Source organism: Indiicoccus explosivorum (assembly GCF_002167005.1).
In the GTDB taxonomy this organism is placed as follows: Bacteria; Bacillota; Bacilli; order Bacillales_A; family Planococcaceae; genus Indiicoccus; species Indiicoccus explosivorum.
On the sequence record NZ_NHTN01000008.1, the window covers coordinates 1 to 57,671 of the forward strand.

General features: G+C 53.9%; 54 protein-coding genes and 3 pseudogenes (1 of these 57 running past the window's edge). 52 read left to right on the forward strand and 5 right to left on the reverse strand.

The features are described 5' to 3' along the window. The 9 genes and pseudogenes from CCE92_RS15915 to pyrE form a co-directional block, all read left to right on the forward strand. A partial coding sequence (locus CCE92_RS15915; protein ID WP_420913218.1) for a glutamate ligase domain-containing protein occupies nucleotides 1-369 on the forward strand: 369 nt, incomplete at its 5' end. Nucleotides 370-384: 15 nt separating this feature from the next. Further along, nucleotides 385-873: pseudogene (locus tag CCE92_RS02075) on the forward strand (aspartate carbamoyltransferase); the annotation flags it as partial. A 56-nt stretch (nucleotides 874-929) separates the two neighbouring features. Beyond that, nucleotides 930-2,153 (forward strand): dihydroorotase, encoded by a 1,224-nt coding sequence (gene pyrC, locus CCE92_RS02080; protein WP_420913219.1) that lies wholly within the window; start codon nucleotides 930-932, stop codon nucleotides 2,151-2,153. Then, entirely contained in the window at nucleotides 2,138-3,232 is a 1,095-nt protein-coding gene (locus tag CCE92_RS02085) for a carbamoyl phosphate synthase small subunit (RefSeq protein WP_088005869.1), read from the forward strand. Before pyrC ends, CCE92_RS02085 begins: the two co-directional genes overlap by 16 nt. Continuing rightward, nucleotides 3,225-6,413 carry a carbamoyl-phosphate synthase large subunit gene (carB, locus tag CCE92_RS02090; RefSeq protein WP_088005870.1) on the forward strand — a complete coding sequence of 1,063 codons (3,189 nt, stop codon included), beginning with the start codon at nucleotides 3,225-3,227 and terminating at the stop codon, nucleotides 6,411-6,413. The genes CCE92_RS02085 and carB overlap by 8 nt, the downstream gene beginning before the upstream one ends. After that, complete coding sequence (locus tag CCE92_RS02095; RefSeq protein WP_088005871.1) at nucleotides 6,410-7,171, forward strand: dihydroorotate dehydrogenase electron transfer subunit; 762 nt, start codon at nucleotides 6,410-6,412, stop codon at nucleotides 7,169-7,171. The genes carB and CCE92_RS02095 overlap by 4 nt, the downstream gene beginning before the upstream one ends. Next, the gene (locus CCE92_RS02100; protein WP_088005872.1) at nucleotides 7,168-8,103 is read left to right on the forward strand and encodes a dihydroorotate dehydrogenase; all 936 of its coding nucleotides are present in this window, start codon (nucleotides 7,168-7,170) and stop codon (nucleotides 8,101-8,103) included. The genes CCE92_RS02095 and CCE92_RS02100 overlap by 4 nt, the downstream gene beginning before the upstream one ends. After that, nucleotides 8,078-8,767: an orotidine-5'-phosphate decarboxylase gene (gene pyrF, locus CCE92_RS02105; RefSeq protein WP_088005873.1), complete on the forward strand. Its 690-nt coding sequence runs from the start codon at nucleotides 8,078-8,080 to the stop codon at nucleotides 8,765-8,767. The genes CCE92_RS02100 and pyrF overlap by 26 nt, the downstream gene beginning before the upstream one ends. Then, on the forward strand, nucleotides 8,764-9,384 hold the full coding sequence (gene pyrE, locus CCE92_RS02110; RefSeq protein ID WP_088005874.1) for an orotate phosphoribosyltransferase: 621 nt from the start codon (nucleotides 8,764-8,766) through the stop codon (nucleotides 9,382-9,384). The genes pyrF and pyrE overlap by 4 nt, the downstream gene beginning before the upstream one ends. Before the next feature lie 50 nt (nucleotides 9,385-9,434). Here the strand turns inward: pyrE and CCE92_RS02115 are convergent, their stop codons facing one another. The 4 genes and pseudogenes from CCE92_RS02115 to CCE92_RS02130 all read right to left on the reverse strand — a co-directional run bounded on the left by CCE92_RS02115 (nucleotide 9,435) and on the right by CCE92_RS02130 (nucleotide 14,567). Further along, a complete protein-coding gene (locus CCE92_RS02115) occupies nucleotides 9,435-10,133 on the reverse strand; it encodes an MgtC/SapB family protein (RefSeq protein ID WP_088005875.1) in 699 nt (232 codons plus the stop codon). A gap of 71 nt (nucleotides 10,134-10,204) precedes the next feature. Then, nucleotides 10,205-10,684: a hypothetical protein gene (locus CCE92_RS02120; RefSeq protein WP_088005876.1), complete on the reverse strand. Its 480-nt coding sequence runs from the start codon at nucleotides 10,682-10,684 to the stop codon at nucleotides 10,205-10,207. A gap of 111 nt (nucleotides 10,685-10,795) precedes the next feature. After that, nucleotides 10,796-12,904 (reverse strand): type IA DNA topoisomerase, encoded by a 2,109-nt coding sequence (locus CCE92_RS02125; protein WP_088006008.1) that lies wholly within the window; start codon nucleotides 12,902-12,904, stop codon nucleotides 10,796-10,798. A 5-nt stretch (nucleotides 12,905-12,909) separates the two neighbouring features. After that, nucleotides 12,910-14,567, reverse strand: a pseudogene (locus CCE92_RS02130) (Rqc2 family fibronectin-binding protein). Between the two features lie 116 nt (nucleotides 14,568-14,683). On the opposite strand from CCE92_RS02130, the gene CCE92_RS02135 reads away from it, so the two are divergent. From CCE92_RS02135 to CCE92_RS02195, 13 genes are all read left to right on the forward strand, one after another. After that, nucleotides 14,684-14,947: an extracellular matrix/biofilm biosynthesis regulator RemA family protein gene (locus CCE92_RS02135; protein ID WP_088005877.1), complete on the forward strand. Its 264-nt coding sequence runs from the start codon at nucleotides 14,684-14,686 to the stop codon at nucleotides 14,945-14,947. 2 nt (nucleotides 14,948-14,949) lie between these two features. Continuing rightward, the gene (gene gmk, locus CCE92_RS02140; protein ID WP_088005878.1) at nucleotides 14,950-15,570 is read left to right on the forward strand and encodes a guanylate kinase; all 621 of its coding nucleotides are present in this window, start codon (nucleotides 14,950-14,952) and stop codon (nucleotides 15,568-15,570) included. Further along, nucleotides 15,570-15,794, forward strand: a complete 225-nt coding sequence (gene rpoZ / locus CCE92_RS02145; RefSeq protein ID WP_088005879.1) for a DNA-directed RNA polymerase subunit omega — start codon at nucleotides 15,570-15,572, stop codon at nucleotides 15,792-15,794. The genes gmk and rpoZ overlap by 1 nt, the downstream gene beginning before the upstream one ends. A 68-nt stretch (nucleotides 15,795-15,862) precedes the next feature. Next, complete coding sequence (gene coaBC / locus CCE92_RS02150; RefSeq protein ID WP_088005880.1) at nucleotides 15,863-17,074, forward strand: bifunctional phosphopantothenoylcysteine decarboxylase/phosphopantothenate--cysteine ligase CoaBC; 1,212 nt, start codon at nucleotides 15,863-15,865, stop codon at nucleotides 17,072-17,074. Then, entirely contained in the window at nucleotides 17,064-19,460 is a 2,397-nt protein-coding gene (priA, locus tag CCE92_RS02155; RefSeq protein WP_088005881.1) for a primosomal protein N', read from the forward strand. Before coaBC ends, priA begins: the two co-directional genes overlap by 11 nt. Before the next feature lie 254 nt (nucleotides 19,461-19,714). After that, nucleotides 19,715-20,212 (forward strand): peptide deformylase, encoded by a 498-nt coding sequence (gene def, locus CCE92_RS02160; RefSeq protein WP_088005882.1) that lies wholly within the window; start codon nucleotides 19,715-19,717, stop codon nucleotides 20,210-20,212. Continuing rightward, nucleotides 20,209-21,141 carry a methionyl-tRNA formyltransferase gene (fmt, locus tag CCE92_RS02165; protein ID WP_088005883.1) on the forward strand — a complete coding sequence of 311 codons (933 nt, stop codon included), beginning with the start codon at nucleotides 20,209-20,211 and terminating at the stop codon, nucleotides 21,139-21,141. The genes def and fmt overlap by 4 nt, the downstream gene beginning before the upstream one ends. Continuing rightward, the gene (gene rsmB, locus CCE92_RS02170; RefSeq protein WP_088005884.1) at nucleotides 21,138-22,472 is read left to right on the forward strand and encodes a 16S rRNA (cytosine(967)-C(5))-methyltransferase RsmB; all 1,335 of its coding nucleotides are present in this window, start codon (nucleotides 21,138-21,140) and stop codon (nucleotides 22,470-22,472) included. The genes fmt and rsmB overlap by 4 nt, the downstream gene beginning before the upstream one ends. Before the next feature lie 41 nt (nucleotides 22,473-22,513). Further along, nucleotides 22,514-23,272 (forward strand): Stp1/IreP family PP2C-type Ser/Thr phosphatase, encoded by a 759-nt coding sequence (locus tag CCE92_RS02175; RefSeq protein ID WP_088005885.1) that lies wholly within the window; start codon nucleotides 22,514-22,516, stop codon nucleotides 23,270-23,272. Next, a complete protein-coding gene (gene pknB / locus CCE92_RS02180; protein ID WP_088005886.1) occupies nucleotides 23,266-25,239 on the forward strand; it encodes a Stk1 family PASTA domain-containing Ser/Thr kinase in 1,974 nt (657 codons plus the stop codon). The genes CCE92_RS02175 and pknB overlap by 7 nt, the downstream gene beginning before the upstream one ends. A 21-nt stretch (nucleotides 25,240-25,260) precedes the next feature. Further along, entirely contained in the window at nucleotides 25,261-26,142 is an 882-nt protein-coding gene (gene rsgA / locus CCE92_RS02185) for a ribosome small subunit-dependent GTPase A (RefSeq protein WP_088005887.1), read from the forward strand. Nucleotides 26,143-26,144: 2 nt separating this feature from the next. Continuing rightward, nucleotides 26,145-26,810, forward strand: coding sequence for a ribulose-phosphate 3-epimerase (gene rpe / locus CCE92_RS02190; RefSeq protein WP_088005888.1), 666 nt, complete (start codon nucleotides 26,145-26,147; stop codon nucleotides 26,808-26,810). Then, nucleotides 26,807-27,466: a thiamine diphosphokinase gene (locus CCE92_RS02195; protein ID WP_088005889.1), complete on the forward strand. Its 660-nt coding sequence runs from the start codon at nucleotides 26,807-26,809 to the stop codon at nucleotides 27,464-27,466. Before rpe ends, CCE92_RS02195 begins: the two co-directional genes overlap by 4 nt. Nucleotides 27,467-27,496: 30 nt before the next feature. On the opposite strand, the gene rpmB is transcribed toward CCE92_RS02195, so the two are convergent. Then, entirely contained in the window at nucleotides 27,497-27,685 is a 189-nt protein-coding gene (gene rpmB / locus CCE92_RS02200) for a 50S ribosomal protein L28 (RefSeq protein ID WP_088005890.1), read from the reverse strand. Between the two features lie 218 nt (nucleotides 27,686-27,903). On the opposite strand from rpmB, the gene CCE92_RS02205 reads away from it, so the two are divergent. The 30 genes and pseudogenes from CCE92_RS02205 to trmFO form a co-directional block, all read left to right on the forward strand. Beyond that, nucleotides 27,904-28,266: an Asp23/Gls24 family envelope stress response protein gene (locus CCE92_RS02205; protein WP_088005891.1), complete on the forward strand. Its 363-nt coding sequence runs from the start codon at nucleotides 27,904-27,906 to the stop codon at nucleotides 28,264-28,266. A 21-nt stretch (nucleotides 28,267-28,287) separates the two neighbouring features. Continuing rightward, complete coding sequence (fakA, locus tag CCE92_RS02210) at nucleotides 28,288-29,940, forward strand: fatty acid kinase ATP-binding subunit FakA (RefSeq protein WP_088005892.1); 1,653 nt, start codon at nucleotides 28,288-28,290, stop codon at nucleotides 29,938-29,940. 419 nt (nucleotides 29,941-30,359) lie between these two features. Further along, entirely contained in the window at nucleotides 30,360-31,022 is a 663-nt protein-coding gene (gene sdaAB, locus CCE92_RS02215) for an L-serine ammonia-lyase, iron-sulfur-dependent subunit beta (RefSeq protein ID WP_088006009.1), read from the forward strand. A 13-nt stretch (nucleotides 31,023-31,035) separates the two neighbouring features. Further along, on the forward strand, nucleotides 31,036-31,935 hold the full coding sequence (sdaAA, locus tag CCE92_RS02220) for an L-serine ammonia-lyase, iron-sulfur-dependent, subunit alpha (protein WP_088005893.1): 900 nt from the start codon (nucleotides 31,036-31,038) through the stop codon (nucleotides 31,933-31,935). Further along, on the forward strand, nucleotides 31,904-33,967 hold the full coding sequence (gene recG, locus CCE92_RS02225) for an ATP-dependent DNA helicase RecG (RefSeq protein WP_241535837.1): 2,064 nt from the start codon (nucleotides 31,904-31,906) through the stop codon (nucleotides 33,965-33,967). Before sdaAA ends, recG begins: the two co-directional genes overlap by 32 nt. An 88-nt stretch (nucleotides 33,968-34,055) precedes the next feature. Then, nucleotides 34,056-34,652: a transcription factor FapR gene (gene fapR / locus CCE92_RS02230; protein WP_088005894.1), complete on the forward strand. Its 597-nt coding sequence runs from the start codon at nucleotides 34,056-34,058 to the stop codon at nucleotides 34,650-34,652. Continuing rightward, complete coding sequence (gene plsX / locus CCE92_RS02235) at nucleotides 34,636-35,628, forward strand: phosphate acyltransferase PlsX (RefSeq protein WP_088005895.1); 993 nt, start codon at nucleotides 34,636-34,638, stop codon at nucleotides 35,626-35,628. The genes fapR and plsX overlap by 17 nt, the downstream gene beginning before the upstream one ends. Further along, on the forward strand, nucleotides 35,625-36,560 hold the full coding sequence (gene fabD, locus CCE92_RS02240; protein ID WP_088005896.1) for an ACP S-malonyltransferase: 936 nt from the start codon (nucleotides 35,625-35,627) through the stop codon (nucleotides 36,558-36,560). Before plsX ends, fabD begins: the two co-directional genes overlap by 4 nt. Continuing rightward, the gene (fabG, locus tag CCE92_RS02245) at nucleotides 36,557-37,300 is read left to right on the forward strand and encodes a 3-oxoacyl-[acyl-carrier-protein] reductase (protein ID WP_088005897.1); all 744 of its coding nucleotides are present in this window, start codon (nucleotides 36,557-36,559) and stop codon (nucleotides 37,298-37,300) included. The genes fabD and fabG overlap by 4 nt, the downstream gene beginning before the upstream one ends. Before the next feature lie 39 nt (nucleotides 37,301-37,339). Further along, entirely contained in the window at nucleotides 37,340-37,573 is a 234-nt protein-coding gene (locus tag CCE92_RS02250) for an acyl carrier protein (RefSeq protein WP_088005898.1), read from the forward strand. A 124-nt stretch (nucleotides 37,574-37,697) separates the two neighbouring features. Next, nucleotides 37,698-38,450, forward strand: a complete 753-nt coding sequence (gene rnc / locus CCE92_RS02255) for a ribonuclease III (protein ID WP_088005899.1) — start codon at nucleotides 37,698-37,700, stop codon at nucleotides 38,448-38,450. Between the two features lie 2 nt (nucleotides 38,451-38,452). Next, complete coding sequence (gene smc, locus CCE92_RS02260) at nucleotides 38,453-42,001, forward strand: chromosome segregation protein SMC (RefSeq protein ID WP_088005900.1); 3,549 nt, start codon at nucleotides 38,453-38,455, stop codon at nucleotides 41,999-42,001. Between the two features lie 19 nt (nucleotides 42,002-42,020). Further along, on the forward strand, nucleotides 42,021-43,031 hold the full coding sequence (gene ftsY, locus CCE92_RS02265) for a signal recognition particle-docking protein FtsY (RefSeq protein WP_088005901.1): 1,011 nt from the start codon (nucleotides 42,021-42,023) through the stop codon (nucleotides 43,029-43,031). A gap of 67 nt (nucleotides 43,032-43,098) precedes the next feature. After that, the gene (locus CCE92_RS02270; RefSeq protein ID WP_088006011.1) at nucleotides 43,099-43,422 is read left to right on the forward strand and encodes a putative DNA-binding protein; all 324 of its coding nucleotides are present in this window, start codon (nucleotides 43,099-43,101) and stop codon (nucleotides 43,420-43,422) included. 16 nt (nucleotides 43,423-43,438) lie between these two features. Next, on the forward strand, nucleotides 43,439-44,794 hold the full coding sequence (ffh, locus tag CCE92_RS02275) for a signal recognition particle protein (protein WP_088005902.1): 1,356 nt from the start codon (nucleotides 43,439-43,441) through the stop codon (nucleotides 44,792-44,794). Between the two features lie 100 nt (nucleotides 44,795-44,894). Beyond that, entirely contained in the window at nucleotides 44,895-45,167 is a 273-nt protein-coding gene (gene rpsP / locus CCE92_RS02280) for a 30S ribosomal protein S16 (RefSeq protein WP_088005903.1), read from the forward strand. A gap of 14 nt (nucleotides 45,168-45,181) precedes the next feature. After that, nucleotides 45,182-45,418, forward strand: coding sequence for a KH domain-containing protein (locus CCE92_RS02285; RefSeq protein ID WP_088005904.1), 237 nt, complete (start codon nucleotides 45,182-45,184; stop codon nucleotides 45,416-45,418). A gap of 85 nt (nucleotides 45,419-45,503) precedes the next feature. Then, nucleotides 45,504-46,022 (forward strand): ribosome maturation factor RimM, encoded by a 519-nt coding sequence (gene rimM / locus CCE92_RS02290; protein ID WP_088006012.1) that lies wholly within the window; start codon nucleotides 45,504-45,506, stop codon nucleotides 46,020-46,022. Then, nucleotides 46,019-46,747 (forward strand): tRNA (guanosine(37)-N1)-methyltransferase TrmD, encoded by a 729-nt coding sequence (gene trmD, locus CCE92_RS02295; RefSeq protein WP_088005905.1) that lies wholly within the window; start codon nucleotides 46,019-46,021, stop codon nucleotides 46,745-46,747. Before rimM ends, trmD begins: the two co-directional genes overlap by 4 nt. Before the next feature lie 128 nt (nucleotides 46,748-46,875). Then, the gene (gene rplS / locus CCE92_RS02300; RefSeq protein WP_088005906.1) at nucleotides 46,876-47,220 is read left to right on the forward strand and encodes a 50S ribosomal protein L19; all 345 of its coding nucleotides are present in this window, start codon (nucleotides 46,876-46,878) and stop codon (nucleotides 47,218-47,220) included. A 90-nt stretch (nucleotides 47,221-47,310) separates the two neighbouring features. Next, nucleotides 47,311-47,874, forward strand: a complete 564-nt coding sequence (lepB, locus tag CCE92_RS02305; protein ID WP_088005907.1) for a signal peptidase I — start codon at nucleotides 47,311-47,313, stop codon at nucleotides 47,872-47,874. Between the two features lie 11 nt (nucleotides 47,875-47,885). Then, a pseudogene (ylqF, locus tag CCE92_RS02310) lies at nucleotides 47,886-48,745 on the forward strand (ribosome biogenesis GTPase YlqF). 92 nt (nucleotides 48,746-48,837) lie between these two features. Then, the gene (gene rnhB / locus CCE92_RS02315; protein WP_088005908.1) at nucleotides 48,838-49,626 is read left to right on the forward strand and encodes a ribonuclease HII; all 789 of its coding nucleotides are present in this window, start codon (nucleotides 48,838-48,840) and stop codon (nucleotides 49,624-49,626) included. Then, nucleotides 49,610-50,884, forward strand: coding sequence for a TP0910 N-terminal domain-containing protein (locus CCE92_RS02320; RefSeq protein WP_088005909.1), 1,275 nt, complete (start codon nucleotides 49,610-49,612; stop codon nucleotides 50,882-50,884). The genes rnhB and CCE92_RS02320 overlap by 17 nt, the downstream gene beginning before the upstream one ends. After that, complete coding sequence (locus CCE92_RS02325) at nucleotides 50,881-51,150, forward strand: EscU/YscU/HrcU family type III secretion system export apparatus switch protein (protein ID WP_088005910.1); 270 nt, start codon at nucleotides 50,881-50,883, stop codon at nucleotides 51,148-51,150. The genes CCE92_RS02320 and CCE92_RS02325 overlap by 4 nt, the downstream gene beginning before the upstream one ends. 121 nt (nucleotides 51,151-51,271) lie before the next feature. Further along, nucleotides 51,272-52,432 carry an ADP-forming succinate--CoA ligase subunit beta gene (gene sucC / locus CCE92_RS02330; protein WP_088005911.1) on the forward strand — a complete coding sequence of 387 codons (1,161 nt, stop codon included), beginning with the start codon at nucleotides 51,272-51,274 and terminating at the stop codon, nucleotides 52,430-52,432. A 19-nt stretch (nucleotides 52,433-52,451) separates the two neighbouring features. Next, nucleotides 52,452-53,354: a succinate--CoA ligase subunit alpha gene (sucD, locus tag CCE92_RS02335; protein ID WP_088005912.1), complete on the forward strand. Its 903-nt coding sequence runs from the start codon at nucleotides 52,452-52,454 to the stop codon at nucleotides 53,352-53,354. Between the two features lie 58 nt (nucleotides 53,355-53,412). Next, complete coding sequence (dprA, locus tag CCE92_RS02340; RefSeq protein ID WP_088005913.1) at nucleotides 53,413-54,306, forward strand: DNA-processing protein DprA; 894 nt, start codon at nucleotides 53,413-53,415, stop codon at nucleotides 54,304-54,306. A 106-nt stretch (nucleotides 54,307-54,412) separates the two neighbouring features. After that, nucleotides 54,413-56,485, forward strand: a complete 2,073-nt coding sequence (gene topA / locus CCE92_RS02345; RefSeq protein WP_088005914.1) for a type I DNA topoisomerase — start codon at nucleotides 54,413-54,415, stop codon at nucleotides 56,483-56,485. A 41-nt stretch (nucleotides 56,486-56,526) separates the two neighbouring features. Beyond that, nucleotides 56,527-57,671: the 5' portion of an FADH(2)-oxidizing methylenetetrahydrofolate--tRNA-(uracil(54)-C(5))-methyltransferase TrmFO gene (trmFO, locus tag CCE92_RS02350; RefSeq protein WP_088005915.1), read on the forward strand. 166 nt of this gene lie beyond the right edge of the window; 1,145 of the gene's 1,311 nt are visible here — the first part of the coding sequence; the start codon lies at nucleotides 56,527-56,529; its stop codon lies off the right edge, out of view.

Consider the following 57,671-nt stretch of genomic DNA (forward strand, 5'->3'; position numbering starts at 1 on the left):
CAAGGTGCCGGCCGGCTGATCCACGTATTCGGTTTCCGAGGCAACCGGGATGAAGGGAAACGAGCGGATATGCTGGAGGTGTCCGCGAAAATCAGTGATCTCTATATCCTGACTTCCGATGACCTGAATTCGGAAACGGCGGAGGATATGCTGAAGTCATTGGAAGTGCTGAATAACGAATTCGGCAATGAAAAAGGGATGATCATTCCTGACCGGAGCCTGGCCATCCAGCGGGCGCTGGAAATCAGCAACGCCGGTGACTGGATCGTCATCACCGGAAAAGGCCACGAAAGCTACAAGCAGCGCTTCCAGCTCGGGACGAACTCCGACCGGGAAACGGTCCGGTCGATATCAGGATTACCCTCATAAAGATAACTGACCGGGTCGCTGCTCGACTTGTTCACGATCCGGGAAGAATTCGGCTCGTTTAATGGCCTGCATATCACGATTGCGGGGGATATTTCCCACAGCCGGGTCGCCCGGTCGAATGCGGAGGCGCTGACGAGGCTCGGGGCACATGTTTCATTCGTCTGCCCGCCGGAATGGCAAGGGGAATTCACAGCCGCCCATTCGCTCGAAGAACAGCTGCCGGACACGGATGTGCTCATGCTGCTGCGCATCCAGCACGAACGGCACGAGGGAGGCGGGTCATTTTCGAAAGACCGCTATCACGGAATGTATGGGCTGACGGCCGAACGCGAACGGCAAATGAAACCGTCGGCGATCATCATGCATCCGGCCCCTGTCAATCGGGGTGTGGAAATTGCGGATGAGCTGGTGGAAGCGCCGCGGTCACGGATTTTCAGGCAGATGGAAAACGGTGTGTATGTCCGCATGGCGGTATTGGAACAACTTCTGAAGGGGGAATTATAATGGGATTGTTGATCAAAAACGTGAGACTGGCCGACGGAACGGGGACGGATGTCCGGATGGACGGAAACCGGGTCGCGGAAATGGGAAAGGGCCTCAAGGAACAGGGCGAACAAATCATTGACGGCGACGGACGGACTGCCGCACCGGGATTCATCGATGTCCACGTCCACCTGCGCGAACCGGGCGGTGAGCATAAAGAGACGATCAGAAGCGGAACGGAAGCCGCAGCAAAGGGCGGGTTCACGACCATCTGTGCCATGCCGAACACCCGGCCGGTCCCGGATACGCACAGCCATCTCAGTCAGATCAAAGCCCTCATTGAAGAGAATGCACAGGTCCGCGTGCTGCCGTACGCGTCGATCACCATCCGCGAAGCCGGGAAAGAGCGGACAAACCTGAAGGAACTGAAAGCAGCCGGCGCTTTCGCCTTCACGGACGACGGAGTCGGAGTCCAGCAGGCGGGCATGATGTACGAGGCAATGAAAGATGCGGCAGCGCTCGATATGCCGGTCGTCGCGCATTGCGAAGACAACTCGCTCATCTATGGCGGCGTGATGCACGACGGAACACGCAGCGCGGAGCTCGGCCTTCCAGGCATCCCGTCCATCGCGGAATCCGTCCATATCGCGCGGGATGTATTGCTCGCCGAAGCGGCCGGCGCCCACTACCATGTGTGCCATGTGTCGACGAAAGAGTCGGTGCGGGTCATCCGCGACGCGAAGCGGGCCGGCATCCGGGTGACGGCGGAAGTCACACCGCATCACCTGCTCCTGACGGAAGATGATATCCCGTCGGATGACGCCGATTATAAAATGAATCCGCCGCTCAGGTCGCAGACGGATCGGCAGGCGCTGCTTGAAGGGCTTGAAGACGGAACGATCGATTTCATCGCCACGGACCATGCGCCGCATACAGCGGAAGAAAAAGCGCATGGCATGAAGCTTGCGCCGTTCGGAATCACCGGCTTCGAAACGGCGTTCCCGCTCCTGTATACGGAATTCGTCCAAACCGGCCGATGGACACTCGGCCAGCTGATCGGCTGGCTGACGGAAAAACCGGCACGGGTGTTTAGCTTGCCGTACGGAAAACTGGACATCGGAGCACCGGCGGATCTCGTGCTGCTGGATCTGGATAAAAAACAAGTCATCGACCCGCAGACGTTCGTCTCAAAAGGCAAGAATACGCCATTTTCAGGTAAGGAAGCAGCCGGCTGGCCGGTATTGACGGTGTTCGGCGGCGAAATCGTATACGAGGAGGAAAAAGAATGGAGCGCTATCTGATTTTAGAAGACGGAACCGTATTCAAAGGGACGGCATTCGGCTCGGAAGCGGCATCGACCGGTGAAGTGGTGTTCAACACCGGAATGACGGGCTATCAGGAAGTGCTTTCAGATCCTTCTTATTGCGACCAGATTATCACGATGACCTACCCGCTCATCGGCAACTACGGCATTAATCGAGATGATTTCGAATCCATCGAGCCGGCGGCATCCGGCATGGTGGTCCGGGAATTGGCTGACATGCCGTCCAATTTCCGGAGCGATTCGACTCTATGCGAGCTGTTTAAAGTGAAGGGTATCCCAGGCATCGCCGGCATCGACACACGGAAACTGACACGGCTCATCCGATCGAACGGGACGGTGAAGGGCATGCTCACTGCAGCGGGTCAGGCAGTCGATACGGAAGCGGTCATCCGGCAGCTGCGGGCATTCGCACCGAAAAGGGACCAAGTATCCCGCGTTTCAACGGAACGGCCTTACCCGAGCCCCGGACGCGGCAAACGGGTGGTGCTCATCGATTACGGAATGAAACATGGCATTCTGCGGGAGCTGAATAAGCGGGACTGCGACGTGCTCGTCGTCCCGTACAATACGACGGCGGAAGAAATCCTGCGCTGGAATCCGGACGGGGTCATGCTGTCGAACGGACCCGGAGATCCGAAGGACGTGCCGGAATGCGTGGAGACGGTGAAAGCGCTTCTCGGCAAAGTGCCGGTATTCGGCATCTGTCTCGGCCATCAGCTGTTCGCGCTCGCCTGCGGGGCAGAGACGTATAAGCTCAAATTCGGCCACCGCGGCGGCAACCAGCCGGTCAAGGACCTGATGACCGGAAGGACCGAAATCACTTCTCAAAATCATGGCTACTCTGTACAGGAAGACACATTGTCCGGAACCCGTCTGAAAGTGACGCATAAAGCGCTGAATGACGGGTCGGTCGAAGGGCTGATGCACCTCGATGTGCCGGCGTTCACCGTCCAGTACCACCCGGAAGCATCGCCGGGACCGGAAGATGCCAATCATTTATTCGACCGGTTCATCGGGCTGATGAATAAAAAAGAAAAGGAGCTTGCACATGCCTAAACGTCAAGACATCAACAGCATACTTGTCATCGGTTCGGGGCCGATCATCATCGGTCAGGCGGCGGAATTCGACTATGCCGGGACGCAGGCGTGCCTGGCACTGAAAGAGGAAGGGTACCGCGTCATCCTTGTCAATTCCAATCCGGCGACGATCATGACGGACACGGAAATCGCCGATAAAGTATACATCGAACCGCTTTCGCTCGACTTCATAAGCCGGATCATCCGGAAAGAACAGCCGGATGCCATCCTGGCGACGCTTGGCGGCCAGACTGGACTGAACATGGCGATTGAACTTGATGAGTCCGGAATTTTGGATGAGCTGGGGATTGAAATACTGGGCACGAAACTTGATGCGATCCATAAAGCGGAGGACCGGGACTTGTTCCGAAGCTTGATGAACGACCTCGGGGAGCCGATGCCGGAAAGCGAAATCATCCGCAGCCTGGAGGAAGCGAAACGATTCACAGACCGGATCGGATTCCCGGTCATCGTCCGGCCGGCGTTCACACTTGGCGGCACGGGCGGCGGCATCTGCTATGACGAGGCGGACTTGAAGGAAATCGTGGCGAGCGGACTGAAATACAGCCCGGTCAGTCAGTGTCTCCTGGAGAAATCGATCGCCGGGTTCAAGGAAATCGAATACGAAGTGATGCGGGATGCGGCGGATAATGCCATCGTCGTCTGTAACATGGAGAATTTCGATCCGGTCGGCGTCCACACGGGCGATTCCATCGTGACAGCTCCTTCCCAGACGCTGTCCGACCGCGAATACCAGATGCTCCGCAACGTTTCACTTAAAATCATCCGTGAACTGCAAATCGAAGGCGGCTGCAATGTGCAGCTCGCGCTCGATCCGGACAGTTTCGACTACTACATCATCGAAGTGAACCCGCGCGTCAGCCGCTCATCGGCGCTCGCTTCGAAAGCGACCGGCTATCCGATTGCGAAGCTGGCAGCGAAGATTGCCGTCGGGCTGACATTGGACGAAATGAAAAATCCGGTGACCGGCAGCACGTACGCCTGTTTCGAGCCGGCGCTCGATTATGTCGTCACCAAAATCCCCCGCTGGCCGTTCGATAAGTTCGAAGCGGCAAAACGGAGTCTCGGCACACAGATGAAAGCGACCGGGGAAGTCATGGCGATCGGCCGGACATTCGAAGAATCGATCCTGAAGGCGGTCCGGTCACTTGAAACCGGTCACTGCCATCTGGCGATGAAGAACCCTGATAGACTGACAGACGAGTGGATTGAAAAACGGATCCGCAAAGCGGGGGACGAGCGCCTGTTTTTCATCGGGGAAGCGCTCCGGCGCGGCGTAACGATTGAAACCATCCACGACTGGAGCAAAATCGATCTGTTCTTCCTGCATAAGCTGAAGAACATTGTCGACCAGGAACAGGAGCTCCGCGACAATCCGTTCGACCGGGAGACGGCCTGGAAAGCGAAGCGCCTTGGTTTTGCCGATAAGATGATCGCGGAACTTTGGCAGACCGATGAGCGGACAGTGTATGACTGGCGGCGGGAACAGGGACTCATGCCCGTCTACAAAATGGTGGATACGTGCGCTGCAGAATTCGAATCGGAAACGCCTTATTTTTACGGGACGTACGAAGATGAAAACGAATCGGTCGTTACAGAACGGGAAAGCGTCATCGTGCTCGGGTCCGGTCCCATCCGCATCGGGCAGGGAGTGGAATTCGATTATGCGACGGTCCACTCTGTCTGGGCAATAAAAGAAGCGGGTTATGAAGCGATCATCATCAACAACAATCCGGAAACCGTTTCGACGGACTTCTCGATTTCCGACAAACTGTATTTCGAGCCGCTGACGATCGAAGACGTCATGCATATCATCGACTTGGAGAAACCGAAAGGTGTAGTCGTGCAGTTCGGCGGACAGACAGCGATCAATCTCGCCGAAGGTCTTGAGAAACGGGGCGTCCGGCTGCTCGGTACGTCGCTTGAAGATCTCGACCGGGCGGAGAACCGCAACAAATTCGAACAGGCACTTCATGAGATCGGCATTCCGCAGCCGGAAGGGAGAACGGCAGTGTCAGCAAATGAAGCGGAAGCGATTGCGCGGGATATCGGCTATCCCGTCCTTGTCCGGCCGTCATATGTGCTCGGCGGACGGGCGATGGAAATCGTCTACAGCGAGGAGGAGCTCGCCCATTACATGGAGCATGCCGTCGAAGCGAGTCCGGAACATCCGGTGCTCGTCGACCGCTATCTGACGGGGACAGAAATCGAAGTGGATGCGATTTCGGACGGAGAAACCGTATTGATTCCCGGGATTATGGAGCACATCGAGCGGGCGGGCGTGCACTCCGGCGATTCGATCGCCGTTTATCCGCCGCAGAACATTTCCCGGCAGGTGATGGAAACCATTGCCGACTATACGGAGCGGCTGGCGAAAGGGCTGAACATCAAAGGGCTGCTCAATATCCAGTATGTCATTTCCAAAGGGGAAGTTTATGTGATCGAAGTGAATCCCCGCTCCAGCCGGACTGTGCCGTTTTTGAGCAAAATCACGAATATCCCGATGGCTAACATTGCGACAAAAGCGATCCTCGGCCAGACCATTGCCCAACAGGGATACCCGTCCGGTCTTATGGAACCGCCCGCCGGCGTGTATGTCAAAGTGCCGGTCTTCTCATTCGCCAAACTCCGCCGTGTGGACATCACCCTCGGTCCGGAAATGAAGTCCACCGGCGAAGTGATGGGCAAAGACCGGACATTCGAAAAAGCGCTGTATAAAGGGCTTGTTGCAGCTGGGATGGAAGTCCGCACGTACGGCACTGTGCTCATGACCGTTTCCGATAAAGATAAGGACGAAGCGATCGGAATCGCGGAGCGGTTCCGGGCGATCGGCTACCGGATCATGGCGACGGAAGGAACGGCAAAGACATTAGGGAGCGCGGGCATCCGTGTAACCGAGGTGAATAAAATCGGTGCCGAAGGGCACACGCTCCTCGATGTCATCCAGAAAGGGGAAGCCCAGCTCGTCATCAATACGCTGACAAAAGGCAAACTGCCGGAGCGTGACGGATTCCGCATCCGGCGGGAATCCGTGGAAAACGGCATTCCATGCCTGACGTCACTGGATACGGCAAAAGCGATGCTGCGCGTCATTGAATCGATGACGTTTGCAACTGAAGAAATGGGGGCTGGTGTATGATCCGGAAAGAATTGATGACGGTGGTCCGCCAGCGGGAAATCGCTTATCGGATCTTCGAACTGACAGCCCGCGGTTCCATCGTCGGCGACATGGAACCAGGACAGTTCGTGCATATCCGCCCGGCCGACAGTTTTGAACCGCTCCTTCGCCGTCCGATTTCGATTGCGGCCATCGAGCCGGAGAAAAAAGAGTTTACGATGCTGTACCGGACTGAAGGCCGCGGGACGGAAGTGCTGGCGGAGAAGAAGTCCGGAGATGCGCTCGATGTGCTCGGACCATTGGGGAACGGATTTCCGGTACACGAGGCGAAGCGAAAAGCCCTTTTGGTTGGCGGCGGGATCGGCGTGCCGCCGCTCTATGAACTGGCGAGACAGCTGAGTACGCTAGGTGTGGAAACGGTGCATGTTCTCGGATTCGATTCAGCGGATTCAGTTTTTTACGAATCGGAATTCAGCGCGATCGGAAAGACGTACGTTGCAACTGTGGATGGGACCCGCGGTACCGCCGGTTTTGTCACTCATGTTTTGGAGGGGATTCCGGATGACTTCGATACTTACTACAGCTGCGGACCTGCTCCAATGCTCAAGGCGGTCGAGCAGCTGTATCCGGGCAAAACCGGATACCTCTCCTATGAACAGCGGATGGGCTGCGGAATCGGCGCGTGTTTTGCCTGTGTATGCAAATCAAATGACGCTCGAGATTATGTAAAGGTCTGCTCGGACGGACCGGTATTTCCGGCAGGGGTGGTGGCAGGATGAGCCGATTAGCTGTTAAACTCCCAGGACTCGATTTGAAAAACCCGATCATGCCGGCGTCCGGCTGTTTCGGTTTCGGCCGGGAGTTTGCCAATCTCTATGATCTTTCTCAGCTTGGCGCCATCATGATCAAAGCGACGACCCGGGAAGCCCGTTTCGGGAATCCGACTCCGCGTGTGGCGGAAACCGCTTCCGGTATGCTGAACGCAATCGGCCTTCAGAATCCGGGGCTCGAAAAAGTCCTGACGGAAGAATTACCGTTTTTGGAACAGTTCGATGTGCCAATCATCGCCAATGTGGCCGGTTCGCAGATGGAAGATTATATTGAAGTGGCCGAAGTGATTTCGCGAGCTCCGAACGTCCGGGCGGTTGAACTCAACATCTCTTGTCCGAATGTAAAAGAAGGCGGCATCGCGTTCGGGACGGACCCGGATACCGCAAAGGCACTGACCGAAGCTGTCAAAGCGGTATCAGCAGTCCCGGTCTACGTCAAATTATCCCCCAACGTAACAGACATCGTCCAAATTGCTGAAGCTGTCGAAGCGGGAGGGGCGGACGGCCTCACCATGATCAATACGCTGCTCGGCATGCGCCTGGACCATAAAACCGGGAAACCGATTCTGGCCAACCGGACCGGCGGGCTCTCAGGGCCGGCGGTCAAACCGGTCGCATTGCGGATGGTATACGAAGTCAGAAAACGGACGGTGCTGCCCATCATCGGAATGGGAGGCATCTCAGCTCCGGAAGATGTCATTGATTTTCTTTCTGCCGGCGCGGATGCGGTTGCGGTCGGTACAGCGAACTTCATTAATCCGTTCATTTGTCCGGAACTGATTCAAAATCTGCCCGGGAAGCTGGATGAATTGGGAGCGGAATCAGTCAGTGATTTGACAGGAAGGAGCCATCTCTATGAACTCACCGATCATCGCGCTTGATTTTCCAACGATGGAGGAAGCGCAGGGATTCCTGGAGCAGTTTCAGGAACCGCTTTTTGTAAAAGTGGGAATGGAGCTTTTTTATAAAGAAGGCTCTCAAGCTGTCCGGAAGCTGACAGAAAGCGGCCACCGCGTGTTCCTGGATTTGAAGCTGCACGACATCCCGAACACGGTGGAGCGGGCGATGCGCTCGCTCGCTCCGCTTGGGATCGAGATGCTGAATGTGCATGCCGCAGGCGGATTGGAAATGATGAAAGCGGCGAAGCGGGGCCTCGAAGGCAGCGGCACGAAGCTGATCGCCGTCACGCAGCTGACGTCGACGGATGACGAGCAGATGCGGCGCGAGCAGCTGATCGACAGGCCGCTTCCGGAATCAGTCGTGCATTATGCGGAACTCGCGAAAGAGGCAGGACTTGACGGCGTCGTCTGTTCGGTCAGCGAAGCACAGGCGATCGGAGAAGCTTGCGGCACCGGTTTCATCCGTCTGACACCGGGTATCCGGCCGGGAAATGAATCACATGATCAGAAGCGGACGGCAACACCTGCCGAAGCGCTGAAAGCGGGCGCTACCCATATTGTGGTCGGAAGGGCAGTCACTCAGGCTGCCGACCCGGCTGCCAGTTATCGATCAATCGCAAGGCAATGGAAGGGGCTGGAACAATGAGCGAGCGAATCGCGAAAGCACTGCTGGATATTGGGGCTGTTGAACTCCGGCCGGAAGATCCTTTTACATGGTCTTCCGGAATGAAATCACCGATTTATTGTGATAATAGATTGACCATGTCCTATCCCGCTGTCAGGAAGGAAATCGCCGAAGGCCTGGCCCAACTGATCCGCACTCATTTTCCGGAAGCGGAAGTGATAGCAGGGACAGCGACAGCCGGCATTCCTCATGCGGCATGGGTCAGTGATCTTTTGGAGCTTCCCATGGTCTACGTCCGGTCGAAACCGAAGAACCATGGACAGGGGAACCAAATCGAAGGAAAATTGATCCCCGGACAAAAGATCATTGTGATCGAGGATCTTATTTCCAAAGGGGGTTCCTGCCTCCAGGCGGCGGCTGCACTGAAAGAAGCGGGGGCGGACGTTTGCGGGGTGGCCGCCATTTTCTCATACGGACTTCCTGAGGCGGAACAGGCACTCCAGGGAGCGTGCTTGCCGTATCATACACTGACTGATTTCAGGGCGCTTGCGGATACAGCTGAGAAGTCAGGAAAAATCGACAAAAACCAACTGGCCGGGTTGGAGGCGTGGCACGAACAGTTCATGCAAAAAAGCTAATCGGAAAATAAAACAAGAGAACTGCCTCAGACAGGCAGTTCTCTTATCTTTCACTTCGATATACGCCGGACGCCTTCCGTTTTCTCCAGTTCCCTGATAAGACCGATCTGTTCTTCCGGACCCGGGCTTTTGACGGTGAAAACATAGGCGGTGAAGGTGCGCCCGTTTTCTTCTTCCGTTTCATCAATGGAAAAGTCCTTGATCGGAATTTTCCTTTCGCGGATGAGGGCTGTGATGCGGTCAAGCGTTCCCGGGATATTTTCTGAAACCACACTCAGCCGGATTATTTTCCGGCTGGTCATGTATCGGTTTTCGAGCTTTTTGAAAACGTAGAGGGCGAGAACCGATATGATAGTCGCTAAAACTGCGGCATAATACATCCCAACCCCTACAACTAGTCCGATCCCGGCAGCGGTCCAAATCGATGCCGCTGTCGTCAGTCCCCGGATGGATCCATGCTGGACGATAATCGTCCCAGCGCCAAGAAAGCCGATTCCGCTGATGACATATGCGGGAATCCTTGTCGGATCCATCCGGATGACCGAACTGCCGGCGTCCGTCATGTATTCTGTAAATCCTTGGAGGGCCATGACCATCATCAGGCAGGAACTCATTCCGACGAGCAGATGCGTACGGAATCCCGCGGGCTGCTGCTGAGCTTCCCGTTCAAAGCCGATGACTCCGCATAAAAGCGCCGCCACGAACAGCCTGACAGTCAGTGTAAATATATCTGACGTAATAAAATCCATTCATGAGCCTCCCAGTAAACGTAATGATAATTGGATTATGTATACTGGCCGGCTGGTGAAGAGCCGGCTGATCAATTCATAAGCTGCGGGAATTTTTTATGTTTCAGTACTAAATAGGCTGACATTCCGTCGCTGTACTTCTCATCGCCATAATCGACCGGTATTGCGGCATACGTGGCAAACCAGACAGAGAAGTAGGAGAACTGGTGATAAACCTGCTTGTTTTCCATGTATCCTTCGAGTATGAGGTAATTCAGCAAGAGAACCGCTCCGATGTTGAACAGGATGCCTCCGATGTGGACAAGGAAATGCGTGAGCCGGTTGCTCCATTTCAAGTCTGTGTACTGGAGAGCGGAATCCAGAAAGTACAAGGTATAGATTTCCACGATTCCTACATCGAATAATTTTCTTCCTCTGCCAAGGGAAATCTTGGTCCTTCCGCCGAACAGCAGTGTGAAAAAAGTATGTCCCGTTTCATGGATCATGACCACGAGTGGGTAAATGATAAGACATGCCCAGATGAAGCCCCAGACATCTGATAGTGTAAACACAGATTATCCCTCCTGACACCGGCTGCCCTGTCTGCCGATTGCCCGTCAAGGGTCAGAGACGGTCTGCTCAGCGTCTAAAGGTTGTATTGCCGGACTCCAGAGGATTGAAACTCAAAATTCAAGTTTGATTTTGTCATTTTCAAGAACGAGTTTCGCGCTGAATTTCTTTCCATTTTTTGATACAAACCCCTTGAGGATGGGGGTCTGTCCTTTCGTGCATAGAAGCCGGATCTGATTCGCTGTCAGCCTTTTCTTCAACAGGACGGCCGGAAAAGTCTGCTTACAGCCATTTTTATATTCGGAACAGCCGTAGAAATTTTTGAACGAAATGATGGATCCTTTGCCGCAGGAAGGGCAGGCGGCAATCTTTTCCTGTCCGGGAGACGGCAGCGAGATTTTATCCGGCAAGCCATTCGTCTGGAGCTGAACAGGAACTTCATCAAGCAGCTTCCGAATGAACTTGCCCGTGTTATCCAGAAAGACGTCAGCGGAAGCTTCACCGCGGCCGATCCGTTTCAGGTAGGCCTCCCATTTTGCGGTCATGGACGGGCTTGCCAGCAGATTCCCTTCCACTGCCCGGCATAGGATGCGGCCTTTGTCCGTCAGTGAAACGATATTCTTTTTCACCTCAATATACTGGTGGCGCTTAATGGTCTCGATGATTCCGCTCCGCGTCGCTTCCGTCCCCAGTCCTTCAATCTCTTTCAGGATTTCTGTGTCTTCGGGATCGTCCGCATACTTTCCGCAAGTCTTCATCAACGAAATGAGCTGCCCTTCAGTGAATGGCTTCGGCGGTGATGTCATCCCTTCTTTGATTCCCGTTTCCGCCGTTACTTGTTCGCTTTCATGCAGTGGAGGCAGCGGTTTTTCATCCTGCTTTTCCTTCACGGGGAACAGCGATTTCCAGCCTTTATTCAGTTCCGTTCGGCCCGTCGTATGGAACAGCAGTCCTTTGACGTCCGTCACGACTTTCGTTTCTGCGTACTTATAGTCGGTATGGAACATAGCCAAAGCTGTGCGGACAATTTCTTCATACAGTTTCCGTTCAAGAGGGGACAGAGCGGCCAATGCTTTTTCTGTCGGAATCTTCTTCGTCGGGATGATCGCATAGTGCTCTGCAACCTTTGAGCTATCGACAAAGCGTTTTTTCGGATTTTTTGAATGGATTTCGAACGGTTCGCTGATCAATTGCTGGAATTTTTCCGCTGCTGCAGCCAAATAGCTGAATTCGGCAGGGGTGATATGCTGTGAATCCGTCCGGGGGTAAGTGACCAGTTTTTTCTCATAAAGCGTCTGCATGACGGAAAGGACGGTCTGCGGACTGGCTTTCCATTTGCGGTTCGCCGCTGCCTGAAGCGTGGACAGGGAATGCAGCATCGGAGGCGGGATCCTCTTCTCCTCGGTTTTAACCGAAGCGACGGTTCCGGTTTCGGAGGTGCCGATACCATGTTCGCGGATCAGTTCCTCCGCTTCCTTCCGGTCTTTCGTTTTCAGTTTGACTTTCCCGGTGTAGTCTCCATGTCGGGCTGTGAAACGGCCTTCGATTTCAAAGAACGGCTCCGCAACGAAGGATTCGATTTCTTTTTCCCGCTGATAAATGAGGCGCAGTGTCGGTGTCTGCACTCGGCCGATAGCGAACACTTCCCGCAGCCCTTTCTGCTGCAGCAGAAGCGAGTACAGCCGGGAGCCGTTCATACCGATGAGCCAATCGCTGATCTGCCGGGCTTTTGCTTCTTCATACAGCAGCAAGTCGCGTGCGTTGTCCTGCAGGTTCAGGAAGCCGCGGCGCACTTCATCTTTTTCCAGGGAATTGATCCAAAGTCGGCGGACCGTCTTATTTTGATGCCCGGTCTGCCGGTAAATGCTGTAGAAAATGTTCGAGCCTTCCCGGTCGACATCACAGGCGTTGATGACCGTGTCGGTTCCGCCGATCAGCCGCTTGATCACCGCGAATTGCTGCGCTTTCCCTTTAGCGATCTGGAATGCGAATCTCTCAGGCAGGATCGGAAGCGATTCCAGCGACCATTTCCTCCATTTCGGATCGTAGCTCTTCGGCTCGCGGAGTTCCACCAAATGACCGATTCCCCAGGTGATGAGGGCGCCTTCAGGAAAAATCGGCTCCGGCAGGATCTCGATATAGCCGTCATGCTTTTTCGTTTTGAATGCTTCGGCGTAGGCTTTCGCCTGGCTCGGTTTTTCCGCGACGATGACAGGTTTCATCGTGATCACTCTGCTTTCCTGTTCTTGAGTTCCATGACGAGTTCTTCGTCCGGGGTGACATAGACGGTCTTCTGTTCGAAATAAATGACGAACCCCGGCTTGGCCCCATTCGGCTTTTTGACCTGCCGGACTTCCGTGTAATCGACAGGGACAGAAGAGGATCCGCGCGCCTTGGAAAAGTAGGCGGCAATGCTTGCCGCTTCCAGGATGGTCGGTTCATCCGGTTCACTGTCATGAATGACGACGTGGGAGCCGGGGATATCTTTCGTATGGAGCCAGATGTCGGATTTCGAAGCGAGCTTGAACGTCACATAGTCGTTCTGTTTATTGTTTTTCCCGACTGAAATCCGGGTCCCGCTGCTCGACACGTACGTTTCCGCCGCCGGCTTCGACGGTTTTTTCTTTTTGCTGTTTTTCCTGGCTTTCATAAAGCCTTCTTCGGCAAGTTCATCCCGGATCTCTTCAATATCACTGAGTCCGGCATGCTCGACTTGCTGGAGGAGCGTTTCAAAATACCGGATGTCCTGTCCGGTCTTGTCGATCTGTTCCTGGGTTTTCACGAGAGCGGTTTTCGCTTTCTGGTAACGGGAGAAGTACCATTGTGAATTGTCGACCGGCGACTTTCTCGGGTCAAGCTGGATCGTCATTTTCCCACCGGTGTAGTAGTTATCCACTTCAATGGACTTCATCCCTTTTTCGATCCGGTAGATGTTCGCCATGATCAGTTCTCCGGCAAGCTGCAATTCGTCCCGTTTCTCTGCCTGAAGCTGCTCTTTTTTCAGTTTTTTCAGCTTCGTCTTCAGTTTGCTGATTTCATTCTGCAGCCAGCGCTCAAGATCGCCAGCCTGCTGTTTGACCCGATCCCGTTCGGCTTTTGCGAAATAGACCCGGTCAAGCAGGCTGCCGAGGTCCGGAAAAACGGAACCTGTTCCTCCGAGGTGGGTCAGTTCTGCTGCTGAGAAGTGGCCCTTCCCTGCCTGTTCCGCGTAATACCCTTTGGGCTGGGGAAGTCCGAACTGGCGCAAAAACTTTCCGCCTCTTCTCCGTTGCCGAGCCGGTGGACGAGCTCACGGGCTGTCAGCGGAGAAAAGCCGGCGTACCGGGAAACGATTTCCCGTTCATCCAAACCGCTGAAATCCCCGCCTTCAGGATTTTCCTTATTTTGCGGAGGGGGGAAGATGTGGGGCTGGCCCGGCAGGACTGTCCTGAAGGAATTGACGCTGGGCGGCAGATGCTTCAGACTGTCGATGATCAGGTTCCGGTCCGAATCGACAAGGATAACGTTTGAGTGGCGGCCCATGAGTTCCACATGGAGTTCCCTGAAAATATCATCCCCGATTTCGTTCTTGCTTTTCACTTTTACAATGATCAGCCGGTCCCAATCATGCTGTTCGATGCTCTGGATGATTCCGCCTTCCATATGCTTTCGGAGCAGCATGCAGAACATGGGCGGTTCCGAAGGATTCACCGACGGCGTGCCCGTCAGATGCATCCGCGAATAGCTCGGGTGGATGGAGATCAGTAATTTATGATTCGCGCCTTGAGCGCGGATATGGAACAGAAGCTCCTGCTGGTTCGGCTGATGGATTTTTGAAATCCGGCCTGATGCAATTTTCTGAAGCTCCTGCACCATCGCTTTTGTGAATAATCCATCGAATGCCATGTGTGATCCCTCTTTCAAAACGTTTGGTTCTATCTTATCATTTTCCGCCTTCGGTATGATATAATAAAGCAGTTAAGCAAATAAGCGGCGCAGGTCCTGGAAAGGCGGATGGTCAGATGGCAGCGAAATTCATATCACTCGGCAGCGGAAGCGCAGTCGCGGCCGATCGGATCATTTCCATCCTGTCACCGGATTCCGCCCCGGCCAAACGGCTCATCCAGGAAGCGCGCACTGGCGGTCTGCTGATCGATGCCACATATGGAAAGAAAACGAGATCCATTTTCGTCATGGACAGCGACCACATAGTCATCTCCGCGCTGTCTGCGGAGACAGCGATTACGCGCAGCGGAGAAAACGATGATGATACAAGCGAGGGATAATATTGAGGAAACAACGCGGGCTGCTGATCGTCCTTTCCGGACCTTCCGGTGTCGGGAAAGGGACAGTCAGAAAAGAGCTGTTCTCACAGCCGGATACGAATTATGAATATTCCATTTCAATGACGACCCGCTCCCCGAGAGAAGGGGAGGAGGATGAAGTCGACTACTTCTTCAAGACGCGTGAAGAGTTCGAAGAGCTCATCGCGAAAGGGAAACTGCTGGAGTATGCGGAGTACGTGGGGAACTATTATGGCACCCCGATTGATTATGTCAATAAGACCCGCGATGCCGGCAGGGACGTTTTTTTGGAAATCGAGGTGCAGGGCGCTGAACAGGTACGGGAAAAAGTTCCGGACGGTCTGTTCATCTTTCTCGCGCCGCCCAGCCTGTCGGAGCTGGAAAGCCGGCTGACGGGAAGAGGGACGGAGACGGATGAAGTCATCCGGTCCCGCATACTGGCCGCCCGGAAAGAGCTCGAAATGATGAACTTGTATGACTATGTTGTCGAAAACGACCAAGTGGAACATGCATGTGAGCGGATCAATGCCATTGTGACCGCGGAACATTGCAAACGGGAACGCGTGGAGAAACGCTATTACGAAATGTTAAAGGAGAATGTCTAATGCTTTATCCGTCAGTTGATGCGCTGAAAAGCAAAATCGATTCAAAATACTCCCTGGTCAGCCTCGCAGCAAAACGCGCACGGCAGCTGCATGAAAACAGTGAAGGACTGCTGGTCGCATACCGGTCGCGGAAACCCGTCGGAAAAGCGCTCGAGGAAGTGGCGGCCGGGGTCCTGACGAAAGCACAGCAGGATGAAACCACCATTTACGAAGACGAAGTATAAATAACAGCAATTCACAGACAACTCCCCAGGAATGAAAGCTTCTGCGGGAGTTTGTTCGTTGGGAAAGGATGAATGAGTTGTCGGAAAAGAATGTTTTGGTATGTGTCACAGGCGGAATCGCCGTCTATAAGGCTGTGGCGCTCGTCAGCAAACTTTCGCAGGCCGGTTTCAAAGTCAAAGTCATCATGACGGAATCCGCCATGGAATTCGTTACTCCGCTGACGTTCCAGGCGATGTCCCGGCATGAAGTCTATACAGACACTTTCGATGAAAAAGACCCTTCCGTCATCGCCCATATCGACCTTGCAGACTGGGCGGATCTCGTGCTTGTCGCTCCGGCCACAGCCAACGTGATCGGCAAAGCCGCGAACGGAATCGCGGATGACATGGTGACCACCGTGCTGCTGGCGACGACAGCCCCTGTCTGGATGGCACCGGCAATGAATGTCCATATGTATGATCACCCGGCGGTCATCCGGAACATCCGCCGCCTCCATGATGACGGAATCCGGTTCATTGAACCGTCCGAAGGATTTTTGGCGTGCGGCTATGTCGGGAAAGGAAGACTGGAAGAACCTGAAAAACTGACGGAACTTGTCGGCGGATTTTTCAGCGGAACCAAACCGCTGCAGGGCAAAAAAGTGGTGGTCACTGCCGGGCCGACCCGGGAACGGATCGATCCCGTCCGTTTTCTCACAAATTTCTCCAGTGGGAAAATGGGGTATGCGATGGCTGAAGCGGCGGCGGGGATGGGGGCTGACACAGTCCTGATCAGCGGACCGGTCTCGCTGCCTGAACCGCCCGGCGTCCGTGTCGTCCGGACGGAAAGCGCCGAGGAAATGCTGAATGCCGTGCTCGCGGAGTACGACAAAGCGGACTGGGTGATAAAAACGGCTGCAGTCGCCGATTACAAGCCGAAGGAAGTTCACGGCCGCAAAATGAAAAAGCAGGAAGGCGGCCAGCTGCTGGAGCTCGAGCGTACGGCTGATATCCTTTTAGAACTGGGCCGCCGGAAGTCACACCAGCTGCTCATCGGATTTGCTGCAGAAACGAATGACGTGGAGAAGTACGCAAAGGAAAAACTGGAAAAGAAAAATGCGGACTACATCATTGCAAATGATGTCACGGAAGCGAACGCGGGATTCAACACAGATGACAATAAAGTGACGCTTTTCGGGAAACATGCGTTTGAGCAGACGTTTCCGCTGCTTCCCAAAAAGGAGCTGGCGAAGCGTCTGCTGACTGCCATATTGGAAAAGGAAGATGCAAATGATCGCTGAAATTATCGTGGATGTGGCGGCACATCCCATAGACCGGCCATTTGATTATCTCGTACCCGAGCGGTTTCAGCCGCTCATTGAACCGGGCATGCGCGTGAAAGTCCCTTTCGGACCGCGCAAAGTGCTCGGTTTTGTAGTCGGTACAAAAGAACGGACCGATATGGAACGGTCGAGACTGAAACCGGTCCATGAACTGATGGATATTGTGCCCGTCCTGAACGAAGAGATGCTGAAACTCGCAAAATGGATGAAGGATGAAACGCTCTGCTTTGAAATCGATGCCTTGCAAGTCATGATCCCTTCCGCACTCCGGGCGAAGTATGAGAAACGGTTTGTGCTGACCGGGGAGCTTTCGGAAATTGCGGCGCCGCTGCGCCCGCATTTCGAACGGAAGCCGTTCCTGCGCGCGCAGGAAGCGGAGCCGCTGTTCAGTCTGTTAAAAAAAGAGCTGGACCGGGGGACGATTTCAGCGGAAACGGACATATCCCAGCAGACTGCTGTGAAGAAGGCAAGAATGATTACAATCGAATCGTCTGAGGAAGCGCTTGAAGCGATTCCGATCCGCGCCAATGCACACCAGCAGCTGAAACTCCGGGAATTCATGAAAGCCCATGCCGGAAGTACCATTGAATCCGCGGAATTGCAGCGACAGGCGGGTGTGACGCTTCCGACTGTGACAGCGCTGCTTGAAAAAGGGGCAGGAACGCTGAAAGTCACGGAGACGTACCGTTCTCCGGAAATGATGACGGAAGCGGGAAATGTGAAGCCACTGGAACTTACAAACGAACAGGCGATAGCTTACCGATCGATCCGGGAATCGATCGGGACGGAAAAGACGTTCCTGCTCCACGGGGTCACAGGAAGCGGCAAAACCGAAATTTACTTGCAGACGATCGACCGTGTGCTGGCCGATGGAAAAGAAGCCATCATGCTTGTTCCTGAAATTTCCCTTACACCGCAGATGACGCTGCGCTTCAAGGAGCGGTTCGGCGACCAGGTGGCTGTGCTCCACAGCGGTCTGTCGGCAGGCGAAAAATATGATGAATGGCGCCGGATCCAGCGCGGGGAAGTGAAAGTGGCCGTCGGTGCGCGTTCGGCTGTCTTCGCTCCATTCCGAAATTTGGGGATCATCATACTGGATGAAGAACACGAATCCAGCTACAAGCAGGACGACGCACCCCGGTATCACGCGCGGGATGTCGCTCTTTGGCGAAGCAGATACTATCGCTGTCCGGTGGTGCTCGGCAGCGCGACGCCTTCCCTGGAATCATACGCAAGGGCACAAAAAGGGGTTTATGAACTTCTGGTCCTCGACCGGCGTGCTAAAAATCAGCCTCTGCCCGAAGTGCGCATCGTCGATATGCGGGATGAACTGAGGAATGGCAATCGTTCGATGTTCTCTGTTGAGCTGGCCGAGGCCATCCGGGAAAAACTCGAAAAAAATGAACAGATTGTGCTGTTCTTGAACAAACGGGGCTACTCGTCATTCGTCCTATGCCGGGATTGCGGAACCGTGATGGAATGTCCGCACTGTGATATTTCTCTGACGTACCACCGGGCGAAGGAGCACATGAAATGCCACTACTGCGGATTCGAAGCACAAGTCCCCGATCTGTGTCCGGAATGCGGAAGCGAACACATCCGCTTTTTCGGGACGGGAACACAGAAAGTGGAAGAGGAAATCGCAAAACTGTTCGCAGGCGCGCGCGTCCTTCGGATGGACGTGGATACCACGCGTCAAAAAGGCGCACATGAACGGATTTTAACGGCTTTCGGAGAAGGGAAAGCAGATATCCTGCTCGGCACGCAAATGATCGCGAAAGGGCTCGATTTTCCGAATATTACGCTCGTGGGCGTCCTGTCAGCCGATACAACGCTCCACTTGCCGGATTTCAGGGCTTCGGAAAAAACATTCCAGCTCCTGACGCAAGTCAGCGGCCGTGCCGGCCGTGACGCTTTGCCCGGCACCGTATACGTCCAGTCCTACACGCCGGAGCATTATGCAATCACTTTAGCGAAGGATCAGTCCTATGAACCGTTCTATCTTCAGGAGATGGCGGTCAGGAGGCAAAACGGCTATCCCCCGTATTACTATGTCGTCAATATCCAGTTCACGCATGAAGATTTAATGGCCGCTGCCGACTATGCCGATCAGACCGTGAAGTTCCTGCAGCAGAACTTATCTCCCGGCACTGTTATCATCGGCCCGTCCGCGTCGCTGATCGCCCGTGTGAACGATAGATATCGCTATCAATGTCTGATAAAATACAAAAAAGAACCGAAACTGACTGAGACTCTCCATCAGCTGATCCGGATCCATCGCTCGGAGTGGATCAGGCGGGGAGCGACGCTGTCGATCGACAAAAATCCGTCAGCGGTCATGTAGAGCAGAATCCTAAATGAGTATTCCTGTACCAGTTCATTCCGTTCAAGACTCTTGCTTTCTTTAGATGGAGACGTAAAAAATCGCTTTTGTTGAACTGAAGGAAATCCCACCCGACTCCTGCGGGAAAACGAATGGTCGAGACCCCGCGGTGAGGAGGCTTGTCCGTTTGTCTGCGAAAAACGGGCGGGGATTTCCGTCCTGCCTGTAAGGTGGAGCTGGATTTATTCTTTAGAGTACAGAAATGAGGAATGGAAATGGCAATACGCAGTATCGTAAAGCATCCAGATGGAATTTTGGAGCAGAAGTGCCGGCCGGTCACTGAATTCAATTCGGCTTTAGGCGTCCTGCTTGATGATATGTATGAAACAATGATCGAGGCGGATGGTGTCGGCATCGCCGCTCCGCAAGTCGGAGAGGATATCCGCGCGGCGATCGTCGATTTCGGTGAAGGACAGGAGCCGATCGAAATGATCAACCCGCAATTGCTCCAGTCTGCCGGTGCAGAAACAGACCTGGAAGGCTGTCTCAGCTTTCCGGGGATCTACGGCTACGTCGAGCGGCCGGACTACGTGAAAATCCGTGCACAGGAAAGGGACGGATCGTGGTACGAGCTGGAAGCTGAAGGGTATGAAGCGCGTGCGATCCAGCATGAGATGGATCATCTCGACGGGATTTTGTTCACTGGAAAAATCACTCAATATGTCACCCAGGAAGAACTGGATGCCATGCTCCAGGAGGAGGGAGCGGAATGACGAAAGTGCTGTTCATGGGAACACCTGCATTTTCCGTTCCGATTCTTCGGATGCTGGCTGAAGAGGGATATGATATCGTAGCGGCGGTCACACAGCCGGACAGGCCGGTCGGCCGAAAGAAAATCATGACTCCGCCGCCCGTGAAGGAAGAAGCGGAGCGGCTGGGCATCCCGGTCCTGCAGCCGGAACGGGTCCGAAGCCGGAATGAACTTGAGGAAGTGCTGAAACTTGAACCCGACTTGATCGTCACAGCGGCCTTCGGTCAGATATTGCCGAAGGAGCTGCTGGATTCCCCCCGGTTTGGAGCTGTCAATGTCCATGCATCGCTGCTGCCCGAATATCGGGGCGGCGCGCCGATCCATCAGGCGGTGATGGACGGGAAGACCGAGACCGGTGTGACGCTCATGTACATGGCGGAAGCGCTCGATGCCGGAGATATCATCGCGCAGAAAACAGTGCCGATCGGACCTGACGATGATACGGGCTCGATGTTCGGCAAACTGAGCATCGCCGGACGGGACCTGCTCAAGGAGACGCTGCCGGCCATTTTGGACGGAACAAACAGCCGGATTCCTCAGGACGACAGCCAGGCGACATACGCCCGGAATATTTCCCGGGAGCAGGAGCGCATCGATTGGACAAGACCTGCTTCGCAGATCCATGATCACGTCCGGGGGCTTCGTCCTTGGCCAGTCGCCTATACGACTCTTTCAGATTCGAATGTGAAAGTATGGGATACGGAAAAGACGGAAATGACCGGAAACGGGAAGCCCGGCGAGATTATTGGATCGGACAGCACGGGGATCTACGTCCAGACAGGTGAAGGTGTAATCATTCTGACCGAAATCCAGCCTGCCGGCAAAAAACGGCTTCCGGCGAAAGATCTCGCGAATAATCCGAAGTTCGGCAAAGGCGGCCGGTTCGTATGAAAAAGATCCGGCTGAAAGGCAATGTACGCGATGCGGCACTGTCGGTCCTGCTGGCGGTCGAAAAACAGCAGGCATACAGCAATCTCATCCTGAATGAAACGATTGATAATTATGGATTGGCTGCCAAAGACCGGGGACTGCTGACGGAGCTCACGTATGGCACGCTGCAGCATCAGATGACGCTCGATTACAATCTGGACCCTTATGTGAAGAAGAAACTGGAAACGTGGGTCCGGATTCTGCTCAGGCTGTCGCTTTATCAGCTTTTTTATCTTGACCGGGTGCCGGACCATGCGGCGATCCATGAAGCGGTAGAAATCGCTAAAAAACGGGGGCATGGAGGCACTGCCTCCGTCGTCAACGGCATTTTAAGAAATGTCCAGCGGAACGGAAAGAGAAGGATGGACGAAATTGAAGATCCGGCTGAACGGCTCGCAGTCGCTACCAGCCATCCCGTTTGGCTGATCCGCAGATGGATCAGTCAATATGGAAGAGAAACGGCAGAAATGATGGCGAACGAAAACAACCAGGCGCCGCCGCAGACCATCCGGGTCAACATGACGAGAGCATCGGTTGATCAAGTGATTGAACTGCTGGCAGAAGAGGGGCTTCAGGCGGTCAAAAGCCCGCGGATTCCGGAATGCCTGTTCGTTACGGGCGGACAGCCGGCAAAGACAGCGGTTTTCCGTAATGGCCTCATCACGATCCAGGATGAAAGCTCAATGCTGCCGGCCTATGCGCTGCAGCCGGAACCGGGAATGACAGTTTTGGATATGTGTGCTGCTCCGGGAGGCAAAACTATGCATATCGCAGAGAAAATGCATGACCGCGGTAAAATCATCGCGATGGATCTGCATCCGCATAAGGTGAAATTGATTGATGAAGCCGCTGAGCGTCTCCATCATGTTATTGTGGAATCCGTTGCGGGAGACGCAAGAAAAAGTGCACAGCAGTTCGGGGAAAATCGGTTCGACCGGATTTTGCTTGATGCCCCCTGTTCAGGTCTCGGCGTGGTGAGAAGGAAACCGGATATCAAGTATGCAAAAGAAGAAAGTGATTTAGCGGGCCTTCAAGTCATCCAGTCAGAACTTCTTGATGAGGCGGCGAAACTGCTCAAGCCGGGCGGACGCCTTGTCTACAGCACTTGCACCGTGGACAGGGAAGAGAATGATGGGACAGTGGACCGCTTCCTCGCCCGTCATCCGGAAATGGTACTGGTGCCGACTGAACTGCCCGAACCGCTTGATGCCGGGACGGCTGAACCGGTCCAAATCTTTCCGCATGATTTCGGCGGGGATGGATTTTTTGTCGCCGCTTTCCGGAAAAAATAGAAAAAGCAGAACAGCAGTTACAGCTGCAAGGGGGCAGGACGTTGTTTCAGTATACACTCGAAAGTGATATCGGGAGAAAAAGGGAAGTCAACGAAGACCGTGCTGCTGTCATCAGCCGGGAAGACGGACTGATGCTCGGCGTCATCGCGGATGGGATGGGCGGTCATAACGCCGGGGATTTGGCAAGCAGTATGGCGGCTGAAGGACTCGGCCGCCTCTTTTTAAAAGAAGGGGCCGAAGAATTCCGGTCATTGGAGCATAAAAAGAAGTGGCTGCAGAGGGCTGTGCAGGAGATCAATAGGAGTATATACGACCACTCGGTCGGAAATCCCGATTGCCGGGGGATGGGGACGACGCTGCTGGCGGCGATCATCGATCGGGACGGATGTGTTCTCTGCCATATCGGTGACAGCCGCGCCTACCTGTTCGACGGGCGTATCCGGCAAATTACGCGCGACCATACATACGTCAATCTTCTCGTCGATACCGGGGAGCTCAGCCCGGAAGAGGCGGAAGAACATCCGAAACGGCATATGATCCTGAGGGCACTGGGTACCGAACCCGACATTGAAGGGGATCTGATCGATGTGGAGCTCGGGCGGGAGGCATGCCTGCTCCTTTGTTCGGATGGTCTGAGCAACAAACTCGATCAGGCAGCCATCGAGGCAGTACTGAGGGCGGAGCTGAGCCTTTCGGAAAAAGGCACTGAATTTATTCGTCAGGCGAATGACCGTGGAGGAGAGGACAACATCTCCTTCATCCTGTTCTGTCCCGAACCGGAGGTGAAGAAAGCATGGTGATCGGCAAACGGCTGAACGGCCGCTACCGGATAGACAAAGCGATCGGCGGCGGCGGCATGTCGAATGTTTATCTTGGATACGACATCATCCTGGATCGGGAAGTGGCCATCAAGATCCTCCGCTACGATTTTTCGAATGAAGAAGAACTGCGCTGGCGGTTCCAGCGGGAGGCCCTTTCCGCTTCAAGTCTCACCCATCCGAACATCGTGAACATCTTCGATGTCGGTGAAGAGGGGGACGTGCATTTCCTGGTCATGGAATATGTGACGGGACAGACGCTGAAAGATTACATCATCGACAAAGCGCCGATTTCACCGGAAAAAACAGTGGATATCATGCTGCAGCTGACCTCTGCACTGGCGCATGCCCATCAGAATCAGATCGTCCATCGGGATATCAAGCCCCAAAACATTCTGATCGACCGGAACGGCCGCGTCAAAATCACTGATTTCGGTATTGCGATGGCATTGAGTGCCACTTCATATACACAGACCAATTCCGTTCTCGGAACAGTCCATTACTTGTCGCCTGAGCAGGCGAGAGGCGGAACCGCGACGAAGCGGTCGGATATTTATTCGCTCGGTATCGTCATGTATGAACTGCTGACCGGCCAGCTGCCTTTCTCGGGTGAATCTGCAGTATCGATTGCGCTTAAGCATCTCCAGTCGGATATCCCTCCGGTAAGGACAGCCGTACCGGATGTCCCGCAAAGCCTCGAGAACATCGTCATCAAAGCGACGGCGAAGGATCTGCAATACCGCTATGGGACAGTGGAGGATATGGATGAAGATCTGGCGGATGCACTCGACGCGGAACGCAGGGATGAGCCGAAGTTCATCATACCGGAGGATGAAGACGCAACCAAAGCCATGCCGGCCATCAAAAATTTGTCGGCGTACCGGGATGCGGATGAAACCATCGCTGCCGCGCCGGTGCAAGCCGCGACAAACCAGGGACCGGATGAACTACAGAAGAAAAAGAGGAAATGGCCATGGCTTCTCCTCGGAATCCCTGCTGCTATTCTGGTTCTTGGTGTGCTGTCGGCACTCGCTTTCCCAGGCCTTTTCGAAGCCGAGAAGTTGACCGTGCCCGATGTGTCGGGGATGGAACCGGAAGCCGCTGCAGAAGAGCTGGAGGCGACCGGATTTCTGACAGACGGCGAACGTCTTGAGACATCTGAGGAAATTGAAGAAGGCTTAGTGATCCGGACCATTCCCGAGGCAGGAAAAGAACGTGACCCGGAAACGGAAGTGGAACTGATCATCAGCTCGGGACCGGAGCAGGTCGAATTCGGGGATTATACCGGCGAGATGTTCGACGAAACAGCGGATTACCTGGAGGAGCTCGGATTCGAAGATGTCACAAGCCGGGAAGAATTTTCCGAAGAACCGGCCGGTGAAATCTTGAATCAGAGCGTTGCAGCGGGCAGTGAAGTCGTGCCCCGTGAAACAGAAGTTGTATTCACAGTCAGTAAAGGGCAGGACATGCGGGAAGTGGCGGATCTTACAGGTTACAGCGAAGCGGATTTCAGTGAATATGCCCGGTCATCGGGATTTAATATCCGGATCACCGGACAGGAATTTTCGGATGAAGTGGAACCGGGGCTGGTTCTCCGGCAAGATCCGGCGCCGGGTACTGAACTCGTGGCCGGCGGCAGGATCGATGTGGTGCTGTCGAAAGGTCCCGCCGCGGTGCCCATGAAAACGTACATCCAGTCTGTCCAGATTCCGTATGAACCGGAAGCGGAACCGGCGGAAGGGGAGGCGCCAGTCCCGCAGACGGTCCAAATCTTCATTCAGGACAAAAACCGGACGATGGAGAAGCCGGCGGAGGAGTTCACGATTACAGAAGATGAATCCCGCCGGATCGAGCTTCAGATAGAAGAAGGACAAACCGCCGCGTATCGGATTGTCCGGGACGGAACCGCTATCATGGAGAAAACAGTCCCTTATGCGGAAGCAGAATAATGGAAATGAAGGAGGAAGATTATGCCGAAAGGGCAGATCAGGAAAGCGCTGAGCGGCTTTTATTACGTAAAAGACGGCGATCGGTTTGTGCAGTGCAGGGGGCGCGGGGTATTCCGCAACCGGCAGATTTCACCGCTTGTCGGCGATTTCGTGGATTATGAAGCTGAGAACGACCGGGAAGGCACCATCACGCACGTACACGAGCGGAAAAATGAACTTATCCGGCCGCCGATTGCCAATATCGATCAGGCCATCCTTGTCTTTTCTGCCAAAGAACCTGACTTTCATCCTCTGCTGTTGGACCGGTTTCTGACGGTCATCGAATCATACGACATTGAGCCGGTGATCATCCTGACGAAAATGGACTTGCCGGATGCGGAAGAAAAAGAGCGTCTGGCGCGCTATTCAGAGGATTACCGGGCGATCGGCTACGAAGTTTTCCACGTCATGAAGGGCGATGAATCCCTGGCTGCTGAACTTCTGCCGCTGCTTGCCGGAAATACAAGCGTGCTGGCCGGGCAATCGGGTGTCGGGAAATCGACTTTGCTGAACACGCTGCTTCCTGAACTGGAGCTGAAGACCGGTGTGATTTCCGATGCCCTGAACAGAGGGAAACATACGACCCGCCATGTTGAACTCATTGAAGTGAACGGCGGTCTATTGGCGGATACGCCTGGATTTAGTTCGCTTGATTTCAATCATATTGAAAAAGAGGAGCTGTCCGGTTATTTTCCGGAAATGGCGGAGCGTTCACCGGCTTGCAAGTTCCGGGAATGCCTGCACACCAACGAGCCGAAGTGCGCTGTAAAAGCCGCTGTCCAGTCGGGGGGGATACCGGAATACCGTTACACGCATTACGTACAGTTCCTGGAAGAAATAATGGAAAGAAAGCCGAGGTATTGAGTATGATAAAAATTGCGCCATCCATTTTAGCAGCGGATTTTTCCAAATTGGGTGAAGAGGTGAAAGCAGCGGAAGAAGCGGGGGCGGATTACCTCCATATTGATGTCATGGACGGCCATTTCGTGCCGAATATCTCATTCGGCGCGATTGCGGTGAAAGCTGTCCGGCCGCTGACAAAGCTGCCGCTGGATGTTCATCTGATGATTGAAAATCCTGATCAGTACATCCCTGAATTCGTCGAGGCAGGAGCGGATTTGATCACCGTCCATGCCGAAGCATGCCCCCATCTCCATCGGACATTGCAGCTGATCCGTTCAGCCGGTGCGAAACCGGGCGTAGTCCTGAACCCGCATACGCCTGTAAGCGCCATTCAGCACATCTTGGAAGACGTGGATATGGTCCTCCTGATGACCGTCAATCCCGGGTTCGGAGGCCAAACGTTCATCCCGTCGGTGGTGACGAAAATTACAGAGCTGAAAGCGCTGATCGATGAACGTCAGCTGGATGTGGAAATTGAAATCGATGGCGGAATCAATGAAGAGACTGTCATTCCCTGTGCGCAGGCAGGGGCGGATGTCTTCGTGGCAGGCTCTGCCATTTACGGGAAAAGTGACCGCAAAGCGGCACTGGAATCCATACGGAGAGCCGGAGAGGCCGCCGCGAAATGATCGTCCTGATCGCAGGCGGCGGTCCTGCCTCGGAACTTCCTGATTTCAAGAAATGGCAGGGAGCGAAATTTATTGGAGCGGACGCAGGCGCCGTTGCGCTGATGGAGCAGGGGATTACACCGGATGCCGCTGCGGGGGATTTCGATTCCGTCTCTCCGGAGGCATTGGCTGAACTGAAAAAGGCTGTGCCGGACCTTCGGTTTGCACCGACGGAAAAGGATGAGACGGATCTGGAGCTCTCGCTGCTGCTGGCCGCTGAATACCGGCCGGAAACCGTCATCGTGACCGGCGTGACCGGCGGCCGTCTGGATCACTTTCTGAGCGCCCTGCACTTGATGCACACATTCCAGCTGAAATACCCTGGGACGGAATATCTGATGGAAGACCGGTACAACCGGATCAGGTTCCTGCAGGCTGGGGACCATGTAATCGAAGGGGACCCTGCGTATCGGTATATCTCGTTTTATCCTTTCCATGAGGAAGCGGAAGGCGTATCATTGACGGGATTCAAATATGAGGTGTCCGGTGACCGCGTGGCTTTCGGTTCTTCCCGGTTCACCAGTAACGAATTGCAGGGGGGCGGTACGATCTCCATCAGATCCGGCAGCTGCCTCATGATCGAGTCGAACGACAAGCACAAAAAAATGCCGGGCTGACAGATGTCGGCCCGGCATTTTCCTGCTTCATTATACACGCTGCACTTTGCCTGATTTCAATGCTCTCGCAGAAACCCAAACGCGCTTCGGCTTGCCGTCCACGAGGATGCGGACTTTCTGCAAATTAGCGCCGAATGTACGTTTGTTCGCATTCATCGCGTGGGAGCGGTTGTTTCCTGAACGGGCTTTACGGCCAGTCACTGCACATACTTTAGCCATACTGGTACCTCCTCTTAAAAGTGAATCTGATAAATGAATGAATCACTTCTTTTTTCATCACATACTTTATCAATTTACCATAACGTCCGGTCGTTTGCAACATATTCGGCGGGGGTTTCAAGAAAAAAGCCTTGACAGCCTGTTTTGTCCGCTTTTAATCTGGAAGCGGTTCATGTAGAATGAAAGAAGTAAAAAAGGACTAGCAGGGAGGAATTCCGATGTCGGTTGAAATCAGCAACGATCACGGAAGAATTGATATTTCCAATGACGTTATCGCCCAAGTCGCAGGCGGAGCGGCTGTGGAGTGCTACGGCATTGTCGGGATGGCGACAAAAAACCAGATCCGGGACGGTCTGACCGATATTCTCCGGAAAGAGAATTTTGCGAAAGGTGTCCTGGTCCGACAGGAAGCGGATAACCTCATCATTGATATGTACGTCATTATCAGTTACGGGACGAAAATTTCCGAAGTGGCATATCAGGTACAGTCAAAAGTCAAATACACCATACAAAAATTGCTTGGCCTGCCGATCAAGGCAGTAAATATTCACGTCCAGGGTGTCCGCGTGACGAACCCATAATGAGGAGGCAATGGAATAGTTATGAAGTCAATTGACGGAATCCAGTTCGCAGAAATGGTGAGGATGGGCGCCCATCACCTCCATCAGAATGCGGACTACGTTGATACATTGAACGTGTTCCCGGTGCCGGATGGCGATACAGGAACCAATATGAACTTATCGATGACTTCCGGAGCGAAAGAAACGGAAGCGAATACGGAAGCGCATATCGGAAAAACAGCCCAGGCGCTGTCGAAAGGCCTTCTCATGGGCGCCCGCGGGAATTCGGGCGTCATCTTATCCCAGCTGTTCCGCGGATTCGGCAAAGAGATCGCGGGGGACTCCGAGCTGACGGCGAAACGGTTCGCGGAAGGGCTGCAGAGCGGTGTGGATACAGCCTATAAGGCAGTCATGAAGCCTGTGGAAGGCACCATTCTGACCGTCGCGAAAGATGCTGCGAAAAAAGCCATGGAACTGGCCGGAAAAGAAGAAGACATCGTCGCTTTGTTCGAGCAGACGCTGGAAGAAGCGAAGGCATCCCTGGAGCGGACTCCGGATCTTCTTCCTGTTCTCAAAGAAGTCGGTGTTGTGGACAGCGGCGGACAGGGCCTCGTATTTGTATATGAAGGATTCCTGGCTGCCCTCAAAGGGGAAAAATTGCCGGAACGCCAAGAACGGCAGTCGATGGACGACCTTGTGAAGACTGAGCACCATAAAAGTATTGCCGGGTTCATGAATACGGAAGATATCGAGTTCGGATACTGTACGGAGTTCATGGTTAAGCTTGAAGAGGGTAAAAAAACGTTCGATGAAGCGGAATTCCGCAATGACTTGAGCGCATATGGCGATTCTCTCCTCGTTATTTCGGATGATGAAATCGCCAAGATCCATATCCATGCGGAGGAACCCGGAAAAGTCCTGACATACGGTCAGCAGTACGGCAGCCTCATTTCGATGAAAATCGAAAACATGCGCCAGCAGCATACCGATATCGTCGGCGAAGGGCATAAAAAAGAAGGCGTGAAACCAGCGGAGACCCACCCGTACGCGGTCGTGACCGTGGCGATGGGGGAAGGTATAGCGGAGCTTCTCAAAAGTATCGGCGCTTCGACGGTAATCGAAGGCGGACAGACGATGAATCCGTCGACAGAGGATATCGTGAAGGCGATAAAAGCCATAAACGCAGAGCGTGTGCTCATTCTCCCGAACAATAAAAACATCATCATGGCGGCTGAACAGGCGGCGGAAGTCGCCGGCATCGAAGCGGCAGTCGTGCCGACGAAGAACGTCCCGCAAGGAATGGCAGCCCTTCTCGCATTCAATCCGGAGGCATCGGTGGAGGATAACAAGAATGCAATGACGGAAGCCATCTCCTTTGTGAAATCCGGGCAGGTGACCCACGCTGTCCGGGATACATCGATCGACGGAATCGAAATCAAGAAGGATGATTTTATGGGGATTGCGGAAAACAAGATCGTCGTCTCTGCAGCCGATCTCAAAGAAGCGGCTCAGGAGCTGCTCCGCCAGCTGATCGATGATGAAGCGGAAATCGTGACGATCCTGTACGGCGAAGACGCCGAAGAAACAGACGCTGATGAACTGGCTGAATTCATCGCTACGCTCAATGACGAAGTAGAAGTGGAAATCCACCACGGGCGCCAGCCGCTCTATCCGTATATCTTCTCAATCGAATAACAGTTCGGAAAAGAGAAATCCATGCCCTTTCCGCGGACTGACTGCCGAGCCTCCGCGCCCGCCTGAGCGGGCTTGCGGGGTCTCGGTCAGCCAGTTTTTCCGCAGGAGTGGCATGGATTTCTTTCTTTTCCTCTGTTCGCTGATTGCTTCCCCTTGTTCTCTTAAAATCGTTGTTAGTTCAATCAATTGCAGCAGTAAAATGAATCCGAACGAGTCATGAATGAAAGAGCGGCAGGCGGCGACTCCAGCGGGAACAGCACGAGCTGAAGACCCTGGACTGAGCGAATGCGAAGGAAGCGGCTGAAGCCGTGCCCGCGGAAAGTGTCCGCCTGGCGCGATTTCATCAGTATTTTTGAAAATTTATGCGATTTCGTGTAAAATTGGATAGATAGGAACACGAAAAGCGAGGGATGCAGGAAATGAAGTATAAGTCTGTTTTTGATATTATCGGACCGGTGATGATCGGTCCTTCTTCTTCGCATACAGCGGGCGCTGCCAGAATCGGCCGGGTGGCCCGTGATCTGTTCGGCCGGCAGCCGGAATGGGCACGCATCCATCTTTACGGATCGTTCGCAGAGACGTATAAAGGCCATGGGACGGACATTGCCATCATAGGCGGACTGCTGGATTACGATACATTCGATGAACGGATCAAGACTTCATTTGAAGAAGCCGGAAAGCTCGGGATGAAGTTTGAATTCATTCCGGAGACCGGCAACGCCGAGCATCCGAATACGGCCCGCATCGTCGTAGGCGACAGTGAATCAGAGATGAGCCTGACCGGTATTTCGATCGGCGGCGGCACAATAGAAGTGACGGAACTGAACGGATTCCCGCTCCGCCTTTCAGGCGGTCATTCGGCTCTGCTCGTCGTCCATGACGACCGGGCAGGGTGCATTGCGAATGTCGCGAACTGCCTGGCGAAGTATGACATCAATATCGGTCATATGGAAGTATCGAGAAAAGAGCGCGGCCAAATGGCGCTGATGGTCATTGAAGTCGATCAGCGGATAGATGAGAATGTGCTGGATGAAATCGCACTGATCCCGAATATTACCCAAGTGACGAAAATCGCTGGTTGAAGGAGTGGTCGGAATGGACGTATTGTTCCGTAACGTACGGGAGCTTGTAGAGCTCGCAGAAAAAGAAGAAAAACTTATCTCGGAAATCATGCTCGAACAGGAAAGCTTGATCAGCGGCCGGACAAGGGACGAAATCATGGAGCAGATGGACAATAACCTGACAGTCATGGAAGAGGCCGTCGAAAAGGGCCTGAAAGGCGTCCGGTCATTTTCCGGTCTTACCGGCGGGGACGCGGTCCTGATCCAGCAGTACATCGATAAAGGGAACGCGCTGTCTGGCGATCTTCTTCTGGACGCAGTAAGCAAAGCCGTCGCCACGAATGAAGTGAACGCAGCGATGGGGACCATCTGCGCGACGCCGACGGCAGGATCGGCCGGTGTAGTGCCAGGCACGCTGTTCGCTGTAAAAAATAAACTGGACCCGACAAGGGAGCAGATGATCCGCTACCTGTTCACCTCCGGTGCTTTCGGGTACGTCGTGGCAAATAATGCCTCCATTTCTGGCGCTGCCGGCGGATGCCAGGCGGAAGTCGGCTCTGCTTCCGCTATGGCCGCAGCGGCGATCGTCGAGATGGCGGGAGGGACCCCGCAGCAGAGCGCTGAAGCGTTCTCGATTACACTAAAGAACATGCTGGGACTGGTCTGTGACCCTGTCGCGGGACTCGTGGAAGTGCCATGTGTGAAACGGAACGCAATGGGGGCTTCCAACGCGGTCGTGGCGGCTGATATGGCGCTGGCCGGTGTCACAAGCCGCATCCCGACCGATGAAGTGATCGATGCAATGTTCAAAATCGGACAGACTATGCCTGTCGCCCTGAAAGAAACGGCAAAAGGAGGCCTTGCCGCAACTCCTACAGGGAAATGGCTGGAGGCGAAAATCTTTGGAACAGCAACTGCCGGATACAGCAATTGATCTGCCTGTCACAGCTCTGAAAGGAGTGGGCAAGACGGCAGCTGAGAGCCTGGCGGAGATGGACATCAAAACGGTAGGCGATTTGATTATGACGTTTCCGTACCGGCATGAGGACTTCCAGCTGAAAGATCTTGCCGATACTCCGCATAACGAGCGGGTGACGGTGGAGGGCAGGGTCGAAAGTGAACCTGCCGTCCTTTATCTCGGACGAAAAAAATCACGGACACAGGTGAGGCTCCTCGTCGGGCGTCACCTTATTAAAGCTGTCTTTTTCAATCAGCCCTATATCAAAAATAAGCTGGCCCTCGGAGCGGTGGTGACGGTCACCGGAAAGTGGGACAGGGGACGCCAGGTGATCACGGTGACAAGCCATACGATCGGGCCGAGGACTGAGGGCCAGGACTTCGAACCTGTATACAGCCTGAAAGGTTCTATGCAGATGCGGACGTTCCGGAAACTGATGCGGCAGGCGCTCGACTTGGCAAAGACCGAAATGGAGGATTGCCTGCCTCGCCGCTTTTTGGACGGCTATCAGCTAGAATCCATTCAGCAGGCGCTTGAATGGGTCCATTTCCCGCCTGACGGGGAAGCCCTAAAAAAAGCGCGCAGACGGTTTGTATATGAAGAACTCTTACTGTTCCAGCTGAAAATGCAAGTGCTCAAAAAACGGAACCGTGAAGCGGAAGGCGGCACGTTCGTCAATTACAATAATGAAGAACTGCGCAGGTTCATCACTAGTCTTCCATTCGAGCTGACAAATGCCCAAAAGCGGGCGGTCAATGAAATCTGCCGGGATCTCAAAGATCCGTGCCGAATGAACCGGCTGCTGCAGGGGGATGTCGGGTCAGGAAAGACAGTAGTCGCTGCCATTGCGATTTTTGCCGCAGCAACGGCCGGGATGCAGAGCGCACTGATGGCGCCGACAGAAATTTTAGCCGAACAGCATGCACAGACCATTGACGGATGGTTTCGGCCGTTCGGACTGAATATTGCCCTGTTGACCGGTTCAGTGAAGGGGAGCAGACGCAAAGAACTTCTACGGCAGCTCGAAGCGGGGGAAATCGATTTGCTGATCGGGACGCACGCCCTCATTCAGCCGGAAGTCAAATTCCGCGGATTGGGCCTCGTCATCACCGACGAACAGCACCGATTCGGCGTGGATCAGCGCCGCGTCCTGCGGGATAAGGGCTACAATCCGGATACGCTGTTCATGACGGCAACACCGATTCCCCGCACGCTCGCCATCTCGGCGTTCGGTGAAATGGATATTTCCGTCATAGATGAAATGCCGGCAGGCCGTAAGGAGATCCAGACGTTCTGGACGAAAAAAGAACTGTTCGGAAAAGTCGTCCAGCGGATGGAGCAGGAACTGCGTGCCGGGAGGCAGGCATACGTCATCTGTCCGCTTATCGAAGAATCGGACAAGCTGGATTACCAGAATGCCGTGGAGCTGTACGGCCAGCTATCTGAAATATTCAGAGGGAGATACACAGTCGGCCTGATGCACGGGCGGCTTCATCCGGACGAAAAAGAAGAAGTCATGCGGCGGTTCAGCGAAGGCGAAATTTCCGTCCTCGTTTCGACCACTGTCGTCGAAGTCGGAGTGAACGTCCCGAATGCGACCTTCATGCTCATTTACGACGCGGAGCGGTTCGGACTCGCACAGCTGCATCAGCTCAGAGGGCGTGTCGGCCGCGGCAGTGAGCAGTCGTATTGCGTTTTGCTTGCTGACCCGAAAACAGAGGACGGCAAGGAGCGGATGAGTTCGATGACGGAGACGAATGACGGATTCGTCCTTGCTGAAAAGGACTTGAAACTGAGAGGGCCGGGCGACTTTTTCGGAAGAAAACAAAGCGGGATCCCGGAATTCCGCATGGCGGACCTGGTCCACGATTACCGCGCGCTCGAGACGGCGCGGAAGGACGCTGAGAAGCTGGTGAACAGCGATGAATTTTGGACGGAAGAAGAAACGGCCTGTCTGCGGAGCCACCTGGAAGCATCCGGTGTACTGACTGCGGAACGCCTGGACTGAGAATGCAGGGACTGAAACTCCTTGCATTCTTTTTTATGTCTTTATATACTCGTATTAGTACCAAGTGCTAATAGCGGTGGTGGGCAAGGTGAAGAAACCGAAAAAAGTGCGCCAGCAAGAGCTGAAGCAAACGATTAAAGATAACCCTTTTATAACGGATGAAGAACTGTCGAGAGAATTCGGCGTAAGTGTGCAGACAATCCGGCTGGACCGGCTGGAATTGTCCATCCCTGAACTTCGGGAGCGGATCAAGCATGTGGCGGTCCAGACTTTCGAAGATGAAGTGAAATCGCTGCCGATCGACGAAGTGATCGGGGAAATCATCGACATCGATCTCGATGAACGCGCGATTTCCATCTTTGATGTCTCGGAAGAACATGTTTTCCAGCGGAACCGCATCGCCCGCGGCCATCATTTATTCGCACAAGCGAATTCCCTTGCGGTAGCAGTCATGAATGATGAGCTGGCACTTACTGTCCGTTCGGATCTCCGATTCCTCCGGCCAGTAAAGGCGGGGCAGCGTGTTGTTGCGAAAGCGGAAGTGACCGGCCGTGAACCTGCACGGCGGCGGGCTTACGTAAAAGTGGTTTCCACGGTGGAGCAAGTTCCGGTTTTTACGGGGGAGTTCGAGATGTACCGGGAATCGGAACGAGAGGAAGGTGATGGCAGTGAAAATCGCAGTTGATGGAATGGGCGGCGACCATGCGCCGAAAGAAATAGTGGAGGGGGTGCAGCGCGCTTTACAGGAGTTCCCGGAACTGGAAGTCGTTTTGTTCGGCCGGGAAGAGGAGATGAAGCCATACATAGAGAATCACGAACGGCTCTCCGTCATCGATTGTGCGGAAGTCATTGAAGCGGAAGACGATCCGGTCCGGTCCGTCAGAAGGAAAAAAGACGCCTCCATGGTACGGATGGCGCAGGCGGTCAAAGATGGGGAGGCGGACGGCTGTGTCTCCGCCGGCAACACAGGAGCTTTGATGGCGGCCGGCCTTTTTGTGGTTGGCCGGATCGAAGGGGTGGACCGGCCGGCGCTTGCCCCGACGCTTCCGACCGTCGATGGCAAAGGGTTTGTCATGCTCGATCTTGGAGCTAATGCAGAAGCGCGCCCCGAACACCTTGTGCAGTACGCAGTGATGGCCGGCATTTATGCTGAGAAAGTACGGGGGATTGCAAATCCGACCGTGGGGCTCCTGAACATCGGCACAGAGGAAAAGAAAGGCAATGAACTGACGAAAGCGGCTTATCCGCTGCTGAAAGAGGCGCCGGTGAACTTCATCGGCAATGTGGAGTCGCGCGAGCTGCTGAACGGTGCGGCCGATGTGGTCGTGACAGACGGTTTCACAGGCAATATCGTTCTGAAGACCATCGAAGGGACTGCGATGAGTCTCTTTTCCATGATCAAAGACGTGTTCACTTCCTCTGCAAAGACGAAACTGTCAGCCCTGCTTGTCAGAAACGAGCTGAGCGGCCTCAAGTCGATGCTGGATTACAGCGAATATGGCGGGGCGGCACTTTTCGGCCTGAACGCGCCGGTGATTAAAGCGCACGGCTCATCGGATGCCAATGCCGTGTTCAACGCGATCCGGCAGACGCGGACGATGATCGAAAGCGATGTGGCGGGCACGATCCGCCAGACAATGAAAGGAGCTGCGGACCAATGACGAAAATCGCATTTATTTTTCCGGGACAAGGATCCCAGGCTGTCGGAATGGGTACGGACTTCCTCGGTGACGAAACTAGCGCCGGGTACTTCCGTGAAGCAGATGCAGCGCTCGGTTTCAGTCTGTCAGAATTAATGAAGGAAGGGCCGCAAGAAGAGCTGACGCTTACGTACAACGCACAGCCCGCCCTCCTGACGGTCAGCGCGGTCATCGCCGAACGGCTGAAGAGAGCTGGTTTACAGCCCGACTATACGGCGGGCCACAGCCTCGGTGAATACAGTGCACTCGTAGCTTCCGGCGCGCTGTCTTTCGAAGATGCAGTGAAAGCGGTACATAAGCGGGGGCTGCTGATGAACGAAGCAGTTCCGGCAGGACAAGGCGCGATGGCAGCGGTGCTCGGGATGGAAAGCGAAGAGTTGCGGAAAGTCACGGAAGAAGTGACCGCTGATGGATACAGCGTGCAGCTCGCCAACATCAACTCCCCTGGACAGATTGTGATTTCCGGAGCGAAAGAAGGAGTGGAGCGCGCAGGCGCCATGGCGAAAGAAAAGGGAGCGAAGCGGGTGATTCCGCTCGATGTCAGCGGTCCTTTCCATTCGGTGCTGATGACATCGGCCGCTTCGGGGCTGGAAAAAGCACTGCAGGATGCAGGACTGAAAGAAGCGCAGGTCCCTGTCATTTCGAATGTGACGGCGGACGCTGTGACGGATCCCGAAGAAATACGTGAATTGCTGGTGGAACAGCTTTATTCGCCGGTCCTCTGGGAACAGTCCGTCCGGGAAATGATCGACTTGGGTGTAACGGTATTCGTGGAAGCGGGTCCGGGGAAAGTGCTGAGCGGCTTAGTGAAGAAAATCGACCGTTCAGTGAAAGTTCTCCCCGTTTATGATGAAGAAACGCTTGAAAGCGCTGTAAAGGAGCTGAAACAATGAGATTGGCAGGGAAGACAGCTGTTGTCACCGGCGCATCAAGAGGCATCGGTGCAGCCATCGCCCGCACGCTTGCCGCGGAAGGCGCGAAAGTCGTCGTCAATTACAGCGGAAGCCGGGACAAAGCGGAAGCGGTAGCAGAAGAAATCCGGGAAAATGGAGGCGAAGCACTGGTCTGCCAGGCGGATGTTGCGGATGCGGATTCTGTGAAGGCTATGTTCGACCAGACGCTGGAAACGTTCGGCGCATTGGACATCCTCGTCAATAACGCCGGTATTACACGCGACAACCTCCTCATGCGGATGAAGGACGGGGAGTGGGATGATGTCATCAATACAAACCTGAAAGGAGTCTTCATTACGACAAAGGCGGCAGCCAGACCCATGATGAAGCAGCGTCAGGGGCGCATCATCAACATCGCCTCCATCGTCGGTGTCACCGGGAATCCCGGGCAGGCGAACTATGTGGCCGCAAAAGCCGGCGTGATCGGCCTGACGAAGACAGCCGCCAAAGAATTGGCTTCACGGGGCGTCACAGTGAATGCAGTCGCTCCGGGCTTCATCACGACCGATATGACTGGAAAACTGGATGAATCCGTCCGGGAATCGATGCTCGGCCAGATTCCGCTCAGCCGTTTCGGGGCTCCGGAAGACGTGGCGAAAGCGGTCCTGTTCCTGGCATCCGACGACGCTTCCTATATGACCGGACAGACGCTCCACGTCGACGGCGGCATGGTGATGTAGTTCAGGAACTGATATACTTCTTGAGGGGAGGTGACGATAATGGCAGAAGTAATGGAACGCGTGACTAAAGTGATCGTGGACCGTCTTGGGGTCGATGAGAGCGAAGTGAAACCGGAAGCCTCTTTCCGGGACGATCTTGGAGCGGATTCACTGGATGTAGTTGAACTCGTTATGGAATTCGAAGATGAATTCGACATGGAAATTTCCGATGAAGATGCAGAAAACATCAAGACCGTCGGAGATGCAGTGAACTATATTGAAAGCAAAAAATAGACGCCAGTAAAATGACGTACCGCCTGTCTTTGTACGAATGGGCGTGCGTCATTTCCTGTTTTGCACTGCCGGAAAAAAACAGGTAAAATTAATGGCAGAACCAGCTAAGGAAGGCAGATTGCTTATGTCCATGAAACGGAAAAAAGAACAGAAACCCGGAGTGCTTCCGGAAAGTGTGCGTGCATCATTCAGCGATCTCCAGCGGGAGCTCGGGATCCATTTTGAAAACCCCACACTGCTTTACCAGGCGTTTACCCATTCATCGTATGTGAATGAGCATCGGAAACGGAATTACACGGATAATGAACGGCTTGAATTTCTGGGTGACGCTGTCCTGGAATTGTCCGTCTCCCACTACCTGTTTAAAAGTTATCCGGAAATGAGTGAAGGGGAACTGACGAAGCTGAGAGCTGCTGTCGTCTGTGAACCGTCACTTGTCCTATTCGCGAATGAGCTGTCGTTCGGCCGTTATGTGCTTCTTGGAAAGGGAGAGGAACTGACTGGCGGCAGGGCGCGTCCGGCATTGCTCGCGGATGCGTTTGAATCATTCGTAGGAGCCTTGTACTTGGATCAGGGCTTTGATTCCGTCGTCCGCTTTCTTGAACGCGTCCTGTTCCCGAAAGTGGAAATCGGTGCTTTTTCGCATGTGATGGACTACAAAAGCCAGCTTCAGGAATTGATCCAGCAGAAAAACCAAGGGACGCTGTCGTATGAAATCGCGGAAGAGAAGGGGCCAGCCCATAACCGTACGTTCATCACCCAAGTATCATTGGATGGGGAAGTTCTCGGCACGGGGGAAGGCCGATCGAAGAAGGAAGCGGAACAGCAGGCGGCGATGGTGGCCATACGTAAATTGCAGGGGAATCCGGAGGACTGAAGATGTATTTGAAAAGACTTGAAGTGATCGGTTTTAAATCGTTCGCTGACCGCATCGGCATTGATTTCGTTCCCGGAGTGACGGCTGTCGTCGGTCCGAACGGCAGCGGAAAAAGCAATGTGACCGACGCGATCCGATGGGTGCTCGGCGAGCAATCCGCCAAGTCGCTCCGCGGCTCCAAGATGGAGGATGTCATTTTTGCAGGCAGCGATTCCAGAAAACCGGTGAACTTTGCGGAGGTGACGCTCGTCCTCGATAACACGGACGGGCGTCTTCCGCTTGATTACAGCGAAATCAGTGTGACCCGGCGGGTTTTCAGGAGCGGGGACAGTGCATACTTATTGAATAAACAAGTATGCCGGCTGAAGGATATAACAGATCTCCTTATGGGCTCCGGTCTGGGGAAGGAAGCGTTTTCAGTCATCTCGCAAGGCCGGGTTGATGAAATCCTGAACAGCAAGCCAGAAGACCGGCGTTCGATTTTCGAAGAAGCCGCCGGTGTGCTGAAATACAAGCAGCGGAAGCGCCAGGCGGAAGTCCGGCTGATGGAGACTGAAGACAACCTGAGCCGTGTGTCGGATATCCTTCACGAACTGGACGGCCGCATCGAACCGCTCAGAATCCAGGCAGTGAAAGCGAAAGATTACCTGGCGATGACCGAAGAACTCAGAGATGCCGATATTGCGCTGATGGCATTTGATTACCGGAAGCTCGATCAGGAACTGGCGGGATTGCGGTCAGAAGCGCAGGAAGCCACCGGCCGACAGAAGTCGATTGGCCAGCAGGCGGAAAAGCAAGAGTCAGCGTTGAGCGGTATCAGGAAAACCATCCGCGGATTGGATGAAGAAACTGAAGAAGCACAGCGGCTCCTTGTGGAAGCTGCTGCGGAAAGCGAAAAATGGGAAGGCCGCAAACTCCTTCTCACTGAAAAAAAGCAGAATGCGGAGCGGCAGATCTTGCAGCTGAAGGAACAGCTGGAGAACGGTGAACGGGCAGTAGCGGAACAGGAACAGCTGCTCGCACAGGCAGAAGAACAGGAAGGGAAGCTTAGGAAAGATCAGAAAGCGGCAGCCGACCGGGTGAAGGCGCTTGAGGACAAGCTGTCACTGAGCCCTGAAGATCTCGAGAAGGAAGTCGAGTCCCGGAAATCGCTTTATATCGATCTGATGAATGAACAGGCGGCCGTCAGAAATGAGTTGAAAAACATCGAGCTGCAATCAAAGCAGCTTGAAGCATCAACTGACAGGAGCCGCCAGCAGCGGCGGCAGCTGGAAGAGGAGCTGGCTGTCCTTCGCGCGGAGAGGGAGAAAGCAGCGGCTGTATATGAAGCCGCCCGTCTGGAACTTGAGGAAAAGCGGAAAGCGTACAAAACGGCAGAAAATAAGCTGCAGAAAGTCAGTGTAGAAGCTGAACAGCAGCAGAGGCGCCTGGCGGAAACGGAACAAAATGACCGGCAGCTCACTGCACGCCTTGAAACGCTCCGCGACCTTGAACATGATTTCTCCGGCTTCTTCCAAGGTGTCCGGGAAGTGCTCATTGCCCGGAGAAAGAACGAAGTGGAAGGCATCATAGGAGCGGTGGCGGAGATGATCCAGTCGGATCCCGCCTATGCCAAAGCGATTGAAACGGCGCTGGGCGCAGCCAGCCAGCATATCATCGCCAAAACAGAGGCGGATGCCAGGGAAGCGATCGACTACCTCCGAAAAAAGCGGGCAGGACGGGCAACATTTTTGCCGCTTTCCGTCATGAAACCGCGCCGGATACCGGAAACGGTCCTTTGGGCCGCCGAGCATCACCCTTCGTTCATTCAGCCGGCGCATCAGCTCGTCACGTTCGATCCGGTGTACCGGAATGTCATCGAGAACGTTCTCGGCAACACCATCGTCGCACGGGATCTGAAAGGCGCCGGTGAAATCGCGAAACTCCTTTCGAACCGGTACAGGGTCGTCACACTGGAAGGGGACGTCATCAATCCGGGCGGCTCGATGACCGGCGGCGCCAGTAAGTCGCAATCATCCGTTTTCTCCCGTAAAGCAGAGCTCGAGGAGCTGACTGCGAGGCAGATAAAACTGAAAGAAGAACTGACTGCCATCAGACGCTCTGCGGAAGAACAAAAACGGAATATGGAATCAGCGCGGGCTGAAACAGAAAAACTTCGCCGCGAAGGGGAACTGCTGCGGGATGAGGAAGCGGAACTGGGAGCGGCGCTAAGGGAACAGGAAGCGCTGCTCCGGACCGCGGAAAACCGATTCGCGCTTTTCCAGGCGGAACAGGATAACCGAGCGGCGGATAAAGGAGAAATCGGCGGACGTGAATCGGCGGCACGGAGCCAGCTTGATGAACTCGGTTCCCGGCTTGAAGAACTATCGGCCGACATCGAGCGGCTGACAGCGTTAAAGCAGCAGAATGAAGCTGCCAGGGGCGAAGTACTGAGCCGGCTGTCCGATGAAAAATCGCGGCTCGCTGTCTTACAGGAACGGGTGAGCCAATCGGCGGCTGCAAAAAGGGAAGCTGCCCGGCAGCTCGACAAGAGCAGAGGCTTTATTCAGAAAGCAAGAGAAGAAATGGGCTGGCTCCAGGAAGGCGGAAATGCGCCGGATTATTCGGAGGCCGATATCCTGCATGAAATCAGCAGGTGGACCGCTGCAAAAGAAGCGGCGCAGGAGCGTGCGGCTCACGCGAAAGAAAAGCGGCAGCTGCAGGAGGCTGAACAGGAACGGCTGACAGAGTCGCTGAAAGAGCTGCAGCGAACTGCAGGGGAATGCGCGGAATCGATCCATGATCTGGAAGTGAGAGCGGCCCGCACCGAAACCCAAATGTTTTCACTCACCGGGCAGCTTGCCGAAAACTACAGATTGGATCCTTCGGATGCCGCCTGCTATGAATTGCCCGGACCGGAACCGGACGTGCGCAGACAAGTCCGGCTTCTGAAACAGTCGATAGAAGAGCTCGGGACCGTGAATATCGAATCGATCGCCGAGTTTGAACAGGTTGCCGAACGGCACGAATTCCTGAAGACCCAGCGTGATGACCTGAATGAAGCGAAAGCGACACTCCGTACGGTCATCGGGGAAATGGACGAGGAAATGACTGTCCGTTTCGACGATACCTTCCATGCGATCCGGACGCAGTTCAGAAGTGTTTTCAGGGAGCTTTTTGGCGGCGGCTCCGCCGATCTCGTTCTTACAGAACCTGACCGCCTTCTGGAGACCGGGGTTGAAATCGTTGCTCAGCCGCCAGGCAAAAAACTGCAGAATTTAAGTCTCCTGTCCGGCGGTGAGCGGGCATTGACTGCTATTGCCCTCCTGTTTGCTTCCCTGAATATCCGGCCGGTTCCTTTCTGTATCCTGGATGAAGTGGAGGCGGCATTGGATGAGGCGAATGTCGTCAGATACAGCGAGTATTTAAAGAAATTCAGCGAGCAGACCCAATTCATTGTCATCACCCACCGAAAAGGCACAATGGAAGGGGCGGATGTGCTCTATGGCATCACCATGCAGGAATCAGGGGTATCCAAACTGGTATCCGTCAAAGTGGAAGAACGGGTATAACTGAAGGAGGAATCGGAAGATGAGTTTCCTTAAAAAATTGAAAAATAAATTCACCGGCACGGCTGCAGAAGAGCAGACGGCGGAAAAATATGAAAAAGGGCTCGAAAAGACAAGAACCAGTTTCACTTCCAAGATCAACGACTTGGTGGCGAAGTACAGAAAAGTGGATGAAGACTTTTTCGAAGAATTGGAAGAGCTCCTGCTCCAGGCCGATGTCGGATTCGAGACAGTCATGGAACTGATGGACGAACTGCGGTTCGAAGTGCAGCGGAAAAACGTGAAAGATACGAGCGAAGTACAGTCGGTGATTTCCGAAAAACTGGTCGAGATTTATGAAGCCGGAGAACAGGAAACACAGGAGCTAAACATGCAGGAAGGCCTGACGGTTATTTTGTTCGTGGGAGTGAATGGTGTCGGCAAGACGACGACGATCGGGAAACTGGCCCACCGGTTCAAAGAAGAGGGCAGATCGGTCCTGCTGGCTGCGGGGGACACGTTCCGGGCAGGCGCGATCGAACAGCTCGATGAGTGGGGGCGCCGCGTCGGGGTGGATGTCATCAAGCAAGCCGCAGGTTCGGATCCCGCGGCGGTCATGTATGACGCTATCCGTTCGGCAAAGTCCCGGCAAGCGGATGTGCTGATCTGCGATACCGCCGGCAGACTCCAAAATAAAGTGAACTTGATGAACGAACTCCAGAAAGTCCATCGGGTGATCGGACGGGAACTTCCTGGCGCACCCCACGAAGTGCTGCTTGCGCTTGATGCGACGACCGGCCAGAACGCCCTGATCCAGGCGCAGACTTTCAAGGAGGCGACAGACGTCACCGGAATCGTACTGACCAAGCTCGACGGCACGGCAAAAGGCGGGATTGTGCTGGCGATCCGCAATAAGCTCAAGATCCCGGTGAAATTTGTCGGGCTGGGCGAAAAAATGGATGACCTGCAGCCGTTCGATCCGCAGAAGTATGTCTATGGCCTGTTCGCGGAAGGGCTCCAAACCGAGGAACAGCAAGAAGAGTCAGACAAGTAATATTGCTTGACAGTCGTGCGGGACAAAAGATAAGGTAAGGTGAAAACAATTGGAGGAAACGCCGATGATGGGATTAGAGAAAACGACTCGAATGAATTTTTTGTTTGATTTCTATCAGGCGCTTCTGACACCAAAACAGCGCAATTACATGATGCTGTATTACCTGGATGACCTGTCGCTCGGAGAAATTGCGGCGGAATATGACATATCGCGACAGGCGGTCTATGATAATATCCGCCGCACTGAAGCGATGCTGGAAGAGTACGAAGACAAGCTGGGGCTGTTCGAGAAGTTCAAAAACCGCCGCCGGCTGATCGAGGACTACGAAGAAGGCCCATTCAGCGAAGAGCGGACAGCCGAACTGCTGGAACGCCTGAAGGAATGGGAATAAGGAGGCTGAAGAACAGATGGCATTTGAAGGATTATCCGAACGCCTGCAAGGAACGCTTCAGCGGATAAAAGGAAAAGGGAAAATTTCCGAAGCGGATGTCAAGGAAATGATGCGTGAAGTCCGCTTTGCGCTCATTGAGGCGGACGTTAACTTGAAAGTCGTTAAATCGTTCGTCAAAAAGGTAAGCGAACGCGCCATCGGACAGGACGTCATGAGCAGTCTGACGCCCGGCCAGCAAGTCGTAAAGATCGTAAAAGATGAACTGACCGAGCTTATGGGCGGCGAACAGAGCAAAATCGAATTTGCCGCAAAAAATCCGACGGTCATCATGATGGTCGGTCTGCAAGGGGCCGGGAAAACGACGACCGCCGGCAAACTGGCACTGTCCCTCCGGAAAAAGAACAACCGGAAACCGCTGCTCGTGGCTGCCGACATCTATCGCCCGGCTGCTGTGCAGCAGCTGGAGACCATCGGCAAGCAGCTGTCGCTGCCTGTGTTCTCCAAAGGGACGGATGTCTCACCGGTGGAAATCGCCCGGGAAGCGATCGAGCTCGCAAAACAGGAACACCATGATACCGTCATCATCGATACGGCAGGCCGGCTCCATATCGACGAAGAGCTCATGCAGGAACTGCAGGACATCAAAGCCCTGAAGGAACCGGATGAAGTGCTGCTCGTCGTGGACGCCATGACAGGTCAGGATGCAGTGACGGTATCCCAAAGCTTCAATGAAGCGCTCGGAATCACCGGCGTCATTCTGACGAAACTTGATGGCGATACGCGCGGCGGTGCCGCGCTGTCAGTCCGGTCGGTGACGGAAAAGCCGGTGAAGTTCGTCGGTATGGGCGAAAAACTGGATGCGCTCGAGCCGTTCCACCCTGAACGGATGGCCTCCCGGATCCTCGGTATGGGCGATATGCTTTCATTGATCGAGAAGGCACAGACGAACGTCGATGAAGCGAAGGCGAAAGAGCTGGAAGAAAAATTCCGGACCCAGTCTTTCACGTTCGACGATTTCCTGGAACAGCTCGGACAGGTGAAGCAGATGGGTCCCCTTGATGAAATCCTGAAGATGCTGCCTGGTGCCGGGAAAATCAAAGGCCTGGAGAACGCGCAAGTGGATGAAAGCCAAATGGGCCGGGTGGAAGCCATCATTTATTCCATGACACCGAAAGAAAAAACGAACCCGGAAATCATCAATGCCAACCGCAGAAGAAGGATCGCTAAAGGGTCCGGGACGACGATCCAGGACGTGAACCGGCTGCTGAAACAGTTCGAAGACATGAAGAAGATGATGAAGCAGATGTCGAACATGAACCAGAAAGGCAAAAAGAAAGGTAAAATGCCGAATCTGGACGCATTTTTCAAGTAAGAACCGGCAAATCGGTGTGTTAAGAAAAAACACTTTACAAACTAAAACATCGTTGCTATTATAATATCTTGTGTGAAACTATTCGGAGGTGCTTTATAAAATGTCAGTAAAAATTCGTTTAAAACGCATGGGAGCCAAGAAGTCTCCTTTCTACCGTATTGTGGTCGCGGATTCACGTTCACCGCGTGACGGCCGGCAGATCGAGACTGTGGGTACGTACAACCCGCTAACAAAACCGGCTGAAGTGAAGATCGATGAAGAGCTTGCGCTGAAATGGCTCGGCAATGGCGCGAAGCCATCTGACACTGTGCGCAACCTGTTCTCCCAGAACGGCATCATGGAGAAATTCCATAACGCTAAACTGAACAAGTAAGGGGAATCCGACCGATGAAGAAGCTGATCGAGACAATGGTGAAACCGCTCGTGGATCATCCGGAAGACGTCCGAATTGAAACAGAAGAAAGTGGGAACCGAGTTGTCTGTAACCTCACCGTCCATCCTCAGGATATCGGAAAGGTGATCGGCAAACAGGGGCGGACCGCAAAAGCAATCCGTTCCATCGTTTATTCAGCGGCAGGAAGCCAGCAGGACGGCAAGACCATTGTGGTCAACATCGTAGACTGAAAGAGGAAGGAGCTCCGGTTCCTTCCTTTTTCTGATACAGCGCATCGGCGGAAAAGGCATGAAAGCGGAAAGGGGCGATCCGTCCATGGATTGGTTCAACGTAGGGAAAATTGTCAATACGCATGGCATCCGGGGAGAAGTGCGCGTCCTGTCCCGCACGGATTTCCCGGAAGAACGGTTTGCGGAAGGTGCGCGTCTCGGGATTTTCAAGGAGGATGCAAAAAAACCGGTTCCTGTGAAAGTGGCCAGCCACCGGAAACACAAGAACTTCGATCTCCTGACTTTCGAAGGGTATTCCAGCATCAATCAAGTCGAGGAGTTCAAAAATGCCGACTTGAAAGTAGCCGACCATGAGCTTGACGAACTGGAAGAACATGAATATTACTATCATGAAATCATCGGATGCACGGTTGTGACTGAAGATGGCCGGGAAATCGGCATGGTGACCGATATTCTGGAAACCGGTGCGAACGACGTATGGGCAGTCAAGCCGGAGACAGGCAAAATGCAATATATTCCATATATCGAAGATGTGGTGAAGGAAATCGACGTGGAAAATAAAAAAATCGTCATCGAACTGATGGAAGGGCTCCTGAACGAATGAAGGTCCATGTACTGTCATTGTTCCCGGCCATGTTCGACGGAGTGTTCCGGCAGTCGATCATGAGGAAAGCCCAGGAAAAGGGAGCGGTGGAATTCAGTGTGACGGACTTCCGTGAATTCGCTGATAATCCGCGTCAGGTTGACGATTATCCGTATGGCGGCGGTGCGGGGATGGTCTTGAAGCCCGAACCGGTTTTCCGGGCGACAGAAGCCGTCACGGAAGGCCGGAAGCCGCGGGTCATTCTCATGTGCCCGCAAGGCGAGCGGTTCACACAGCGCAAAGCGGAGGAGTTGGCCCAGGAGGAAGAGTTGGTCTTCATTTGCGGCCATTACGAAGGGTACGATGAACGGATCCGTGAACACTTGGTGACCGATGAAATTTCTATCGGAGATTTTGTGCTCACCGGCGGAGAACTTGCGGCTATGACGGTCATCGACAGTGTCGTGCGCTTACTGCCCGGTGTCCTCGGCAACTCGGAGTCGCCTGTCAGCGATTCATTTTCCACAGGTGTGCTGGAACATCCCCATTACACACGGCCTGCGGATTTCCGGGGGTTCGGTGTCCCGGAAGTCCTGATGAGCGGAAACCACGCGAAAATCGGGGAATGGCGGGAAGAACAGGCGCTGAAGCGGACACTCGATCGCCGTCCGGATCTCTTGGAAGAGCTGGAATTGACCGAAAAGCAACAGAAGATCCTGGAGAAACTGAAATCGGAAAAGGGATAGGTCCGCCTCTTGCAGAGCAGACGGCTTAGTGGTATGATGTATGGTGTGCTTCTATGCGAAGGACAGAATTACGGTGTTCCGCTGCGGCAGCAACAGACGCATGAGCATCTGTAGAAGGAGAGAAAATCATGCAGCAAATTATTGCAGACATCACAAAAGAACAACTTCGTACGGATCTGCCGGCATTCCGTCCGGGAGATACTGTCCGCGTCCACGTTAAAGTCGTGGAAGGTACGCGCGAACGTATCCAGATCTTCGAAGGCGTTGTCATCAAGCGCCGCGGAGGCGGAATCAGTGAGACATTCACTGTCCGCAAAATCTCTTACGGTGTAGGTGTGGAACGTACTTTCCCGGTACACACGCCGAAAATTGCAACTCTTGAAGTGGTGCGCCGCGGTAAAGTCCGCCGTGCGAAACTGTACTACTTGCGCAACCTGCGCGGTAAAGCAGCCCGCATCAAGGAAATCCGATAACAGAACGATGAAAAAGAGGGCGGACTGCCCTCTTTTTTGATTATCCGGCGGCCTGATTGTACAATGGTGACAGAAGATGGAGGGAAGAAGATGGAGACTGAAACGAAGCAAAAAAACGAACTTTGGGAATGGTCCAAAGCGCTTCTCATCGCGTTCGGACTTGCCGCGATCATCCGGTTTTTCTTTTTCGCACCCATAGTGGTGGACGGAGAATCCATGATGCCTACATTGGAAAACGGGGACCGTATGATCGTCAATAAAATCGAATACAACGTAGGGGCGGCAGAACGCTTTGATATCGTGGTCTTCCACACGGAAGGTGAGAAGGACTTTATTAAACGGATCATCGGGCTTCCCGGTGACCATGTCGCATATGAAAATGACAAGCTTTATATAAACGGTGAAGTTGTGGAGGAACCGTACCTCGAGGAATTAAAAGCCAATACAGAAGGGAATCTGACGGAAGACTTCACACTGGAAGAAGTGACTGAAGGCAACGTCAGCGTGATCCCGGAAGGCTATGTGTTCGTATTGGGCGATAACAGGCGGGCCAGCAAGGACAGCCGGTATATCGGGCTGGTGCCGATGGAGGAAATTGTCGGAAGCACGCGGATCGTCTTTTGGCCGTTCGAGGAAGCGGGCCTTGTCAGATAAGGAGGAACCGGATGACGATTCAATGGTTTCCCGGCCATATGGCAAAAGCCCGCCGGGAAGTGACAGAGAAACTGAAATTGGTGGATATCATTTTTGAATTGGTGGATGCCCGGCTTCCGCTGTCATCGCGGAATCCGATGATTGATGAAGTGACCGGCCAGAAGCCGAGGCTGATCATTCTCAATAAGGCAGACATGGCGGATGAAGCCGAGACGCAAAACTGGATCCGGTATTTTGATGGACAGGACATCCAGGCTGTCGCCATCAATTCCCTCGAAGGGAAAGGGCTGCAGAAAGTGACGAAAGCGGCCAAAGAGATCCTGTCAGAAAAGTGGGACCGGATGCGGGCGAAAGGCATGAAACCGCGCGCGATCCGTGCGATGATCGTCGGCATCCCCAACGTGGGGAAATCGACGCTGATCAACCGGCTGGCCAAAAAAACCTGGCGAAGACAGGCAACATGCCAGGAGTGACAAAAGCGCAGCAGTGGATCAAAGTCGGCAAAGAAATCGAACTGCTGGATACACCGGGGATTTTATGGCCGAAGTTCGAAGATCCGGAGACCGGCTTTAAACTGGCACTGACCGGCGCCATCAAGGATGCTCTCTTAGAAATGCAGGAACTGGCGATATACGGACTCCGTTTTTTGGAGCGGGAGTACCCTCACAGGCTGCAGGAGAGATACGGCCTTGAACGGCTGGATGAAGACATCGTCCATGCGTTCGACCATATCGGGCGGAAGCGGAATATCCTGGAAGGCGGCGGAGACGTGGATTATGAAGCGACTGCGGACGCCATTGTCCGGGATATCCGTAACGGCCAGCTCGGCCGGCTGACGTTCGACCGGACCGCGGATATCGGCCGGGATTAATGAGGAAACGCCTTTCTGCTTTTGGCAGAGAGGCGTTTATTTTTGTATAACTAAACTTAGAAAGGCCGATAATTAGGGGTGAGGTGTTTGGAATGGCAACGACAAATGAGCTGAAGCAGCAACTGCAAAAAACCGATCAATGGGAGGCATGGATGGAAGCACTCAGGACAGACAGCCGAAAAAGTGTCCGGAGCCTGCTGGAGCAATGGGAAAAGAAGGCGAAGCTCCGGGCTGCGGCAGTCAGGGCGCACGAGGACAAACTGCGGTTTGACCGTTCATACATAACAGCAGGCGGACATGCGGCAGGAACGGATGAAGCGGGCCGGGGTCCGCTTGCCGGACCGCTTGTCACGGCAGCGGTCATCCTTCCCGCGGAATGCGCCGGTCTGATAGGGCTGACCGATTCGAAACAGCTGACTAAAAAACAGCGGAGTTCATTCGAATCCTTGATCAAAGCTTGTGCAATCAGTTACTCCGTGCATGTCACAACCCCTGCGCGGATAGATGAAATCAATATTTACGAAGCGACGAAGCAATCCATGACGGCATCCATCGAGGGGCTGGACATACAGCCGGAAGTGGTGCTTGCGGACGCCATGCAGCTGCCTGTTTCCATGCGCTGCGAGTCCATTGTAAAAGGGGATGCGAAGAGCCTGGCCATCGCGGCCGCTTCCGTCCTGGCAAAAACTGCCCGTGACCGTCTGATGGAAGAATATGCCGTGCAGTTTCCGGCATATCATTTTGAACGGAATGCGGGATATGGGACACAGGACCATTTGGATGCCATCCGGCTGCATGGTATCACGCCGATCCACAGGAAAACATTCGAGCCGGTAAAAAGCATGATGACGGGAGCGGTCGGTCATGAACATCGGGATTAATCCTCTGGCCGGTCTCCTGGCCGGTCTCCTGGCCGGTCAATTTTCAGAACCGGGTGAACTGCGGGCCGGGCAGCTTTTGAAAGGGACGGTGAACAAACTTTTTCCCGGTCAGACGGCGGAAGTGGCAGCCGGCGGGAAACTGCTGACTGCGCAGCTCGAAGTACCGCTCCGGGCAGGGGAAAATTATCTGTTCCATGTGACGGCGACCGAGCCGGAAGTCCGGCTGAAAGTGGCGGGCGGAAGCCAAACATCGCCCGCCGCCGCTCTTGGGCTCCCTGATTCCAAAGAAGTCCGGGAACTGCTGGATCTGCTGATGAGCCGAAATGTGCCGGTCAAGCGGGAAATGCTCCTTCAGGCGGTAAAGACACTCCGGCAGTCTCCGCAGGTTTCGCCGGAAATGCTGAAAGCTGCTGCAGTGCTGATTGAACAGCAAGTGCCTGTCTCACCGGGAATCCTGCAAAGTATCACAGCGGATCAGCCGGCGCTTGGCCGGGACTTGATGAAACTTGCAGAATTCATTCGCCATGAAACGCCGTCATCAGTACCTGCGAAGCTGGCGGACTCGGTCGAAAAACTCGTGAGTCCGGTTTTCGGCCATACAACGGCTGGGGAAGGGGCGGCCGGAGCAGCAGAAGAACCAATGGACGGAAAGACAGCAAGAGATGCGATCCGGACGGTCCTGCGACTGCTGGGCGCGAACTATGAACCGCAGCTGCTGAGAGGAATTCCGCCGGAAGCGGAAGCCCTGAAGCCGCAGCTCGTCAAATTGCTGCACGATCCTGAAGTGCCGGTCCAGCTCCGCGAACAGGCGGAAAAAATCGTCAGTAAATTGAACACTCAGGCCGTTTTCGCCAATGATCCGTCCCAGGCGTCCCAGCAGATTCTGATGCACTTGCCCCTCCAGTTCGGAAACCGCCAGCTTGATGCTCTCCTTAAATGGAACGGACGGATGGGCAAAGACGGAAAAATCGATCCGGATTATGCGAGGGTAATGTTTTACTTGGATTTGCCGGCATTGAACGAGACGATCATCGATATGGCTGTCCAGAACCGGGTGGTCAGCCTGACCATTTTCCACAGCGATCCGGAACTGGCCGGACGGATCCGTGAATTGGAACCGTCTTTGAAGGCCGGACTTGCTTCGGCCGATTACCGGCTGTCGTCCGTCACAGTGAAAGCTCCGGCCACAGCACATAAAAGCGGCCGGCAGAACCGGGTTTATTCGCAAACAGGGGAAGGAGTGGATTTCCGGATATGAACAATAAAAAACGGAAGGAAGCAGTTGCGCTGTCCTATTCTCAGGACCGCTTCGACGCACCGAAAGTGACGGCAAAGGGGAAAGGTCTCATTGCGGAAAATATTCTGGAAAAAGCGAAAGAGAACGGAGTTCCGATCCAGGAAGATCCGGCCCTTGTCGCACTGCTGGGCCAGCTCGACACCAACGAAGCCATCCCGGAAGAACTGTACCAGGCGGTCGCGGAAGTGTTCGCTTTCATTTACCGCGCCGACCGTGCGAGCGGATAAACACCTTTTCATCGCCAGGTCAGCCGGAACAGGCCTGAACCTGTGGACTTTTTGTGTCCACTCTACTACAATGGTAGAGGCACTAAAATAACTAGACAGATGGTTGATTGGAGGATGAAAGATGAATATCCATGAATATCAGGGGAAACAAATCCTCAGACAGTATGGAGTCGCGGTTCCGGAAGGCCATGTTGCGTTTTCACCGGAAGAAGCGGTGAAAGTGGCGAAAGAACTCGGTTCGGAAGTGACGGTAGTTAAGGCGCAGATCCACGCGGGCGGCCGCGGTAAAGCGGGCGGCGTCAAAATTGCCAAAAATCTGGACGACGTTCGTGCCTATGCAAAAGAACTTCTCGGCAAAGTGCTCGTCACTCATCAGACAGGTCCTGAAGGCAAAGAAGTCAAACGCCTGTACATCGAAGCGGGAAGCGACATCCAGAAAGAGTATTATCTCGGTCTGGTCCTTGATCGCGAAACGTCCCGTGTGACGTTGATGGGGTCGGAAGAAGGCGGCATGGACATCGAGGAAGTGGCGGCGAATACACCAGAGAAGATTTTCTATGAGGAAATCGATCCGGTTGTCGGCCTTACCGGGTTCCAGGCGCGCCGGATGGCGTTCAACATGAACATCCCGCCGAAGCTCGTCAACAAAGCGGCGAAACTGATGCTCGGACTCTATCAGGCTTATCTTGAGAAAGATGCGTCGATCGTCGAAATCAACCCGCTCGTCGTCACTGGGGATGGACAGGTCGTCGCACTGGACGCGAAGTTCAATTTCGACGAGAACTCCTTGTACCGCCATGGCGATATCGTCGATATGCGCGACTACGATGAGGAAGATCCGAAGGAAATCGAAGCTTCCAAGTACGATTTGAGCTACATCTCGCTCGACGGCAACATCGGCTGCATGGTCAACGGGGCAGGTCTGGCAATGGCCACGATGGACACGATCAACTACTACGGCGGATCGCCCGCGAACTTCCTCGATGTTGGGGGCGGGGCGACAGCTGAAAAGGTTACGGAAGCATTCAAAATCATTCTTTCCGACAAAAACGTCAAAGGGATCTTCGTCAATATTTTCGGCGGCATCATGAAGTGTGATGTCATCGCTGAAGGTGTTATTACGGCTGCGAAAGAAGTCAGCCTCGAAGTGCCGCTGGTCGTACGTCTGGAAGGGACGAACGTTGAACAGGGTAAGAAAATGCTGAACGAATCCGGACTTAACATCATTGCAGCCGGCTCAATGGCAGACGGTGCGCAAAAGATCGTTGAACTTGTAGGCTAAGAAGGGCAGGGGACAATCAATGAGCGTATACATTAACAAAGACACTAAAGTTCTTGTACAGGGGATTACAGGGTCGACTGCCCTGTTCCATACGAAGCAGATGCTTGAATACGGCACGAAAATCGTTGCAGGTGTGACGCCAGGAAAAGGCGGCACAGAAGTGGAAGGTGTGCCTGTTTTCAATACGGTGGAAGATGCTGTAAAAGAAACCGGCGCCAACGTTTCAGTCATTTATGTACCTGCTGCATTCGCGGCGGATGCCATCCTCGAAGCGGTTGATGCGGAACTCGATATGGCGATTTGTATTACTGAACATATTCCAGTTCTGGATATGGTGAAAGTGAAACGCTACATGGAAGGCAAAAAGACCCGTCTCGTCGGTCCGAACTGCCCGGGCGTCATCACACCGGAAGAATGCAAAATCGGCATCATGCCGGGCTACATCCATAAAAAAGGGCATGTCGGTGTCGTCTCCCGTTCCGGCACACTGACGTATGAAGCGGTCCACCAGCTTTCCCAGGAAGGCATCGGCCAGTCGACAGCGGTCGGTATCGGCGGAGACCCGGTCAACGGCACGAACTTCATCGATGTGTTGAAAGCGTTCAACGAAGATGAAGATACGTATGCAGTTGTCATGATCGGTGAAATCGGCGGTACGGCTGAAGAAGATGCGGCTGAATGGATCAAAGCGAACATGAAGAAGCCGGTCGTCGGCTTCATCGGCGGCCAGACGGCACCTCCAGGAAAACGGATGGGCCATGCGGGTGCCATCATTTCCGGCGGGAAAGGGACGGCTGCAGACAAAATCCAGGCAATGAACGCAGCGGGCATTGAAGTGGCGGATACACCTTCCGTCATCGGTGAGACGCTGATCAAAGTCGTGAAAGAAAAAGGCCTGTACGAAAAAGTGAAAACCCATTAAGATAGCAGTAAGGCGCACCCGCGGCGGTGCGTCTTATTTTTTTACAGGGAGGAACAGAATGGATGGAACGCTGAAAGAACGGCTGCTGGCCTTGCATTACGTCTGGCCCAGACCGTACAACCGGATTGCCCCGCTGCTGCTGAAAGACCCGGAACTGGCGAATCTTCACCGATGGCCGGCGCGGGAAATTGCACAATGCCTGAAAACCCCCATTGAACAGGCTGCCAGACTAAAATCCCTTTACTCTCAATCCCTTCAAAAATCCTACCTTCAGCTTTACGGGAAACATAACATTCGTCCCGTCACCTTTTTTGATTCCTATTATCCTGAAAGTCTTCGGGAACTGATCGATCCGCCGGCTGTCCTTTATTGTAAGGGGGATGTATCCCTCCTGGAAAACCCGGACCGGATAGCAGTGATCGGTTCCAGGAAGGCGACCGAGTATTCCCGGCTGGCTTTGGGAAAGATCATTCCACCGCTGACTGCGGAAGGTTATATCATCGTAAGCGGACTGGCTGCGGGAGCGGATGCCATGGCCCACGAGGCCGCGATCGGTTCCGGAGGCCGGACGATTGCGGTCACCGGCAGCGGATTCAGCCACCCGTATCCGAACGAAAACCGGCAGCTGCAGTATATAATGGAAGGAACTCAGCTTGTCATCACAGAATATCCGCCATACATGCTGCCGCGGCGCTGGAATTTTCCGATGCGCAACCGCATCATCAGCGGACTGTCCAAAGGGATCGCTGTGACGGAAGGAAAGATTAAAAGCGGCACACTGTCGACGATCGAACACGGTCTGGAGCATGGAAAAGATATTTTTGCGGTTCCGGGGTCCATTTTTTCCGGCCTGTCGGAAGGGCCGCACCAGCTCATTTTAGAAGGGGCTAAGCCGGTCTGGAACGGCAGTCAAATCCTTGCAGAGTACGAAAAAGCGGCGCTGACCAAATGACCTTCAGAACAAAAAACCTTGCAATCAGCCAGGAAGTAGTTTACATTTTGCATCAGGTATAAATTTAGAGCGAAACTTTCACCGCCTCTAGTAAGGAGGAACACGTATGGCTGATTACTTAGTCATTGTAGAGTCGCCCGCAAAGGCGAAAACGATTGAACGTTATTTAGGAAAGAAGTATAAAGTGAAGGCATCCCTCGGTCATTTGATCGATCTGCCTAAAAGCCAGATGGGGGTTGATGTGGAACATGATTACGAACCGAAGTACATCACAGTCCGCGGAAAAGGCCCCATCCTTCAGGAACTGAAAACCCAAGCAAAAAAGGCGAAGAAAGTCTATCTCGCAGCTGACCCCGACAGAGAAGGGGAAGCGATCGCCTGGCATTTGGCACATGCGCTGAATATCGACGTCGAATCGGACTGCCGGGTCGTCTTCAATGAAATCACGAAAGATGCAATTAAGGAATCCTTCAAGCATCCGCGGGCCATCGACATGGATCTGGTGGATGCTCAGCAGGCCCGGCGGGTGCTGGACAGACTTGTCGGTTACAGCATCAGTCCGCTCCTCTGGAAAAAAGTGAAGAAAGGGCTGTCAGCCGGCCGGGTCCAATCCGTCGCGCTCCGGCTCATTATCGACCGGGAAAATGAAATCAAGAACTTCACGCCGGAAGAATACTGGTCAATCGGGGCGGAATTCGAGAAAGACTCAAAATCGTTTGCCGCCCAATACTATGGGACCGCCGAAAAGAAAATGGAACTGAAGTCCGAAGAAGAAGTGAACCGGGTCCTTGCGGGGATGGACGGAAACTCGTTTGAAGTCATCGGCGTGACAAAAAAAGAACGGAAACGCAATCCTTCTCCATCCTTCACCACCTCCTCTCTGCAGCAGGAAGCGGCCCGCAAGCTGAATTTCCGGGCACGGAAAACGATGATGCTCGCCCAGCAGCTGTATGAAGGAATCCAATTGGGGAAAAAAGAAGGGACTGTCGGTCTCATTACGTACATGCGGACGGATTCCACCCGGATTTCGGATACCGCCAAAAATGAAGCCAGCGCATTCATTTCGGAAGAATACGGCAGCGAGTATCTTTCAGTGAAAGGGCAGGCCAAGCCATCCGGAAAAGCGCAGGATGCACATGAAGCTGTCCGGCCGACCAGTGTTTCACGGACGCCCGCGTCTGTGAAGGATTTCTTGTCAAAAGATCAGTACAAGCTGTATAAATTGATTTGGGAACGATTCATGGCGAGCCAGATGGCGCCGGCAGTGCTCGATACAGTCCTCGCAGAATTGAAGAATGGCGATGCGGTTTTCCGGGCAAACGGCTCCCAAGTGAAGTTCCCAGGGTTCATGAAGCTCTATGTCGAAGGATCCGATGATCAAAAAGAAGAAAAAGACAGTGTCCTGCCTGAACTGACGGAAGGGGATTCGGTCAGTGCGACGGATATTGAACCGAAACAGCACTTCACGCAGCCTCCTCCGCGGTTCACCGAAGCCCGTCTTGTCAAAACGCTTGAAGAACTGGGCATCGGCCGGCCATCGACATACGCACCTACGCTCGACACGATTCAGCGGCGCGGCTATGTCGCCATGGATGCCAAACGTTTTATGCCGACCGAATTGGGTGAAATCGTCCATGAGCTCATGGTCGAGTTTTTCCCGGATGTCGTCAATATTGAGTTCACGGCGAAAATGGAACAGGACTTGGACTCAGTCGAAGACGGCAATGTCAAATGGGTCGAAATTATTGATGAATTTTATAAGGATTTCGAGAAATACTTGGATGTCGCGGAAGAAGAAATGGAAAAAGTGCAGATCAAAGATGAACCGGCAGGTGAAGACTGCGAAAAATGCGGGTCTCCCATGGTCTACAAACTGGGCAGGTACGGAAAATTCATGGCCTGCAGCAATTTCCCGGAATGCCGCAATACGAAAGCGATCGTAAAAGGAACCGGCGTGACATGTCCGCTTTGTAAAGAAGGCGAAGTCGTGGAACGAAAAAGCAAAAAGAACCGCATTTTCTACGGATGTGAGCGTTACCCGGAATGTGAGTTCATTTCTTGGGATAAGCCGGTCGAACGGCCATGTCCGAAATGCAGCAGTCTGCTGGTGGAAAAACGATCGAAAAAAGGCGTCCAGATCCAGTGTACGGAGTGCGACTACAAGGAAGAAACGGCCTGAGCTGTCCGGCAGCGGGCTATCAGAGAATAGGGGTGGAATGAATGACGAAAACAGTCAATGTAATCGGCGCTGGTCTCGCGGGCAGTGAAGCTGCATGGCAGATCGCCAAACGGGGCGTCAATGTCCGTTTGTATGAAATGCGGCCGGTCAGACAAACTCCCGCGCATCATACAGACAAATTCGCGGAACTGGTATGCAGTAATTCGCTCCGGGCGAACGCACTGACGAATGCGGTGGGTGTCATCAAGGAAGAAATGCGCCATTTGGATTCTGTCATCATTGAATCGGCAGATAAGGCTTCGGTACCGGCGGGTGGCGCTCTCGCTGTCGACCGGCACGAGTTCGCGGGAGCCGTGACGGAAAAAGTCCGGAACCACCCGCTCGTCGAAGTGATCAACGAAGAAGTGACAGACATTCCGCAAGGGATCACCATTATTGCGACCGGCCCCCTTACTTCGCCGGCGCTGGCAGAAAAAGTCCGGACCCTCACCGGGGAAGACTACTTGTATTTTTATGATGCCGCTGCACCGATCGTGGAAAAAGACAGCATCGATATGGACAAGGTTTACTTGAAATCGAGGTATGATAAAGGGGAAGCCGCTTATCTGAACTGTCCGATGGACAAAGAAGAGTTCCAGCGATTCTATGAAGCGCTGATTTCAGCGGAAGTGGTTCCGCTGAAGGAATTCGAAAAGGAAATTTACTTCGAGGGCTGCATGCCGATCGAAGTCATGGCCGCCCGCGGAGAGAAGACAATGACGTTCGGTCCGCTCAAGCCGGTAGGGCTGGAAGATCCGAAGACCGGCAAGCGGCCGTACGCGGTTGTCCAGCTTAGGCAGGATGATGCAGCCGGGACGCTGTATAATATCGTCGGCTTCCAGACTCACCTGAAATGGGGGGCGCAAAAAGAAGTGCTTCGCCTCATTCCCGGCCTGGAAAACGTGGAAATCGTCCGCTACGGTGTCATGCACCGGAACACATTCATCAATTCACCGCGCGTGCTGAAACCGACGTATCAGCTTCGCGAAAAACCGGAACTGTTTTTTGCGGGACAGATGACCGGGGTGGAAGGATATGTGGAATCGGCAGGCAGCGGCCTCTTGGCCGGCATTAACGCAGCCAAGCTCGCCCTCGGAGAGGACCTTCTCGTGTTCCCGCCTGAAACGGCACTGGGGAGCATGGCCCG

Coding starts and splice junctions, on each gene's coding strand:
- pyrC (WP_420913219.1), top strand. CDS start 930: ATGGACGGAAACCGGGTCGCGGAAATGGGAAAGGGCCTCAAGGAACAG.
- CCE92_RS02085 (WP_088005869.1), top strand. CDS start 2,138: ATGGAGCGCTATCTGATTTTAGAAGACGGAACCGTATTCAAAGGGACG.
- carB (WP_088005870.1), top strand. CDS start 3,225: ATGCCTAAACGTCAAGACATCAACAGCATACTTGTCATCGGTTCGGGG.
- CCE92_RS02095 (WP_088005871.1), top strand. CDS start 6,410: ATGATCCGGAAAGAATTGATGACGGTGGTCCGCCAGCGGGAAATCGCT.
- CCE92_RS02100 (WP_088005872.1), top strand. CDS start 7,168: ATGAGCCGATTAGCTGTTAAACTCCCAGGACTCGATTTGAAAAACCCG.
- pyrF (WP_088005873.1), top strand. CDS start 8,078: ATGAACTCACCGATCATCGCGCTTGATTTTCCAACGATGGAGGAAGCG.
- pyrE (WP_088005874.1), top strand. CDS start 8,764: ATGAGCGAGCGAATCGCGAAAGCACTGCTGGATATTGGGGCTGTTGAA.
- CCE92_RS02115 (WP_088005875.1), bottom strand. CDS start 10,133: ATGGATTTTATTACGTCAGATATATTTACACTGACTGTCAGGCTGTTC.
- CCE92_RS02125 (WP_088006008.1), bottom strand. CDS start 12,904: ATGAAACCTGTCATCGTCGCGGAAAAACCGAGCCAGGCGAAAGCCTAC.
- CCE92_RS02135 (WP_088005877.1), top strand. CDS start 14,684: ATGGCAGCGAAATTCATATCACTCGGCAGCGGAAGCGCAGTCGCGGCC.
- rpoZ (WP_088005879.1), top strand. CDS start 15,570: ATGCTTTATCCGTCAGTTGATGCGCTGAAAAGCAAAATCGATTCAAAA.
- coaBC (WP_088005880.1), top strand. CDS start 15,863: ATGAATGAGTTGTCGGAAAAGAATGTTTTGGTATGTGTCACAGGCGGA.
- priA (WP_088005881.1), top strand. CDS start 17,064: ATGATCGCTGAAATTATCGTGGATGTGGCGGCACATCCCATAGACCGG.
- def (WP_088005882.1), top strand. CDS start 19,715: ATGGCAATACGCAGTATCGTAAAGCATCCAGATGGAATTTTGGAGCAG.
- fmt (WP_088005883.1), top strand. CDS start 20,209: ATGACGAAAGTGCTGTTCATGGGAACACCTGCATTTTCCGTTCCGATT.
- rsmB (WP_088005884.1), top strand. CDS start 21,138: ATGAAAAAGATCCGGCTGAAAGGCAATGTACGCGATGCGGCACTGTCG.
- pknB (WP_088005886.1), top strand. CDS start 23,266: ATGGTGATCGGCAAACGGCTGAACGGCCGCTACCGGATAGACAAAGCG.
- rsgA (WP_088005887.1), top strand. CDS start 25,261: ATGCCGAAAGGGCAGATCAGGAAAGCGCTGAGCGGCTTTTATTACGTA.
- rpe (WP_088005888.1), top strand. CDS start 26,145: ATGATAAAAATTGCGCCATCCATTTTAGCAGCGGATTTTTCCAAATTG.
- CCE92_RS02195 (WP_088005889.1), top strand. CDS start 26,807: ATGATCGTCCTGATCGCAGGCGGCGGTCCTGCCTCGGAACTTCCTGAT.
- rpmB (WP_088005890.1), bottom strand. CDS start 27,685: ATGGCTAAAGTATGTGCAGTGACTGGCCGTAAAGCCCGTTCAGGAAAC.
- CCE92_RS02205 (WP_088005891.1), top strand. CDS start 27,904: ATGTCGGTTGAAATCAGCAACGATCACGGAAGAATTGATATTTCCAAT.
- fakA (WP_088005892.1), top strand. CDS start 28,288: ATGAAGTCAATTGACGGAATCCAGTTCGCAGAAATGGTGAGGATGGGC.
- sdaAB (WP_088006009.1), top strand. CDS start 30,360: ATGAAGTATAAGTCTGTTTTTGATATTATCGGACCGGTGATGATCGGT.
- sdaAA (WP_088005893.1), top strand. CDS start 31,036: ATGGACGTATTGTTCCGTAACGTACGGGAGCTTGTAGAGCTCGCAGAA.
- fabD (WP_088005896.1), top strand. CDS start 35,625: ATGACGAAAATCGCATTTATTTTTCCGGGACAAGGATCCCAGGCTGTC.
- fabG (WP_088005897.1), top strand. CDS start 36,557: ATGAGATTGGCAGGGAAGACAGCTGTTGTCACCGGCGCATCAAGAGGC.
- CCE92_RS02250 (WP_088005898.1), top strand. CDS start 37,340: ATGGCAGAAGTAATGGAACGCGTGACTAAAGTGATCGTGGACCGTCTT.
- rnc (WP_088005899.1), top strand. CDS start 37,698: ATGTCCATGAAACGGAAAAAAGAACAGAAACCCGGAGTGCTTCCGGAA.
- smc (WP_088005900.1), top strand. CDS start 38,453: ATGTATTTGAAAAGACTTGAAGTGATCGGTTTTAAATCGTTCGCTGAC.
- ftsY (WP_088005901.1), top strand. CDS start 42,021: ATGAGTTTCCTTAAAAAATTGAAAAATAAATTCACCGGCACGGCTGCA.
- CCE92_RS02270 (WP_088006011.1), top strand. CDS start 43,099: ATGGGATTAGAGAAAACGACTCGAATGAATTTTTTGTTTGATTTCTAT.
- ffh (WP_088005902.1), top strand. CDS start 43,439: ATGGCATTTGAAGGATTATCCGAACGCCTGCAAGGAACGCTTCAGCGG.
- rpsP (WP_088005903.1), top strand. CDS start 44,895: ATGTCAGTAAAAATTCGTTTAAAACGCATGGGAGCCAAGAAGTCTCCT.
- CCE92_RS02285 (WP_088005904.1), top strand. CDS start 45,182: ATGAAGAAGCTGATCGAGACAATGGTGAAACCGCTCGTGGATCATCCG.
- rimM (WP_088006012.1), top strand. CDS start 45,504: ATGGATTGGTTCAACGTAGGGAAAATTGTCAATACGCATGGCATCCGG.
- trmD (WP_088005905.1), top strand. CDS start 46,019: ATGAAGGTCCATGTACTGTCATTGTTCCCGGCCATGTTCGACGGAGTG.
- rplS (WP_088005906.1), top strand. CDS start 46,876: ATGCAGCAAATTATTGCAGACATCACAAAAGAACAACTTCGTACGGAT.
- lepB (WP_088005907.1), top strand. CDS start 47,311: ATGGAGACTGAAACGAAGCAAAAAAACGAACTTTGGGAATGGTCCAAA.
- rnhB (WP_088005908.1), top strand. CDS start 48,838: ATGGCAACGACAAATGAGCTGAAGCAGCAACTGCAAAAAACCGATCAA.
- CCE92_RS02320 (WP_088005909.1), top strand. CDS start 49,610: ATGAACATCGGGATTAATCCTCTGGCCGGTCTCCTGGCCGGTCTCCTG.
- CCE92_RS02325 (WP_088005910.1), top strand. CDS start 50,881: ATGAACAATAAAAAACGGAAGGAAGCAGTTGCGCTGTCCTATTCTCAG.
- sucC (WP_088005911.1), top strand. CDS start 51,272: ATGAATATCCATGAATATCAGGGGAAACAAATCCTCAGACAGTATGGA.
- sucD (WP_088005912.1), top strand. CDS start 52,452: ATGAGCGTATACATTAACAAAGACACTAAAGTTCTTGTACAGGGGATT.
- dprA (WP_088005913.1), top strand. CDS start 53,413: ATGGATGGAACGCTGAAAGAACGGCTGCTGGCCTTGCATTACGTCTGG.
- topA (WP_088005914.1), top strand. CDS start 54,413: ATGGCTGATTACTTAGTCATTGTAGAGTCGCCCGCAAAGGCGAAAACG.